Origin of the sequence: Myroides sp. WP-1, assembly GCF_014145635.1 — a bacterium.
GTDB lineage: Bacteria > Bacteroidota > Bacteroidia > Flavobacteriales > Flavobacteriaceae > Flavobacterium.
In genome coordinates this window covers 230,687-288,357 of sequence record NZ_JACHTC010000004.1, presented here as the reverse complement: position 1 = coordinate 288,357, position 57,671 = coordinate 230,687, and the positions used below count along the sequence as shown (strand labels likewise).

Below are 57,671 nucleotides of genomic sequence, written 5' to 3'. Positions count from 1 at the left end.
TCCTTGCTTTTTAAATCACGCTACCTCACCGTTGTTCTACAACCAAACATACGATCTCTACTCGCTTCAGAAAAACATTTTTTTCTTTATATCAACTTGAAAAAGCACCAAAAATGGCTCTTATCAGTGAGTACTTCTACTTATTTTTTTTAGAACTTTGCTTTTGATATAAATTTAATGTCACAAAAAAACAACGAATGGAATATCCAACAACACAAATCATTCAGCTAATCAAGAAAGAGCTAGACCAACAGTATGGAAATAAATACATCTATGCAGTTCCAACATGGGCATTACTACAATCAGCGCCCGAACTTCTGTTCATTCTTCCTGTTCATGGCGAGAGTGGAATTGCGATAACTAAGCAACGTGTTGATTTTTCTGTTGATTTTTCTTCTATTCCCTCTGTGTTGTACTATGCCCATTTTTTAGCCTCTCAAATGGACCAAAATCTAGAAATCAAATCCTATGTTGTTTTCTTCAACAAAAACATAATCATCAGTAAAGATCCCAGTTACTCAAAAAAATTGACAAAAAAACAGGAGCAAGAACTCATTTCATACAACGACAATCGCATCCAAGTGGATTTAACGGTACGTTATTTCAGCTCCACCTTTTTACCTGTAGCAACACTAGATAGTCAGCAATAAGAATAACAACAGGTAGAAAAACTCATAAACGTTGTAGCTCGAACATTTTTTTGATTTGTTGTTTTTTCATCGCAGCAGGCAATAAACGAAAAGATAAATTGCGCAAATAAACTCCTACCGGATTTCTCCATTGGGCTACTTGCCCCAGCCTCCAACTGTCGCGAACAATAGCATGTGCCTTAGCTTGACGAATAGCAGGGAATTGCTGTAAAGCCTCTTCTAAAGGATGAATTTCCAGTAACTTACTAATAACATAAACATCTTCAATAGCCTGACAAGCTCCTTGTCCGAGATTGGGCGTAGTTGCATGAGCGGCATCTCCCAACAGGCAAACCTTATCTTTATACCAAATTGAAAAGGGGCTTACATCATATATTTTATCGCAATGAATCACTTCTTTGGGCGTTTGGCCAATCATATCTTGTACCCATAGTGGACATCCTGTTATATAAGCCTCTACGGTTGTATTTGATTTATACAAATCCTCATCTACCAAGAAATACCAATATACTTGTTGGTCTTCTAATTCAACAAAACCAAAACGCTTGCCTTTTCCCCAACTCTCTATAGCTACATTTTTATATTTTTCAGGTAATTGAAAAGAAAGAACTCCACGCCAACACACTTGTTTCGCATCGCGTAGCGGATGAGATCCAAAAAACAACTGACGTACTTGCGAACGCAATCCATCAACGCCCATTACATATTCATGTGTAGCAGTTGTTTGATCTGTAAAACACAAGGTGTATTGTCCGTTTTCTTTATAGCCCTCTTCCAATCGCTTGTTTAATTGAATGTGTTCTCTTCCAACAGCCTCCAATAACACCTGATGTAGCGCACTTCGACGAATGGCAATATTTGCCAATTGATACTTTTGTTCAAAGAAACTTAAAGAGGTTTGATCGAGGACTCGCAAAGCCAAATCCGTTAGTAATACAGTGGAAATTCTCGTTCCTTTCTCATTGAGTTGATCCGCAATTCCCAAATGTCGATATACTTGCATCGCATTATTAGCGATTGCAATTCCTGCTCCAACAGGTTTAATCTCCGCTGTTGCCTCGTATACTACAAAGGGAATTTTCGCTTTTTTTAATGCAATTGCCAAAGTTAAACCTCCAATTCCTGCACCTATAATCGCAACTTTCATGATGATCTGTATTTGAAAAGGAAAGATAAGAGTATTTCTGTTAACCTACCTCAATATCGATACACTTTTCTATGGTGGAAACACAAACTTGTGCGTTAGAATTCGCGCATTAGCTGAACCCACCCTGTAAATTCTTCTCCCTTATTGGTATGGATCTGATAAAAATAAGTACCCGATGGCAATAGACTTCCACTATCTGATTGTCCTTCCCATTCTTTGGTATAATTTGATTTGCGATAGACCCTTTTTCCATAGCGATTGAAAATCTGAAGATAGACACCGCCGAAATTTTCTAAATCGAAATAATCATTGAGCTTATCGCCTTGAGGAGAAATACCTCTAGGAATAAAACACAATGATTGTGCATCATTCAAAGTGAGTGTTGTCGATGCACTACATCCTTTTTCATCTACTATTGTTAACTCAATGACATTTGCGTTTTCACCAAGTAAGTGGGGATAACTAGAAACATTCAATCGAGGTTTATTCTCTTCTACAGCGTGTTGATTAATAAACCATTGAAATGAGGTAGAAGAAGAATAAGAAGATTCATGCGCTTCCACATATAAATTATTCTTTAAACAATAATACTCCAAACGAGGAATTTTTGCATGTTTCACCTCAACAGTTTTAGATACAGTCAAAGCGCAATATTCAGCTAAGGGAGTAAACGTATACGTTGTTGTTTTTCTAAAATCGATTGCCGGAGACCACGTACCTTCTATGCCATTATTGGACACTACGGGAAGTTCAAAAACGGTTCCGTTACAAACGAAAGCAGGAAGATCAAAAACAGGTTCAACTTTCTTGTTCACTACAATAGTAACCGTTTTGGGTAAAACACAATGTCCTTGTTCTGGTGTAAATGTATAGTCAGTCGTTTCACTTGTATTGGGTTCGGGAAACCAACTACCGTGATAGCCATTTTCGGAGATTATAGGAAGTTCTAGAGGCGCTCCCTCGCAGAGGCTAGTTGGCAGAGTAAATAAGGGTTCGATATAAGGTTCTTTTACTTCAACAGTTAAGGTTGCTGTATCAGCTAAAACGTCATCAGGCGTAAAAACATACGTAGTTGTTTGTTGATTATTTATCGCGGGAGACCAGGTTCCTGTATGACCTTCCTTCGATTGTTCGGGGAGTTGAAAATCTTCTCCTTTGCAAATTGAAGCAATAGGATCAAAGGTTGGAGTTTGACTAATAACAGCTACATCATCAATATAGTAATAGGCTCTAATTTCTTGATTTTGTGCAAGAGGATCTTCTTCTAATAGTGTATTTTCATCATCAAAAAAATTGCCAATCACAAAATAAGTGGCGCCTGAATTTTGAGGTGTATAAGTTAAAGATATAAGTACCCAACCAAATCTTTGAGTAACTACCTCCGTATTGTTCGCATCTGGAATGGCATCAATCACATCATTAGTACTTTGACTAAAAGAAGTATCGTAAAACTTCACCCCAAAATTGTTCGATGCAAAACGACTTTTCCTCGCCAACGACACATAAAAACGAATTTCATAGCGGTGTCCTGCGCGTAGTGGTTCACTCAATTTGCCTTGAATATATTCTCGCTTAGCATTGGGAGAATACAACAACACCCCAACCATACTCTCTCCAGTTCGAGGAGGGCGATTACCTAAATTAGAATTGGAAACACTTAAAGGATGTAAAACACATCGAGTATCGAGACTTGTATGATAAATATCTGGTGTTCCGCCTGTCGGTGCTGTCCAATCTACAATCGCCTGGTTAAAAGCTTGTGAACTTTGATAATAGTTACACAACAAATTAGTTTCATTCACAATTTCAAAGCTAGGATTCAGTACATTGTTTCTTTGACCATAAGCCAATTCAACTATTAGTCCCAAAAATAAAAAAAGTAAAATAGCACGTGTGGATCTCATAACCAGTTATTTAATTTAAAGGTAGTTTTTTTTAAAATAAATACTAATTATTTCTTAATAAAAACAAAAACATATCCAAATAAAAAGAGTGCAGTAGTAAAACTAAAGCACTCTTTCCTCAAGATATTAAAACTTGTTGTGGGGATCTAATTGAAATATAAATTTAATCTAACAAGTAAAGCTCACATAGACACATTCAAAACAAACAACAAACATATTTTGCATCCCACTGCTCAACACACCACTTTTTGATTCATTCTTGGAGCTTTACTGTTGATTTAATTCATTCTATCGTAAAGTTTTTACGGTGATAAAGCTTGTTCTTTTCAGCTCATCAACAAAACAAAAGTAAATGAGTTAAAGTAAAAAAGTTATAGGGTAACTCCTCATTTTTACAGATGGAGGTTTTCCCTCCCAATAATTTACCTTCCAAAAGTACCCTACGTTAAGTATAAACACGAAAAGTTAAACGAAAAATAAAAAAAAATAAAAAAAACACCACAAACCCATTATTTTATAAAATTTTTAAAAAAACAAAACATTTTTATACTATTTCATTTACTATTTATTTATACATAAAGGATAAAAAAACATAATTTTTACTTAAATTTGTTAGCATTAATAGTTCAAAGTCCCATTAATTTATCTGTAATTTTCTTTTTTATATAATAAAAATTAAATAATTAAAGTATGGAATCAAATCACTTAAAAACAGTAAAAGATTTACATTGGGTATACCAAAGTATGGTTAATTGGGCCAGTTTTTCCTCAGATAGAGCTGAACTAAAGGCAATCGCTGATATGGACTACGACACATTTTTCTTTTTACAGGGAAAAATAAATAAGACCGATAATATACACGCGTATTTTGGGTACTACAATGATCGTTTATACATTCATTTTATTCCGAGTTCTATCGACGTTACAAGTTCTTTTACCGATAAAACAATTATTCCTGTTGAATTACACAGTTGTATCGTAACAAAGAAAAGTGCAAACAAAGCACCTATACAAAAAAATGATGCAGAAATACGAATGCTTAAATGGGATGATCGAGTATATCGAAACCAAATCTTAGACACAGCAACTTTTTTCCAACTTTTTTGGATTCCCAACGAAAACTTTCAAGACAATACTCCTCTCATGATAAATTTCGGAATTCACAATGGTGAGGTTGATTTAGTACTCACTCAAATGAGCACAATGAACAATTATTTAGATACTTGTAAACCTATTCCTCCTTTTAAACCAACATTAATACAAAGTCAATTTGCCCTATTAGATCAAATAAAGATATGGAGTATTTAGTAGCTTAAAATAAAATAGTATGCTTGAATTTGTAACTTATCTAGCCGATTTTATTCCAATTGTATTAGTAATACTCATTGCCTATGTATTAACAAAAAAACCGTATGATCTATATAAGAAAGCCTTAATAGGCTATCTTGCGACTGGTCTATGTTTTTATTTACTTGGAGAAATACTAGGTAGAATACAGGGAAACAATCTTGTATTGATTCCCATTTTTGGTGCAATCGAACTAGGTTGGTTCTCATACATATACTTTTACTATACGCGAAAGACTATTTTTCTATACAGCAATATTCCGGTTTTAATTTGTTTATTTTACGAATTAAACCGGATTGATTTTCTTACGTTAAACCAATTACAATCCTATACAAGGAGTATTGCTGCTCTAACCTTGTGTATCTTTACTTTAGGGTATTCTTATAGCTTATTGAAATACAAATGGAAAAACTACAATGCAAATGTTTTTGTATTTAATGCTTCCTTACTCATTTATGCTTCTTTTACCTGTATCTATTACCTTCCTCTTCAACTATTAGTTAGTGGAAATCCTACTAAGATCTTGGTGTTTTGGATGGTTAATAGCTTGATCACTTTCATATTTTACATTTTAATGACTAATGCACTATGCCATATCCCAAAGAAAATGAGTATGTAATTTTGAGTTGGCTGATTATTGGATTATTTCTTGTTTTTCTTATCAGTCTTGCCTTTCTTATTCTCTTAAAAGCTAATCATAAAAAACACGTAGATACGAAACAGAAAATACGAACACTCAATCAACAACACGCTGAAAAACTGCAGCGCTCTTCTTTAGACATTCAAGAAAAAGAAAGACAAAGAATAGGAAGCGACTTGCATGACTCAGTTATTAATTCGCTGAATGTCTTATTTTTAAAATCTCAAATGGTTCAAGATGAACAAATCCTCATTGATGGGATTCAGGAGACTATTTCGCTAACTCGACGCATTTCGCATGGATTAAATCCTCCGCTTTTGGCATATGCTTCACTCGAAAACTTAGTCAAAGACTTATTTCAACAGTGGGCGATCTTCTATACATTGAACATATACATCAATAAACAGACAATCCTAGACCTATCTACAGAACAAAAGATGCATATCTTACGCATTATACAAGAACTGATCAACAATGTATACAAACACGCAAAGGCAAGTGAAATTGACTTTCATTTGCGGCTATCGAACGATTCGGTGGCTTTTGTAGTTCGAGATAATGGTCGGGGATTTCCTACTAGAGAGACAAGTTGTGGATTGGGTATACAAAACATACAACTTAGAACAACGCTTTTACAAGCAACTTATAAATACAAACAAAACGTTTCTTCAGGAACAACTTTTATATTCGTAATGCCTTTAAAACTAAATACATGAAAATAAACATTTCACTTGTTGATGATGAAACACTTATCACAGAGTTATTAACTAATTTCTTACAACAAGACGCTGCAATTGAGGTATTAGCAGCTTATAACAAAGGAGAAGACTTCCTAAATGCACTTGAACAACAAATTGCATTGCCTGATCTGTTTGTTTTTGACTATCGAATAGGTGATACAGATGGATTAGAACTTTTAAAAAAAATGCGCCAAAGAGGAATCAATATACCCGTAATTCTGTTGTCCTCTCACTACAACGACAGCTTAATTAGCTTTATTGTAAAAACAGGATTTGCAGCCTTTTTACCCAAAAATATTAAACCTACAATACTCATTGAAGTTATACATGAAGTTTATACTAAGGGATTTTACTTGCTTCCTGCCCAATTTGAACAATTGAGAGAGCAAATACTCATTAAAAACCAACCCTTAACCACAGATTTAAAACTAGCCTTAAGTGAGAGAGAAATAGAAGTACTCCAACTCATCGCCCAACAAAAAACAGGGAAAGAAATTGCCGATATTTTATTTCTTTCACCCAAAACAGTAGAAGGTCATAAAAATAGTCTTTTCATAAAAACAGGAGCTAAAAATGTCGTTGGTTTGATCGTGTATGGCGTGCAAAACAAATTACTTTCTATTGACGAGATTGCACTTTAAATTACACCTCCATTCTAATCATTCAAGCAATCGAAAAAAAACAACCCCTTAATTTTTTTTCATAAATTCGATTGTGCGATCCACAACTCGCTGTAAATCCGAAGGCAATAGCTTCTCCTCGTATGGATGTCGTGCTCCAAACACGTGATCTGCTCCTTCTACTATAAACAGGTCTGAATCTTTTATCCACAAGTGCAATAATTCTGCTTCTTTAACGCCTACCGCTTGATCTTCAGTACCATTAATTAACAACACCGGTTTTCTCAAATTTTGAGCAGCGTATTGTATCGTCAAAGCCTGTTCATTGACTTCAAAATCCGTCCAAAAAGAAAAATAATGAGGCATTTGCTGTTTGGTACGTCCATTCATACTGTAAAAAACGCCCTCGCTCTTCCATTGTTCAAAATTGTCACGTTGTGGAAAGCGCTTTTTAAAATCCGCTACACCAGCCCATGAAATGGCTCCAGTAACTTGCTCATTGTAATAAGCCTGTAACAAAACTGCCCCTCCGCCTCTACTATGCCCAATTAAAAATACACGAGATGCGTCAACAAAGGGTTGCTTGCTATAAAAATCAATGACAGCCGCAATATCCTTTTGTTCTTGGCTATAGGTATTCCTTCCAAAAGCATCTAAATCTACAAATTCATTCGGGTGATCTATTGTAGTTCCATTTAGAGAGAAGTTAAATTTTGCTACCACAAAACCTGCTTGAGCAATTGTTTTCATTGCTAAATTCCAAGCCCCCCAATCTTTAAAACCTTTATACCCGTGGCAAAATAAAACCAACGGTTGTTTGGCCTCAGCTGTATAATAGCAGTCTGCCAAAATCTTCGGTGAATTTTCATTGGAGATAACATCCGTTACATGAGTAAGTACTTGCATACATCGTATTTTTAACAATTTTATCGTTTTCTTTAAAACATTATTAAGTATTCAAATTTTAATTTAGCGAATACCAAATCTTTTTATTAATCAATAAACTATATAGTAAAAAATGAAACGTATTAATCTATTAAAACTAAATTCAACGCTCGCTGTTTTTTCTATTCTGTCTTGCTTTAGTCTATTTTCTTTATCAGTAACAGGATTCGCGCAAGAGAAAAAACAATTTACAACAAAAAATAAGACTTTCGCTTACGAAGTATCAAAAGAAACCACAGCGGATGATCTTACAGCAATTGAAAAAGAAATAAACGCTGAAAAAGTAGCTACGTTGCATTTTTCCAACGTGAAGCGCAATGAGAAGAATGAAATCATAGGTATCACAACTCAATTCAATGATAAAAGAGGATCTTCTCAAAAGAAAAGTGAATACAACTCACAGGGAATTCGTCCCTTTGCTGTAAAAATTCACGAGAATGCCGAGGGGTATAAATACTTAGAAATAGCCAACAGTACCGAAGGTTTAGCTACAACAACTGCGACTCCATTACTAAATGATTTACTTTCAGATGAAAGCAGCGATAATTTTGACTTCGGCGAATCTGATATGATGGAAATGATGAAAGCTATGCAACAACAAGAGGAACTAATAAAAAAAATGTTTGAAGAAAAGGGAAAATAGAAAGAGTAAATCGCAGTGAAACGGAGATTCATCGAACACCAAATAGTAAGACGATGAGAGTTATGATCAAGCGAAAAGGCAAATAGTAAATTTTGCTAAAATAGATTGAGACTTTCTTAAAACGAGAAATCTCCAACAACAAAAAAAAGACAAAAAAAAACGCCTTTACAAAAGTAAAGGCGTTTTTCTATTGCACACAAAAAAGCTATAACAGAGCGTTATAGCTTTTTATATTTAGTAAATCCGAAAAATTATCTTGAATAATTCGGAGCTGATTTTGTAATAGTAATATTATGCGGGTGGCTTTCTCCAATACCTGAAGCAGTCAATTGCACAAAACGAGCTACTTCTTGTAGCGTCGGAATATCTTTTGCACCACAGTACCCCATACCTGCACGTAAACCACCGATAAATTGTAACATACTTTCGTTTAATTCTCCTTTGTATGGAACGCGACCTTCAATTCCTTCTGGAACTAATTTTTTCACATCATCCTCTACATCTTGGAAATAACGATCTTTAGACCCTTGCTTCATTGCAGCTACAGATCCCATTCCGCGATATGCCTTGAATTTTCTTCCTTCAAAGATAATTGTTTCCCCTGGAGATTCTTTGGTACCAGCAAGCATCGATCCTAACATAACACAGTCAGCACCCGCTCCGATAGCCTTAGGGATATCACCTGTATAGCGTAAACCACCATCTCCGATAACAGGAACACCTGTTCCTTTTAATGCAGCTGCAACTTCCATTATTGCAGAAAATTGAGGAAATCCAACACCTGCTACAACACGTGTAGTACAAATTGATCCAGGACCAATTCCTACTTTTACAGCATCAGCACCTGCTTCTACTAAGTATAAAGCAGCTTCTGGCGTAGCAATATTACCTACAACTACATCAATTTCCGGGAAAGCTTGTTTAACTGATTTCAATGCACCTACAACACCTTGTGAATGTCCGTGAGCAGTATCGATAATTAAAGCGTCAACACCTGCTTTTACTAAAGCTGTTGCACGCTCTACCGTATCCGCTGTAACACCTAAAGCCGCTGCAACGCGTAAACGACCAAATTGATCTTTATTTGCATTGGGTTTTAATGTCAATTTAGTGATATCTCTAAATGTAATTAACCCCACCAATTTATAATCTGTATTGACTACAGGTAATTTCTCAATTTTATTTTCTTGTAAAATACCTTCTGCTTGCTCTAATGTCGTTCCTTCCGCAGCAGTTACAAGATTTTCTTTTGTCATTACCTCTGTAATAGGTTTTGCATTTTCCTTTTCAAAACGCATATCTCTGTTCGTGATAATACCTTTTAAAACGCCATGTTCATCTACCACCGGAATTCCTCCAATACTATACTCTGCCATAGCTTTTTTTGCATCCCCTACTGTTGCTGTCAAAGGTAGCGTTACAGGATCGATAATCATTCCTGATTCTGCGCGCTTCACTTTTCGAACTTCCTTCGCTTGCTCTTCAATGGTCATATTTTTATGGATTACTCCAATTCCTCCTTCTCGAGCAATAGCAATAGCCATTTCGCTTTCTGTTACCGTATCCATCGCCGCAGATACAATTGGAACATTAAGCGTAATATTTCTTGAAAAATTTGTTTTTAAACTTACCTCGCGTGGTAAAACTTCCGAATAATTTGGAACTAAAAGAACATCATCGTAAGTTAATCCTTGACCGATGATTTTGGTTGTGTGTGCTTTCATGTGCAATTGTAGTTGAATTGCACGCAAATTTAGTTTTTTTTATTCAGCTAAAAAAATCCTAGTGGTAAAAATTAAAAACTTTTAACGCTTCGTTATACGCGCTTTCAAAAGACATCGCACTTAAATTAGTATCTATCTTATTTGCAGTGAAGTAACTCAACATCTTTTCAGTTGGCATATTTCCAGTCAAATCATCTTTTGCCATCGGACATCCTCCATACCCTTTAATTGCTCCATCATAACGCAAACAACCTGCTTTATACGCTGCATCAATCTTCTCAAACCACGAGTCTGGTGTTGTGTGTAAATGTGCTCCAAATTCAATTTCTGGATAAGCGGGAATTAAATTGCTATACAAATAATCGATCACTTCTGGAGTAGAACTCCCAACCGTATCTGATAGAGAGAGAATCTTTACTCCCATCTTGGCCAAGCGCTCTGTCCATTCCCCTACGATATCCACATTCCATGGATCCCCATAAGGATTACCAAAGCCCATTGAAAGATAGGCCACAACCTCTTTATCCGTTTTATTGGCAATTTCTAATATCTCTTGTAGTGTCACCAAAGACTCCGCAATGGTTTTATGTGTATTTCGCATCTGAAAATTCTCAGAAATAGAAAAAGGAAAACCTAAATATTGAATCTCACGGTGTTCCGCTGCCTCTTCAGCACCTCTTGTATTAGCGATAATTGCCAATAGCTTACTCTGTGTCTTACTCAAATCTAATTGAGCTAACACCTCAGCAGTATCTTGCATTTGAGGAATGGCTTTTGCCGACACAAAACTTCCGAAATCAATTGTATCAAACCCTACACGCAATAAAGCCTGTAAGTACTGTACTTTTTTTTCTGTCGGTATAAACATTTTAATGCCTTGCATCGCATCGCGAGGACATTCTATAATTTTTACTGTTGGTTTCATAGTGCTCCAAAGATAGAAGAAAGCAATAAATTCTCAAAAACAAAATGAAAATTTAAAACAGCTGAGATTCTATAGCTGAGTCAAAACTATATACCTACTTGAAACACCCCCATACAATCTTTAAGATTATTTTAAAGTATTTAAAGTAGAATTAATTGTAAGTTTGAGGAGCAAAGACAAATTAGGTACTATGACTCAATCAACACAGGTAAAGATCAATAAAAGCTTACCTTTAGCAGATATTATAGAAAAAGCAGGGACAATAAAAGAATATCGCACTGTTTTTTACGAAAAATTTTTAAAAAACGACATTTATGTTTTGGTAAAAGAAGGCTATAATGCCAACAAGGAAGCCAATAGTTTCAACGCCAATGCGCCTATTATTACTTTTGAAAATCAACAAATCCCTGTTTTTACCGAGCCAAAGCACATCTATGATCAAGGAGCGATCCAAGATGAGATGAACTACATGAAAGTAAACGGAAGAGCCTTTTTAGAATTAGCAATGGGACATACTATTGTTGTTAATCCTTTTTCTAAAGTATACAAAGAACTTGTTCCCAATGAAGTAGCAGACATGCTAAATGGATCTATTTTCAACTTTATCCAAGACGATGTTGCTCATATTCACATGCAGGTACTCATTGGCAAACCAGAAGTAGAACCTACCGCTTTATTAGAGGACTTAAAAAAGACTTTCGCCTCTATTGCTACAGTTTCTTCTGCTTATTTAGGATGGACCTTTAATGAGCGTATTGACAAAAAACCGCACTATATTTTTGCAGTAGAATGCGCAGTAAAAAACGGTGCTGAATTTAAAGAAATTGCGGATGTAATCTCTAACTTATGCAAACCTCATCTGAAGAAAGAAGAGTATATTGACATTATTCGCTTGGAGCCCAACGGTAATTTCAGTGACTTCTTCTACAAAGAGGATCAACCTTTTTACACAAAATAAACGATGTCACAACTTCCTACGTTCACTCCTATCGATCGAGAAACATGGAATCGAACCCCTTATTACGACTACTACCGCAATGTTCTAAAAACGAAATATACGGTTAGTATTAAAATTGATATTACAATCCTCATCGGTCTATACAAAAGGAATGAATACAAATTCTTTCCGTGTTTTCTCTATGCCATTATGCGAGCCTTAAACAATAGTGAAGCGCTTCGAACTTGTATACACGAAGGCCAATTAGGTACATGGGATTATCTATCTCCCCAGTTTACACTCTTTCATGAAGATGATAAAACCTTCTCGGATCTTTGGAGTGACTATCACCCCAATTTCAACATCTTTCATCAAAACATTCTAAACGATATCGAACGCTATAAAAATGTAAAGGGAATCAAGGTAAAACCTGGACTCCCTTCTAATTTTGTTCCTATATCTTGTGTTCCTTGGATCAGCTTCGAAAGCATTAGCCAAGATACTTCACATGATTCTGATTTTTTAAAACCCATTATTCGATTTGGTAAATTTTACCAAGAACAAGAAAAAACACTGATTCCACTGTCTATCTATGTCAATCATGCGATAGCTGATGGTTATCACACCTCTGAGTTTTTAAATGACCTACAATACATTGTCAATGACGCCGAAAGTTGGTTATAAGGTGAAGTACAATGAGATTTCTTTTTAAAGCGAGTATATACTCTATTCTAGTTAAATCTGCTGTTAACCGTTATTCACTTAAAAAAGCTCTTCTTCTCCTTCGATTGCCTGATCTGAATTAATCAACTGAAGATCAATTGTTTTAGCTGCAGTAAACTTAATTTCATCTTTAAATTTAAGCACCATTCCTTTTTCTACATTCAATTGCCATCCGTCTTTGAGGTAGATTGTTTTTGTTTTATCGCTTTCAAGCACAATACTCTTTTCTTGTTGTGGCAAGAAAATTTCAGCTTCTTTGCCATCTTTCGAAAAGAGTGCAAAGCAACTTACTTCGTTATTTTCCAAATCATTCTCTTGGCTTCCTTCATCTTCAATGGGATTAAGACGAAATCCTACTTCAAAAACGCGGACGCAATCTGTAAGTAAGTAACTATAGCGATAACCCGCAGAATAAGCGCATCCATACCCGTCCTCATCTCCTATTACTGTGGTTCCTCCATCAGTTGCAACTGTTTTATCTCGTTCAGATTTATGCTTATTATCCTTTAAAATAAAATCACAAGAAACTAAACTAACAGCTAAGAGTACTCCTAATACCAGTCCAATTTTTCTCATCCTATTATTTTTTTAGTGTGTTGAATACAAAACAGTTTCTATAGTTGAAAAATTAGTTGGTTTTGCTGGATCGTAAAAGTATTTAATCAATACTTCTCCGTGAACTTCTCCAGAGTAAAAATCAGCAATAATCCATCGATGATTAATAAACTGAACTTTATTAATAATACACTTTTGTCCGTTCATTGCACCATAAGGTACTAGGGGATTACCTGTTTCAAGGTGGTTAAGTGCTAAAATTTCTTCGCGGATTTTGTCAACATCCTGATCAAGAGTTTGAAAATTGAAATACTCTTGTGCATCGTTATTGTAATCTAACGTGAAGTATTTCGCATCGTTTAATTCTTTAGAAGCTAATTTCAAAGAATCTCGCACAATTGCAATGCGCTTGTGGGCTATTTCGATTTTCTTTTCTTCAGACTTCATCATATTACGATTTGTATTGTACAACAAGGCTATGATTAAGATTGAAAATACAAAAAGGTAAAAAAAGACTTTATGTCTCATGTTTATGGTAGTTTTATTTGTTGTTCATCGTAAGCCAAAGATACATTTTTTGGCAATATCTTTTCGATTTCTTCGCAAAAACCTAGATCTTGAGAAATATGAATTAGATAGGCTTGACGAGGATTGATTTTTTCGATAAACGCCAATGCCTCCTCTAGATTAAAATGAGTGGGATGTTCTTTGATTCGCAAGGCATTTACAACCAAAACGCTACAGCCTTTTATTTTTTCGATTTCTTTTTCCTCTATAAACTTTGCATCCGTTATATACACTAAATCTCCTAATCGAAAACCCAGAATAGGTAAGTCTCCATGTTGAATAGCAAGAGGAATAATTGGTTTGCCTTTGATATAGAAGGTTTCATTTTCACTAATGATAGTTGGCTGTACACTAGGTGCCCCAGGATAGCGATTTTCTGTCGTAAAGATATATTCATATCTTCTTTCTAGCGCGTTCATTACACGTTCTGATGCATAAAGAGGCATAGGTCCATATAAAAAAGTTAAAGGGCGTATTTCATCTAATCCTGCAATGTGATCTGCGTGTTCATGCGTAAACAAAATCCCGTCTAGATACGAGCATTCAGCCTGTAACATTTGCTGTCTAAAATCAGGACCACAGTCAATCAAAAGGGTTAAATCATCCCACGTAATCAAAGCAGAGGTACGCAATCGATGATCGCGTTTATCCAAACTCTTACCTACTGGGTGATCCACCGCTATTACAGGAACTCCTTGAGAAGTACCTGTTCCTAAAAATCGTATTTCCAAAACCTATTCCTTTTTATACAAAAGTACACTTTATCTTTTTTTTTGTTGTATAGAATTTGTTACTTTGTTTCAAAAGCTAATAAATGGAACATTTTGCAGAAGATTTAGTATTAGAAGGGGATCGAATTATAGAACATCAACCTGCTATTTCGGATAAGGCACTCCGCATAAACCTCAACCATAATATTTACGGAACATTTGCTGAAATCGGTGCAGGTCAAGAAACCGTGCGTCATTTCTTTAGAGCAGGCGGCTCATCTCGAACAGTTGCCAAAGCCATGTCGGCTTATGACAAATCTTTTAGCGATGCCATTTATAGTGTAGAAGACGACGGACGTTATGTAACTGAAAGTCGTTTGAACAAGATGTTGGACTATGAAACCAAGAAAATTGAGGATCGTATTCCCCGTGCTGAAAATCCAACTAAAACTTTTTTTAGTTATGCTAATACAGTAGCAACCATTGACTATGCCAAAAAGAACAAAGGACACGGTTGGGTGGGAATCATCTTTCAAACAGCACCGAATGAACCTTACAGTAAAATAATCCTTCATATTCAATTTAAAGAAACTGATTCTAAACTTCAACAGGAAACTTTGGGTATCTTGGGCGTAAACCTTATTTATGGGGCGTATTACCAACACCATGAACCTAAAAAGCTAATCAGTTGTCTTTATGATCACTTAGATCGCGATCAAATAGAAATTGACAGTATCAGTTTTACGGGGCACTTATTTGCCCATATTGACAACCGCTTGATGAGTTTACTCTTGGTAAAGAACGGAATGACCGAAGCGGTTATGTTTGGTCCTGACGGACAAAGTAGATTGGCTGCCAACGAATTGTACCGAAAAAATATTCTGGCCTTGCGCGGAAGTTTCCGTCCTGTTACTTTAGTAAACATGAATATGTACAAAAAGGCATTGGATTCTTTTATTAGTGAAAACCAATTGCTTCGTCAAGATACCATCGTTATTTTCGAAATCACTTTATCCAATTTATTGATGGAAGGAGATCTAGACGAAAATGACTTCTTACACCGTGCAGATTTGTTGTGTTCATTAGGTCAGACCGTAATGATCTCAAACTTTCAAGAATACTATAAACTAACGGCTTATTTCTCAAGATATACGACAGAAAAAATAGCACTGTCAATGGGTGTTAGTAGTTTGCTTAATATTTTTGAAGAAAAATACTATGCGAACTTAACAGGTGGAATTTTAGAAGCACTAGGAAAATTATTCCGCAATCAGATGAGAATATACCTCTATCCGATGCGAGATACAGATGGAAACATCATCAATTCTACGAATCTAAAAGTTGATTTACACATTAAAGAATTGTACAAATTCTTTAAAAAGAACAATCAAATCATCGATATTGAAAATTACGAATTAAGTAATTTAGACATTTTTTCACGCGATGTTCTCCGTGCCTTACAATGCAAAGAAGAAGGATGGGAAAACAAACTTCCTCCGGGAATTGCAACAATGATTAAAGAAAAAGAACTCTTTGGCTATACCAAATAAAAAGCACAAAAAAAGCGACGATAAGAAACGTCGCTTTTTTTGTATTTCAAATTTTATTTTATTTCACTTCTGGTTGAATATCCGGTGATATTTGTTTAAACTCCATTACCACTTGATCTCCTTTTTTAAAGATTAAAGCACTCTCGGTAATTTCGTAATTCGTTACTTCAGTCAATCCTTTTGTAAAAGCAAAGTCAGAAACTCCATCACAGAACATACGCGTCGAAGCTAATTTATCTCCAATAACAATTCCGTTGTTCTCTTTAATTTCGTATTCTACATTTAGATTGTTACATCCATCATTTCCGTGAACCATTAAATTTCCTTCAAAGCTCAAGGTTGGTCTTTTCCCTGGAAATAAATCTTCTATTTTTTTATCTGTTGTTTCCTCTGTGTGAATTGCAATCAGCTCCCAACTTCCGAACAACTTTGCTTTAGTTATTACTGCTGTCTCTACCACAGGTTCTTCCACAGTTTCGGGTGCCTTTTCAGTGCTCTTCTTCTCATTACAAGCTGTTAAAGCTAAAGCCATTAACCCAACCGTTAAAAATTTAATTTTTTTCATTTTTGCAATTTTTAAATCTTTTATTTATTTTAATGAACCAAATATAAATAAAAAAAGAAATAATTGCAATGATAAGCCGTAAAGCACTCTAATTCGTTAAGTAGCAGAAACCACTTTTAATCCAATAATAGAACCTATTAAAGTAGCAATAAAGAACAAGCGCCAAAAAGTAGAGGGATCCTTAAAAACAAAAATTCCAACCAGAACAGTTCCTACTGCTCCTATTCCTGTCCAAACCGCATACGCAGTCCCCAATGGCAACGTTTGAGTAGCTTTCATCAACAGTCCCATACTCATAACTAATGCAAACAAAAAGCCTCCGTACCACCACATTGACTCTGTTCCCTTTGTTTCATTGGCCTTTCCCAAACAAAAGGTAAATCCTACTTCAAAAAAACCTCCGATAATTAATAAAATCCAGTTCATTCTATTTTTTTTGCGAAAGTATAATTATAAAACCTATTTTTTTTATCCTATGATAAATAATTATTGAAAAAGATTGCTATTAGATAAACCCTTCTTCCTTTACTTTTTTAATCAATCCTCCATTATCCAAAACATCAAATGTCTGTTTTAATCCAGCAATTCGCTTATTAACAGCACTTTCACTTAAAAAAAGAGCTTCACTTATCTCTTTGATACGAAAGCCTTTGTCTAACAACAATAAGATCTGAATGTTTTGTTCTTGTAGCAAAGCTTCTTTTTTATAGATTTCTTTTAATGCTTCATTGGCGCGAAAACTGTAAAAACGCTCGCCTCTTAAAATCTGATGAATTGCATTTTTTAAAACTATCTCTGTTACATCCGTTTTCAACAATAAGCCTTGAGGTACAATTTTTTTATGAATATCGTAAAGAACTAAAACACCTTCATGTCCAGTAACTAAAACGGTATTGACATCAGGAAATTTCTTTTTTATAAAGAGGACCAAATCAACCCCATCTTTATCCTCTCCGCCTATCTCCCCTTTCCCTAAATTATAATCGACAACAATTAAATCTAAGCGGGTAATCTGTTCTACCTGATCTTTAGCCTCCTGAATAGACGTTGCACGCAAGAGTGTAAACGCTTCAAATTCTTTCCGCAAAACTTGGATATACCAATCAACAATCATGTGGTGATCATCCACAACTAATAAAGTGAAGTTCAAAATACTTTGTTTTTTTTAACATATAATACAGTTTTTCTGCACATCGGCGTCTAAAAATATAAATATGTTTGTTAGACAATCTAGAGATTTTATAATAAAAAAAGAAGGTTCTTCATTTCTAAACCTTAAATATACGCTCAAGTTATCTTTTTTTTATTGTAAAAACTAAAAATACTTAATTTTTAAATTTATTCCTTATGAAAAAAACGATCCTTACCTCCGTTTCAGTTTTTGCTTTGCTTTTATTAGCTTCATGTTCGACAGATAGCATGCCTACAGAAGCAAATGGAAGTGCATATCAAATGAACAACGTTGAGTCTAAAGAAATAAAAAATGATAACAATGCGAGTATCAACATTCAAATAGATTCAGTATCAACACCGATTCAGGTGATTAACAGTGCCTCTAAAACACTAGAAAATGGTGACTTAGGCAATCTAAAAGACAAGAAAAAATAAATTGTATATGCTATTAATCCTCATTTTGTAGTCTTATAAATTGGGGATTAATTCTTTTTTAACTTTCTTTGTTTCTCTTAAGAAAGTTTTATGAGAGTAATTCCTTACATTGTCATTTTTATCTTCTTTTGTTTTGTCTCTTGCACCAAAAAGCTCGACAAGCAAAAACACAATGATTTGTCTAATTACCTCACTCAATTAGAGCATTCTTCGATTGATCAAAAACAAAAAATCAAACAGCTCGATTCTATATTTCAAACCGTTCAAGAAGACGGAAATGCAAAATCATACCGCGAATTTTTGTTTAAACTAGCTGGAACAGCTTATAATATCGAAGCAGCCGATCTCTACTTCAAAACTAGTCAGAATATACTTTCCCTTGCTCAAAAAGCGAAAGACACCGCAGACATGGCGAAAGCCTATCACTACTTGGGAGATTATTACGAAGATATTGTCAAACTAGACAGCGCTTATGCTTCCTATTCTTATGCAGCTAGATTTTATTTAGCGGCAAACGATACATTACATGTAGGTACCATGCAGAAATCAATGGCCCTCATCTTATATGAAGAGGGACTATTCAATCAAGCCGAGGTAGAGGCCTTTGCTGCCCTACAAAAAATCGCGCCCTATAAGGATACCAAACTACTATTAGAAGCCTATGTGACCATTGCGAACATTTTGGATCAAAACTCGCAAAGTGAAGAAGCTATTTTGTACTACAAGCAAGCGCTTAACTTACTCAACTCTTTGGAATCTAAACAGGATATAACGTATCCTAAAATTACCATTTACAACAACATCGGATATTTATACAATGGTATACAGAAATATGGAAAAGCAGAAGAAACCTTGCTAGACGGTTTGTCTTTGCTCCCTCCTGACATGAAGAAAAGTCTTGTTCATGCTATGTTGATCAACAACTTAGCACTTACCTATATTAAAACCAATCAATTAAAAACAGCGGAACAATTAGTACATGAAGCATTTGTCATCCGAGATAGTTTGCAAATTCCACAAGGACTTATTTCAAGCTATAGTCGTTTTGGGGAACTTTATTTAGCTCAAAAAGACACCCTAAAGGCTGTTGAATATTGGAAAAAAGGGTTTAAAACATCTGAAAAAGTTAAAGCGCGCAATACGGCTTTAACCAATTTGCGTTATCTCAGCTTATATGATCAAAAAAATGCACAAGAATATGCACAGCGCTACTATGAAATTAACGACAGCTTAAAAACTCTTCAAATAGAGAATAGAACAAAATTTGCGCGAATTGAATACGAAACTGCTCAACTTGAAGCTAAAAACGAACTGCTATCTCAACGCGTCACCTTATTTAGTATACTGTCGATTCTAGCGGTATTGTTGTCTATTTTAATCTACATTGTACTCAAACAAAAGATGATCCAAAAACGCCTTTTGTTTCAACAAGATCAACAGCAAGACCGAGAACTAATTTACAAACTTATTCTCCAACAAGAAGAAATCGCTAAAAAGACTCTTTTAGACGAAAGAACACGTATCAGCACAGAATTGCACGATGGTATCATCAATACCTTGTTCAACATTCGCCTTATGCTCTCTAACGAGTGTAATGCTGAAAACAGACAATTGATTGGCTCTGAAATCGAAGAGGCCCAAAAACAAATTAGGAGAATATCACACAACCTACAAGACCAAACACTTGCTGTAGGTAGCTTTACTCCTATCTTAGAAAACTTAATCAATAAAAACACCACAAAAGAACATGCATTTACACTGCTAATTTCTCGCAATTTCGATTGGAGCACGTTTGATTACGAAACAAAAATGAACATCTACCGCATTATTCAAGAATCAATGCAAAACATCATCAAACACGCACAAGCGACACGTTCTATTATTTCAATTGTAGAATCAACATCAAGCTATCACATCAAGATTCAAGACAATGGAATTGGTTTTAAAGTTAGCGAAGTAAAAAAGGGAATTGGATTAAAAAATATTCAGTTGCGCGTCAACCAAATGAATGGTATACTCACCATTAACTCGAATACTACAAAGGGAACTATATTAGAAGTAATCCTATCAAAAATAAAATAGGGATTGATGTCCCCACAACCAATCCCTATTCACCTAAATTAATCAATAGATATTCATTTTTCATAAAATTTGTAACCTAACTTAAACGTTCCATTGCTAGATATATTCAAGAAGTAATGTAACACAAACTTTTTTGTATGATTTTATCGAGGACTAAAGTAGATATATCGGTTTATTTTTCAAAACCTAGGTCCTTTCTTTTAACAAAAATGAAAGTTGAACATTCATTTTTGACCTAGTTTTTCTTTGATTTCTTAAAATTAGATGAATCCTTGGAGTTTTACCTGCTTCAAAAGCTCTGATAAATCACTCACTCCAAATTCTTTTTTCATTGTAGTTAGCATGCGTTGTACTGTACTTTGACTCTTAAAAACGATCTCGCATATTTCCTGCACTTTGTATCCTTTGTCCAATAGCATCAAAATCTCGATGTATTGTTCTTGTTGCATCAATTGGCGTTTTGCTAATAGACTTAAAACATTTTTTACTCCAACACTGTAAAAAACTTGCCCTATCATACATTGACGGATAGTTTCGATAAGTAACTCATCTGTCACATCTGCTTTCATCAACAAGGCATCAGGTCGTATTTTTTTGTGAATACTGTAGATGAGTAACGCCTCTTCATGTCCCGTTATCATGATAATTTTTGCCTTTGGAAACTTTTCTTGTGCGTACAAAGCAAGTTTTTGCCCATCTGATATACGCAAGTTTACATCAAAGTTCTTCGCTAGATTGTAATCGATAATCAACATATCAATGCTCGGCAATTCATCAATATACTCTATTGCCTTTGGAATTGTTTCACTGGAGTAAAAAGTACTTTCTAAAAAATTCTCGCGAAGTAAGCGAATATAACTAGTCAAGATCATCGGATGATCGTCAATAACCAGAAATACAGGATTGTATAAATTCATATAAGGTTAGAATTAAAAGTACTCGAATTTTCAACAAAACTAATCATTTTTTTGGAGTAGCCACTACTCCCATTACTCTAATAAGTGAGATATAGTTATTAATTGATCCTAAAACAAAAACCATATTGTTTATTTCTCAAATTTTTATCACTAAATTGACGAATCTATATTTTTTACAAAAATGATTCTATCCGTCTTTTCAAGTTGTACTTTTCCTATTGACATAGGGTTGTCACAATCAAGACTTATTTTTGTATCAATCCTAAGAAATACACTATGCAAGAAATACACGTAAAAGACCTATTCATTATAGGTATTGCCGTTAGAACAACCAATGAGAACAACCAATCTGCTGTAGATATTCCGAACTTGTGGAATAAATTCCACAACCAACAAATTAAAATGCAGGTTCCCAATCTTGTCAACGACAATATTTATGCCATTTATACCGATTACGAAAGTGATTTTACCGCATCTTATACCACTATTATTGGCTATCAAGTTCACACACTAGCAAACATCCCTGTAGGCATGGTGGCTCATACTATTCCGTCAGGTTCGTATACCAAAATTGTAGCTCAAGGAAATTTAATGGACAATATTGTACTAAATGAATGGATCAAGATTTGGAATACTCCTGATTTACAACGTGCCTATACGTCTGATTTTGAAGTTTACGGACCTAAAGCACAAGATCCTAATCAAGCAGAAGTAGAAATTTATTTATCGACTAAGTAATGCTCAATACAATAGATTCTTTTTATTTTAAACAACCGGAACCCAATCAAAGTTGTTTGCTAGCGCTACGAGACTTTATTTTACAACAAGATCCCCTTATAACGGAAACTATAAAGTGGGGAACTCCTTGTTTTTCCTATCGCAACCGCATGTTTTGCTTTTTAGCATTGACCAAAGCACCACAAGTACCGTATTTATTAGTGGTAGAAGGTCATCTACTCCAACACCCTCTTTTGGAAATTGGAAAGAGAAAACGCATGAAAACTTTGTCTTTTGACCCTAAAAAAGATTTGCCTTTTGCCATTGTTCAAGAAATCTTAACTGCAGCTCTGGATCTATATCGATCAGGACAGATTCGGACCAAGTAATCACTTGTAAAATTCTGCTTACCTTTGCGGTAGTTACAACAGCTAAAGAACATTAGTTTATGCGAGTAGGTTTTTTTCAATACGCCGTAATTTGGCGCGACATTCAAGCGAATCTAGACTATATTGCCGCTGCAATTCAAAAGGAAAAATTTGATTTGCTGGTGCTACCAGAGTTTTTTACCACAGGCTATGCTATGGATACGAAAGAAGAGATTCTACCTTTTGTGGAAGACCTCAACCATAGTAAAACAGTAAAATTTTTAGCTCAACTTCTAGCAAAAACAGGCAATGGTTTTATTACGGGTACGATACCCGAAATTGACAACGGAATTTTGTATAATACCGCTATCCTGGTAGATGCAAATGGACTCGTTTCTTCGTATCGAAAAATTCACCTTCCTGATTATGAAAAGCGAATTTTTCAACCTGGAAATCAAGCAGTAGTTTATGCAAGTGAACAAGCAAAAATTGGACTATCTGTTTGTTTTGATTGTTGGTTTCCGCAACATACTTCGTTACTCAAACTTCAAGAAGTAGAGATTATCTGTCATTCTTCTTGTTTTGGAGGTCCTGTAACCCCTACAATCATACCAATTCGAGCATTGGAAAACCAATGTTTTTACATTAGTTGCAACCGCATCGGACAAGAGTATTTTGAAGGTGAGTTAGAATCATATCGCGGAGAGAGTCAACTTGTAGATCCCGATGGAAACGTCATCGTTAAAGCGTCAAATGACGAATGCCTAGCACTAGTAGACCTAGACCTTAGTACCGTTAATCGTCCTAATTTTGGAAGTTTAATCACCAAAGATTTTCAATCGCAACACAACAAATACAAGATTACGCTATAAAAATTACGTTATAAAGACGAGTCTGTTCGACTCGTTTTTTCGTTTAGCTATAATTGTTTACTTTTACTTTTTACGAGTAACTAAATTCCACTCAACTGATGTTTTTCAAAGAATTTCCAACCCTACAAACAGATCGTTTATTACTAAGAGCACTACATTTTACTGATGCACCTGCTCTATTTGATTATTTTTCCAAAGATGAAGTCACAGCGTTTTACGATCTACCCACTTTTCAATCGATCCAAGAAGCACATGAATTGTTACTCGCTTGGCAAGAGCGCTACTTCAATGAGGATGCAATTCGATGGGCTATTACGCTACAAGAGCGACCAGATCACCTGATAGGGACTTGTGGATTTCACAATTTTTCAATTGAAAATTCCAGAGCTGAAATAGGCTATGAATTACATCCTGATTTTTGGCAAACTGGTATTATGACTGAAGCTGTGCGAGCTATCATTCCCTTTGGCTTCCAATCCTTTAATTTACATCGCATTGAAGCTTTTATCGATCCGATCAATATTTCTTCGCGAAAATTACTAGAAAAAGTAGGCCTACAATCGGAAGGTGTACTTCGCGATTACTTTTATGAAAAAGGAAAATTTGTTGATGCTGAGATTTTTAGTCTCTTACAAAGAGAATACCAATCGAAGTAATCTCGTTTACAAGATTCGTTTCATTTCAAATTGAGCGAGGTCATTTTTTAATTTTAACTGATGAAAAAAAGCGGCGGCTGCTTCTGAGGTGTCATCAATATTGTAAACATATACTTCCTTTGAAGCTGTGATCTCATTCATCGTTTGAATTAAATGAGTAGCAACTCCTTGTCTTCTGTGTTTTGAATCTACAGCCAATTGTAAAACGCGTTTTGATGTTGGGTTTAAAATCAAATATCCCACCAATTGATCTTCTTTGTACGCACCGAGAATACGGCAGCGCGCTTTGCTGTTTTCCATAGCAGGGACAGCGTTTTGCCACGAAGGCTGAACGTCCCAAAAAGCAGTAAAGACAGGCCAATTGAACGCATCTAATTCAATTACCTCAACTGGTGAATTGCGTGGCATAACCTGAGCTTCTCCTTCAAAACAAATGAGTTTTCTCGCCTTGTGGTATCCCATTTTCTCATATGCGCGAATAGCCGACTGATTGCCTTCAATCACTTCTAAAACCAATTGTTCTACTTGTAAAGGTTGCAAACGATCCAGTAGAAAGGCATACATTTTACTCACTAACCCTTGACCTCTATGTGTAGGCACTACACCTGTTGCCGCGTTATATGCGGTTAATTTACCTTCTACTTGGTTAATTGCATGTAACATGAATCCTACTAATTTTCCCTGATCGACCACTCCCACCGAAAGATCTAATTGAACGTTTTCAACGGCTATCTTTATGGCCAGTTGATCCGCTTTTAACTGAAGGGGAATGATATAATCAGCAAAGGACTCATTCAAAACTTGGACGATCTCTTGGAGATCTACGTGTGTTAAGGCTATTATTTTCATGTTCTTTTTTAGTTGTTTGTATACCAATTTACCGCTTTTTCTTCTTCTCTTTTAAGGAATTGATCTTTTCCTTCATTGTAATCATTACCAGTTTTCCACTGCTGTTGTACCAATTGCTCTTTTAAAGCTTGATAAGCCGCTCTTACCTCTGGATGGGTTCTCAAATAGTCTCTAAAAGCAATGTGACGAATCCAATTCTCAGAATGAATAGGAATCACATGAATATGTGCCAAACGCAAATGATGATCGTTTAATCGCTCAGGAATATCCTCTCCCAATCCTACTCTTTCGGGTAAACCTAAAGTAGCTGGAGCTTCTTTGAGTAGCACAAAAAAACGACGATAAGGCATCTCTTCATTATACTTTTCATAATACACATAGTTCTGTCCCTTTACTAAAGGTGGTACCAAATCGAGCTCAGCTTCTCCTTGTACACCCACTAAAACATCAATAATAGGCTTTGCAGACAACCCTTCTACGGCTGTACTTCCAATATGCTCTATTGTGAGGGTTAGCGTTTGCAAAGAATCGAATAACCCAGTTTGAATCGAATTAAACTGGGTTTTCCACTGCGGAGTGTAAGGTTCAAAAGGTAAAATCATCAAATAGAAATTAGTGGGGATTAGGTTTTACTTACGAATAACAAAAATAAAGAAAACAAGAGAATCTCTTGATGCAAAATGTTTTCATTTATGTTCAAATTGTAATATTAAAATCTGCAATAAGCTAAAAAACAACATACAAATAAAACATTAACAATCACATACAATATTCGTTCTGTAATTTATTTTATTTTTATTCAAAAAAATGCAACAGTTCATTACCATCCAACACATCTACGAATTTCACAACATTCAAGAAGACGTTAAAATTGAAGGCATTGCTTTAGTCAAAAATGTACATCGGTTACATCCTCACTATACTGATTTCAAACATCAATTTGATGGTTTATTGCTTTCCTTTTGTTCGAAAGGTAGTTTACGCATTCATATCAACTTTCAGGAATACACCATTAGCCAGGGAGATTGGGCTGTTGTATTGCCACAGCTCATTTTAGATCCACAAGAAGTTTCTGATGATTTTGAGGTTACTTCTATTCTCATGTCTTTAGATTTTATCAGTGCATACCCCATATTACGCGAGTTTATTACCAACAATGAGGTGCGTCATCATCCTGTTATTTGTCCTCGACAACAAAACAATCATCCGTTGGATTCTTTTCTTTATCTTTTAGAAGACTACTATTTTAAACAAACGATTCAAAACAAAAAAAACATCATTCAATATATTATTTTCGCTTTAATCACGGCCATTTCGGATTCGTACCAAACCTTATGTGAACAACGAGGAATTGTAAAAACGCGAAAAGCTCAACTGGTAGACGATTTTTATCTTCATCTTTCTCAGCATTACAAAACAGAAAGGCAGGTTACTTTTTATGCAGAAAAATTACATCTCACCCCTCAATATCTAACTACCTTAGTTAAAAAAGAAACAGGTCATTCGCTGACACATTGGATCGAGCATGTGGTTATTCTACATGCGAAATCTTTATTGAAATCTTCGGATTTATCTATTAACGAAATCAGCTATGAACTTCATTTTGCTGATACGTCTTTATTTTGTCGTTATTTTAAGCGTTGTACTCAATTGACTCCTGCACAATTTAGAGCGTTAGAATAGCCTTGTGTTTACACAAAAAAGCAACTTTACACCTGAATTTTATCCTATTCTGTCTTATTTACAAAAAATAGATTAGAAAATTTTTAACGGCTTAGTTTTTTATAACCAAAGAGTTAATGATTTCTGAAGACTTGTTCTGTAAAAAAAAGCGACAAATCTCTTGCAGATTAACAAAACAGCGCTATCTTTGCACCGTTCTAATACAGAACTGAGGCATACGCTGAAGGGGAGATACTCAAGCGGCCAACGAGGACGGACTGTAAATCCGTTGGGAAACCTTCGCAGGTTCGAATCCTGCTCTCCCCACATTAAAGTTCTTATACATTATTGCTAAACTAAAATACAAAATACCGGAGGGGGAGATACTCAAGCGGCCAACGAGGACGGACTGTAAATCCGTTGGGAAACCTTCGCAGGTTCGAATCCTGCTCTCCCCACAAAACATACATATGCTATTTTAGTTTAACAATATAAGGAGGGGAGATACTCAAGCGGCCAACGAGGACGGACTGTAAATCCGTTGGGAAACCTTCGCAGGTTCGAATCCTGCTCTCCCCACATACAAAAAAGCCTTTCAATTTTCATTGAAAGGCTTTTTTGTTTACAGTGTACAGTTAACCGTGAACAGTCAACCATTTTGAGGTTCCGACTGGATTCGAACCAATCTACTGATTATTGCGTAATCAGGCCTAACCACTCAGCCACGGAACCTTTTGCAGTTTATAGCAAACCATTAGTCCTTAATATACTAATTATTTATCTAATATCCAAATACATAGATAAATTTATATACATCCCTATGGGATGAATTGATAAAATATCATGCAAGCTAAACTCACTTCTGTCTTCTTCTGCAATGCGATGCAATACACGTTGAATCAACCTACTCGCCTCTTTCACACTATCCTTATAAGATTCTGATTTTCTCGCCTGTAATACGAGTACCAAAGCCGCGAAAAGTTCACCAGTTCCCGGCGGATCTACAGGAACATAATCAATTGTAACCACATCATACTGTTGCTGTTCTTTCACTACAATGTGCAGGGCTTGATGCGTTAAATCGCTAAATCTACATCCTGTTACCAAAACATCTTTCCTCTGAAACATCGGATCTTGCTGTATTGCTTCTTGAAGCTTAGCGTAAGTCGTTATCTTTCGCTGCAAGATGGTTTCCATCTCAAATTGATTGGGAGTTAATACATCCGCTAAAGGCAACAAATGCTTACAAAGTGCTTGGGGCACTTCTTCTTTTACATAAAGCCCTTGAGGATGATCTCCCATCACTGGATCACAAACGTAGACTATCTCCGGATGACTCTCTTTTATCTTAGCTATAAAACAGGCCGTCAGTTCCACTAACTTAGCGGAACCTATGTAACCTGTAATAATAGTGGAAACTTCATTTAAAATAGCAAGTTGTAAAATACCATCGAGAACCTCTTCAAATAAAGAAGCAGGCATTAAACCTCCTCCCACTGTTGGTAAACCGTATCGATTGGATAAAACAACAGTAGGAACCGAAATAACATCCTGACCAGCGAGTTGCAACACCAATGATGTAGTATTACTCCCTACATAACCGTAGGCTACTTTACTGTGGATAACAATTGTTTTGGTGTTCATACGTCATTTTTATAGCACAAAAATACTATCCTTTTGGATGAGTATTGTACACCAGTTTTAAACTAGTAAATAGTCCAGATTTAGAAACAAAGAAACATTTCTACTCTATTCTTACTCTATTCTTACTCTATTTTTATTCCTAACTTGTTTATCTTTGACATCCAACACAACTAAAAACTAGATGCAAATCAAATACAAAACTAAAGTTTCTCTCTTTATTTATATTCTCTTTATCAGTATTAGTGTTGCCGCTATAATAGCGGCTATTTTTAGTCCGCATTGGTCCATGTGGATAATATCCTTGTTGACTATTGCTTTTCTTGTTTTCTCGTACTACCAAACCTATTATACAATTGATACGGAAAAGGAAACACTGCAAATCAAGGCTGGTATTGGTTTTAAAAAAACACTATCAATAAAAGAAATTCGAAAAATAGAAGATACACGTACCCTTATTAGTGCCCCTGCTTTATCACAACAACGCATAGAAATTTACTATGCTAAATATGATAGTATTGTTATTTCTCCTGAAAACAAATTAGCGTTTATTGCATGTTTAAAAAAAATCCAACCCAATTTGATTTACATGGATAAAAAAAGTAAAAATTAACGCTATCGAATACCGTCTTATTTCTCGTTGATCAACAACTTGCACCAATGAGGCAAGAAAATTTACCTTCTTGTATTTCTTGTTTTGGCTATAGCATTTTTCGGTTTAGAACCTTTACTTTGAGTTGCGGGTAGTGCATTGATACCTACTCCATCTTCAGTACAGCAAATTGATTCAAAAAAATAAAAACCCCCTTTCACTTATACTGTCAAAGGAGGTTTATTTTTATTTTAGTTACAATTGTAAAGATGCTGGGCCAAATTCTTCAAAGAAAATTGCGGTTTTATCGACCTTTTGATCCACTAAATACTGATAGTGTTTTTCAATAAATCCACGAGGGCCACAGATGTAATATTCCGCATCTTGAGATACGATAAAATCGGGTACTTGAGCAAGCTCAACCCACCCCTGATTCACCTGCGCTGCTGTTTCACTAACTATATCGTAGAAGATATGTTGTTTCACATTAACATGCTGTTGTACAACTTCGGTTAATCTATCCTTAAAAGCGTGAACTTCCGCTTCTCTACAACCGTGAATCCACTGAACAGCAGGTACTTCTTCTTGTTGAATTAGCGATTCAAGCATCGATAACAAAGGGGTTTGTCCAATTCCACCACTAATGAACACTTTCTCTTTCACTGTGTTATTTTGCAAAACAAAAACACCAGAAGGCGCTGATAATTCCACTACATCTCCAACCTGCACAACTTGATGCAAACGATTGCTAATCAATCCATCAGGATGTTGACTTCCCTTTTCTTGTTTTACAGAAATGCGATAATATTCTCCATTCGGAGCACAAGAAATACTGTATTGTCGAGGCTGCAGTAAATTTAATTCAGGTAAAAATAAACGTAAACTCAAATACTGACCTGGTTTAAAATCAGCAATAGGCCCTTGATCTGCAGGATAGAAGTAAAAAGAAGTAATCTCACTAGATTCCACCACTTTTTGCTTAACAACGAAAGGTCTCCATCCTGTCCATCCTCCTTTCTCACTTACTTTTTGATTGTAAATATTCTGTTCATGACCAGCCATTAAATCCGCTAGCTCTTGATAAGCCACTGCCCATGCTCCAAGTAATTCATCCGTTGCTAGATCGCCTAATACTTCTTTTATTGAAGCAATAAGGTGTTTTCCTACAATAGCGTAATGTTCAGCTCGAATATCCAAACTTGTGTGTTTATGTCCGATCGCATTTACAACAGGAAGCAACACACTAGGTTGTTCAATATTCTCCGCATAAGCCAACACGGCCATTGCTAAAGCTGTTTGTTGCTTTTCATTTTGTTGATTCCCCATGTTAAACACGTGTTTTAACTCTGGATTATGCTCAAACATACGTTGATAAAAATGCTTCGTTAGCACTACCCCATGTGCTCTTAAAATAGGAACAGTCGATTTTACGAGTTCTTTTTGATTTGTTGTCATTTGTCTTTAGTTTTAAATTACAAGATAAAAAGAGTTTTTTATCCCTTATTTCAATATATCTCTCTGAAAGAAATCATATCGCAATACAAATAAAAGATATTTATATCCTTTATTCAACTAAAACAGACTTAAATTTTAATTTTTTTATTTATTCAGAGTAAATGCTCCATCAATAAGACCTTGGTTGAACTGGCCAATAGTGGTTGTTTTCAGAACACACGCTAAATTGTCTCTGATCTTTTTAAAATCGTGATGCAAAGGACATGGATTTGTTTCTGAACAATAGCTCAATCCCATTGCACAGCCAACAAAAAGTTCTTTTCCTTCCACTGCTTCTACAATTTCTGCAAGTGGGCGATTGAAGTCTTCCCCTTCGAGATAAAACCCTCCATTGGGTCCTTTTGCAGATTGTATAAGGCCTTCTCTACTTAATTTTTGAAGAATCTTTGCCAAAAAATGTTCGGGAGAATTGACTTCTTGCGCAATTTCTTTTATTCCCGATTTATAGCCTTGCTCACTTCGCTTAGCAATGTATAAAACCGCTCGTAATGCATATTCACAAGTTTTCGAAAAAATTCCCATAACTTCTTTTCTTCTATATTTTTATCGCACAAAGGTATGACAATTCCTTTGTATTCTATTCATTATAGGATCAATTGGATTTTATCGCACCTAAAGTTTATTTTAAGTATTTCACCAAATACTTAGGAACATCCTCATACCCCTGTCTAAAGTAAAAATCATGGGCTTTAGTTCTTCGACTATGGCTGTGCAATTCGATGCGATCACATCCCATTTGTCTTGCTAAGGCCGAAACATAATCTTCAACCCTTTTCCCAATTCCCTTACTTCTTACTTTCTCATCCACAGCAAAATAACTAATACGCATAAAATCTCCACGCACCGCAAGTTGAGGAATAATATGCAGGGAGATAAAGGCTACCACTTCATCTTGCTCTGTAACAACTAGCAATTTTTCTTGTTGACTTTGATTCATTATCGCAATTTTGGCGGGTAAAAAATCAATCGTATCAGGGTAGCCCATTTGGTTTAATAAATCTGCAACGACAATTTCATCTTTATCTTCCATCGTTCTTATTTTCATCTTTACACTTTTTATTCTTGTTCAAAAGAAAGCAAAGTTCCGTCTTTTTTAAATTCGATAGCATATCTAGAACGCTCATTGCTAATCGTTCGTGGATACCAACGCACGCGATTATTCCTCGTGATAACATAAACCATCAAATCAGAAGAATCTCCACCTATTTCTTCTACTTTTGCTTTTAATGCCTCGTATACATTATTTGCATGAACAAAAGGAATCTCATCTAAAGATACTAAGTCGTTTTCAATTTTAGTGTGTTTAGATAATACAATGGGTTTGGGTTGCTGCCATTGTCCATCCACATAATAGTATTCATCCACATAATCGGCATGATCTGGATTTTGAATTTGCAATAAAACACGATAATTATCGTAAAAATGAATGGATTGATACACATAAATGGGTTTCCCTTTGAGTTGGGGAAGATTGCGCAGTGCAACTTCTACTTCGTGTAAATCTTCTTTATGTGCCGCAAATTCACTCTTTTTTTGAGTCTGATTCGTCATCGTCTTGGCTACTGGGAGTTCCTCAGGCAACTGTACAGCTGTTTCATCAACTGAACCTATTGCTGTACTTCCATTTTTTGTATCCTCAATAGATTTTAAAAAATCTGCACAAGAACTCAAAAAAGCAAAAAATAGCAACAATAGGCTGGTAATTATAGTTCTTTTTCTCATAATTTACATTGTAATAAGATCGGATTCAAATTGTACTTTTTGGGGTTCTTTAGGATCATAAAACAACAGGCAATTGGTTTGAGTTTTAACGCTTCCCACTTCGAGTAAAGACACTATTTTTTTCACTACTACTTGATGGGTTAATCCTTGATCATCTGTATATTCGACATCAAATTTAACTTCTGGTTGCTCATTGATGTAAGTTCCAGTTTGTTGAACGCTCAGAATTGTTCCATTTGCGCGTTTTCCTCTAAATTTAAGAGCCAAACTAGACGTTCCAATATTCATCTTTCGCAAGAATAAAAACTTTACTATCACGTAAATAATTCCAGTAAATAGAATTAAAAAACCAGCACTACTAAGTAAGGGGTGACTCAACGTTAAAAAACGCCAACCATACCCTTGATTTTCCAACTGATAAGAAAACACGTAGTAATAGGTTATTCCGACCAAAAACAACAACCAACCTATAAAAAACCAACCATTTACTTTTCCTTTTGTCCCTTCAACAATAACATAAGGTCGTTGAGTAAAAGTAGAATCTACGCGAAGATGGATTCTTTTTCCCTCTTCAAAACGCCTTTCATTGGGTTTAGTATCTCGTACTTCTAGGGTATGTCGAATCGATTCTCCTTCCAAATTATGTAGGGCTAATACAAGTGATTTAATTGCTTCATTTTGCTTGAAAACAACACTTCTACTCGCTTGAACGATACGGGCTTCTAGTCTTTTTCCCTTTTGATTAATCTTAGCTATATTCCCTTTCGTTTGAATGGTGTATTTGAAAATAATCACAAACAAAACACAGAGAATAAATGCCCATAAAAGCAAACTAATCCCTAGATAAATCAAAGCTTCTGAAGGGTTAACCTGATCTAAATATCGATGTGGATATTCACTGTTATAGTAAATGATAGCTGGGTGTACAAAGATAAAATACAGAAAAAATAGGAGCCAAAATAGGCCAAAGGCTTTACGCATACTTGTAATTTTTGTTTCTTTATTTTTGCGTAAGGTGATGGGTGATTGTTCAAAAGTACAAAAAAATGTGTTTTTGAGTTTTCATTTTTTTGATTTTTAATTGGAAAGAAGAGATGAATATCCTCTCTTCTTTCTTTTCTCTTCTCTAAAAAAAATTATTCCACCTCAAATACTGCTTGAATCGAAACGCTAGATCCCAAAGGTAGAGAGCTTGCTCCTCCTGTATTTCTTGTGTGTTTTCCCTTTTCACCTAGCACCTCAACAACAAGATCAGAAGCCGGATTCATCAACACAGCATGCTGTGTATACGTATCTACCGTATTAAAGGCTCCGATGAGTTGTACACAACGCTTAACTTTACTCCAGTCACCTCCAACAGCTTCTTTCAGTATCGCTAACACATTAAGCATTGTAACTTTTGCAGCTTCTTGAACCTGTTCTTCGGTAACATCAATTCCCACTTTTCCTGGATTGAATATTTTGCCGTCTTTCAATGCTACTTGATTGATAAACACTAAATTTCCAGTACGCACGTACAATTCGTAATTCCCAACAGGCTTGGGTAAGGTGGGTAATACAATATTCTTTTCTTCTAAAATGCGATCGATAGTTGTAGATGTGGAAACCGTTTCTTTCAAATTCACCTGTGTTTTCTTTCTACTTCCTTGGAGAGCTAAAGCGATTCTCGCTAATTTTTCTCCTTGTTGCTGTGCTAAAAAGCGCTCGTCTTTTGTAGGACGTGCAATATGCGAAACAGAAGCCGGGCTTGTAATTCCCAAGACAGAATTACCTTGTACTAGGGTTTTGTCTATGCGATCAAATCCACTAATCCCATTAGGGATCATCAACATACCGTGAACGGATAAGCTGTTCCAAAACGACTGTAAAGCCAATTCATTTGCGGCACCACTTCCCCCCGACATAAACACTGTTGCTGGCATCTCTTCTAAAGCACGTTGCGTCCAAAGATCAACGGTCTTTGCTAAAAACGCACTCATTCCCGTGCTAATATTTCCGAAGTATACGGGCGAACCAAAAGCAATTCCATCATAAAGCGGTAATTCCTCTACGCTTGCAACTGGAATTTCTTGCAACACCGCAAGATGATCTTCTTTTACTTTTTTGATTGTTGCTTTTACCCCCTGTTGTTGTTCAATACCTTGCGCAATTTCTTTTGCCAAAGCATAGGTACCCCCATGATCTGAATCAATGAGTACCAAAATATGAGCTTGTTTATCTTGTCCTGTCATAATAGGTGAACTTAGCATAATAGTGATTCCCAATAGGAACATAATGAGTTGTTTCATCTTCTCTTGTTTTTTGATAGTCAAAGATAAGCTTGGTTTTTTTATTAACTTTGCCAAAAAGTAGATGCAAAACGACACAACTAAATGCGGATTAACGGAACAAAATAAGGGTGATTATGTAGATAACATCTCCAGTGAGGCCTATTTTTGGTATGTACAAAATTGGCAACACGATCCTTATATTCACGCACATCAACGATACCAATTAACCTATGTAGAGCAAGGATATCAGTACTTTCACTTGGGAACAAAAACCTACTTGGTTCCTCAAAATCACGTCATTTGGATTCCCTCTAATTTTGAACACCGCATTAGTTCAGAAGCGCAAGCTGTTCATTTGCGCGTTGCCTTGTTTAAAACCGTTCCTCAAGACGATTTTTTTCAGCATGTACATGTTTTCTCTGCTCCCCCTGTACTGAAAGAGATGCTTTTATATGCCAGTAAGTGGAATCAAGTTCTGGAAGAACATCCGGAACAAGTCTTATTCATTCAAGCCATTTTACGCAATTTACCCGAATTTTGCCAAGAAAATGAATCCCTACAGATTCCTGTACCCACGCATCCGCGCTTATTAGACGTTTGCAATCACATCAATACAAAGTATAACTCCACGTGCAAAATTGACGATCTGGCTGTCATTGCTCAGTTATCAACACGTAGTTTACAGCGATTATTCAAACAAGAGACAGGCATTACCCTTCAAAAATACACCCAACTCATCCGCATCTTAAAGAGCATTGAACTCATTGATCAACAGCAATATACACTCAGTGAAATTGCACATCAAATTGGGTACAAAAGCTTATCCGCTTTTTCTGCTTCTTACCATACGATCATGAAAACTAAACCCCATAAAAAATGACGTCAATTCAACGTTTTTATTGGTAAAAGTCGCGATATTTCAATTTCATTTTGACAGTAGCACAAACTCATTTGCGTTTTTTTGATGATCTTTATTGGTAAGCGACTCTTTTTTATTTAATTTAGCAGTTAAATAAAAAGGAAATTATGAAAAAATTAGGTTTACTATTTAGCATTATACTCACGACATTTGCGTTCAATTCTTATGCTCAATCTCCTCTAAATATAGGGATTAAGGCAGGCGCTAACTTCACTGACTTTTCAAGTAATCCAAAAGATTACAGCAGTAAGACCGCTTCGGGATTTGGAGTAGGTGCCATGGCGCGTATTAATTTAAATCGCTCTTATATTCAAGCAGATTTAATGTATGTAGAAAAGAGCGTTAAGTTTGAATCTGCGCTTGGAAGTGATAAAACAAAGATGAAAAACATCGAAATACCAGTAGTATACGGATATAAACTATTGAAAAGCCCTTTGTATAACGTAAGAGTTTATGGTGGTGGTGTATATTCTGTAGTTTTAAACGACTTATCTAAAGGTTCTGTTGATCATGCATTTGATAAATTCGACAAATCAAATATTGGATACCGTTTAGGTGCAGGAGTTGATGTTTTAAAATTCACTTTTGACGTTTCATACGACGGAGGTCTTAGCAATGTCAGCAAAGATTTTTCATCTAAACCAAACACTTGGTTCCTATCTGTAGGATTTAAATTTATTTAATCTCTACTACTAAAAATACAAGGCTATTACTTCTTTTAGTGATAGCCTTTTTTTATTTTTCCACATTTCCGCCGTACGCTAGAAGTGTTTCTATTCAAAAGTAGTTTTACTTTAAATTTTTATTATTTTTGTGCTATGCAAAAGAACATCAATATTCTAAATAAAAGAGCTAAGTTCGAATACGAGATCTTAGATAAATATACGGCTGGAATTGTACTTACAGGTACAGAAATTAAATCGTTGCGACTAGGGAAAGCTAGTATTGCAGAAAGTTTCTGTGAGTTTCAAAATTTAGAGCTTTTTGTGATTAACTCACAAATTGAAGAATATGCCAATAGCAGTCACTTTAACCATAAAGCCAAGACGGAGCGCAAGCTATTGTTGAATAAGAAAGAGTTGAAGAGTTTACACAAAAGTGTTCAGAATAAAGGATTAACGATCATTCCACTGCGTTTGTTCATCAATGAAAAAGGATTAGCTAAAATGGATATCGCTTTGTGTAAAGGAAAGAAAAACTACGACAAACGAGAAACAATCAAAGATCGAGACAATAAAATAGCCTTGGATCGCTTGAAAAAAGCGTACTAATGCTGTAATCCCTTCATATAAGCATCCTCTTTGGGTGCTTTTTTTATAACTACTACCAAAAATTACAACTTGAAAAATGAAAAAGAATCTACTATGTGCTCTAGCCTTTTTGCTAACTGTTCTGGCGTTGGGACAAAACAAAGAGTCAGATAATTACCCTAAAACAGGCGACGGAGAACCTGTATCACCAACAAGAGCTCCTCGAAGCGAAACCAATCAATATTCAAACAATCAAATTGGCACGGAATACGATTTCGTTCTCAACGATCGCTATCGCGAGTATGAAAAGGTACCACTAGATAAAAGCGCAATCCTCATTTATGATTATGATGGAACAGTCAAATCCTTCAATTTAGAAACCCAAAAAATCAACTGGTCTTTTGCTGCAAGTGATTCAACGGTCACCTATGCACGCAATAAAATGACCTTAGAAGACGGGGTGTTGTATGTTCCTTTTCACAATGGTGAACTTTACGCCTTGGACCACAAAACAGGAAAGAAATTTTGGGAGGTAAAAATTGGTTTGAAAAATGGAGCCCTCAACAAAATGATGATCAATCAAATTCCAGTGATTCACGGGGATAAACTGTATGTGGTTACCCAACATGAAAACAAGAATATTTACGCTTTAAATAAGAAAACGGGACGTCACATTTGGAACTATCAATTAGAATATCCCTATAACCACATGCCTGTTTTATATAGCAGTGATAAAATATTCGTTCCCAACGCCCCATATGTTTACAGTTTTGACGCCGAAACTGGAAAAGCACTATACATCCGCGGTTTTAAAACGGGTATGTATTCTAGAGCGGTAACAGATGGTACACGCGTTTTTATTGCAGATTTATATCGTGATCTCTTTGCTTTAGATCCTGAAAAACTGGATATCCTTTGGCAAATTGAACTACCTGAAGGGGCAATTGATCATAAAATGGCGTATAAAAACAATCAATTGCTACTGGCAACAGCACACAATTTCTACGCGCTAAATCCAGAAACAGGTGCTATCATCTGGCAAACAGAAGTGCCGCGCAAAGAACATGCGGAATCGCGCTTCGAAATAAAGCAATTGACGGCATTCAACACTAAACTATACGCGTACAACAACAAGAGCACTTTTTTTGTTGTGAATGAAAAAAACGGAAAATTAGAAAAGGAAATTGACTTGCAAAACACCCCAATTTCCAATATTGAAATACAAGATGAAAACACGGCTTACTTCTATTGTGAGGTTGGTTTAATCAAGCTCAACCTCAAAACAAACAAAGAAGAGCTATTGTACATCCGAGGTTCTATTCAATCCGATCCTAGCGAGAATTACATACTGCTAGTAAGGTAAACGAAAAACAGTCAATGAAACGCCTCTACATAAGGCTGACTGCTTTTACAGCTTAACTTCAGTAGCAAAGACGACATAATAGTTATCGCGTGATTTACGTACAAAAACGATGTAATAATACGGAGAATCTTGACTTACAGTTGTATTGTTATAGTAGTTTTAGTGCTATTTCGTTTTAGGTGAGTCCATAGTGAGTCCATAGTGAGTCCATTAAAATCGTATTTTTAATGGACTCACCATTAAGTTAAGTTAGACTCACATCAAAGGAAACCCTTCTAAAGTTAGGAGTAAGCTAGTAGGACTTATTGGTGAGCGGTTGAACCACTTTGAGCTAGATTCCCTCCTTTAAAAGACAATTTTTAAACTAAGAACCGGCAAACAAAATAATTGCATCCACTACATCTACCGGTTTTTCTGACAAAATAAAGTGCCCACAGTTTTCCAGCTTTTTTAGCTGAAGATTAGGTGCTAAGGGAGTTAAAGACTGTAGGAGTAGATCAAACCCACTACCGCCTAATCCCAATACGGGCATTGTTAACGTGTTAAACGATTTACTATCTTCGATATCTTGTGGAAAAGCTTGATACCAAGCATTAGATGCTCGAATAGCGTCTTTGGTATTATAGGCTGAGCTGTATACTTCCCTATCAAAAGCAGTAATACACGATTGATCGTGAATAAGGTGATCAAACAGCCAATCAATAACAAGGTTCATACGTCCTTCTAACAACTGTTCAGGTAATTCCTTTACTTGATTAAAAGCTAACCACCAAGGATAAAGATAAGGGTTGCCTAAGAATGGCAACATGGGCAGTTGATACATATCGACATTGGGATGCGGAGTATCGAGCATAATTAATTTTGAAGTGGCTTGCGGATAGTGTTGTGCAAAACTAAAAGCAACATGTGCACCAATGTCATGTCCTCCAATATTTACTTGATCATACCCCAATTGTTGAACCAATTCATAAACATCTTTCGCCATATTCTTTTTCTCATAACCTTCAATAGGTTTATCGGACTCACCCATGCCTCGCATTTCGACAACAATTACACAGAAATGTTCTGCCAAAAGAGGCATCACTTTGTGGTAGCCCCACCAAGTTTCAGGATAACCAGGAATCAAAACGAGAGGTTGACCTACTCCCCCCATAACATAATGCAATGTAGTAGTATTCACCGTTGCAAAACAACTCTTAAATCCTTTTAATTCCTTAACTAACAACGAATTACTTTCATATTTTTCCATAACCGAATTTCTATTTTTAGTTGCTTTTCATTTGATATATGTAAAACTAAATACTATTTTTACATCTCACAACCATGAAGTATACTTCATACTTTGTTTTTTAAAAATACTTTAACAAATGATGTTAATTAGCCAATTAGCCAAAGAAGTAGGAATGCCTGTTGCAACGATCCGATTTTATGAAAAAAAGGGATTGATTAACAGCGAAACAAAAAAAGAAATAACCTCCAACAATTACGCTTATTACGGAGAAGATACCGTTGATAAACTGCGATTCATTCAGATGGCGAAAGCCGTTGGGTTTTCCCTAGCTGAAATTAAAGAAGTAATCGATACTTGGTATGATAAACAATGGACAACAAAAGCTCAATTAGACGTTTTAAATCTCAAAATCAAGCAAATTGACGAAAAAATGAAAGAACTTCGCGCGATGAAAAAACAAATTGAACAGTGTAAGGTAAATATTGTGGAAAGGGCAAATACGCCATCTGTCTAGAAAAAGTATTCTTTTATTTGACTCCCAACAAACAACAATCCTTCCCACTCACCTTTGACACGAATTATTCTTACAGCCGAAGTTAAAAACAGCTTGTATAAATAAGTAAGCGGCAGGGATTCCCAACACCCACAGTTTTGAGTCAATGGTTTGGAACAACAATAACAAAGCGAGTCCCAATCGAATGTAGCGAATTGGAGTCCACGTTTTAAAAAAGTTGATAACGGTATTCATGTTTTTCTCATTTTTTGATTGTTCAAAAATAATTTTATTTTTTTTCCTGTACTGTAACATTTGTTACTGTAATCTTTGTTATCACGAAGTAGATTTGCTGTAAACAAACATCAAAATAGTTAAGTATGAAAACAATGCTATGGGCTATTGCCGTGCTAATTGGAGCCACGACTGTGGTAAATGCGACAAACCTTACGCATGCAAAGAACGAATCTGCATTACAAGTAACCACAGGAGATAAATATGCCATTTTGGTACAATCGACCAAAAACTTACGTGCTTCCATTATGACGGGCTCTGAGATGAAACAAGCGAATCCTGCACTTACCTTTGAAATTGTCATTATGGGACAAATGGTACAGGAACTAAATGACAAAGAATTACGACCAATCTTAGATGGAGCAAACAAAGCGGGAATCAAACTTGTAGTATGTGAATTTGCGCTTCAAGTATACGGGGTGGATTTGCAAGATTTACCTGCGTATTTTGTAGGAACTCCCAATGCACACAAGTACATGTTCCAACTAAACGAAAAGCAATATAACACGCTTTCTATCTAGAACAAACAACAAACCTTAATAATTTTTTTCAACAAAAAAAGCATCTCAAATGAGATGCTTTTTGCTTGTATCTAATTTTTATTTTCTAACATGGGTACAAATTTAAAATCTCCATGTTCGTGTTTTTCAAATTGGGTTTCATTTAAACGGATAAGTTCAATCATGGTTTGTTGATCTTCTCCAACAGGAATTATCATACGTCCGCCTACTTTGAGTTGTCCCATTAGGGCCTGAGGAATAAAAGGGGCACCTGCAGTTACGATAATAGAGTCAAAAGGTGCATAGTTGGGCAATCCTTTATATCCATCTCCAAAGGTTAATAATTTGGGACGAATACCCAATTTAGGCAACAATAGAGATGTTTTCTTATACAACTCCAATTGACGTTCAATGCTGTAAACACGAGCTCCCATTGCGACCAAAACCGCCGTTTGATAGCCACTTCCCGTTCCTATTTCCAATACTTTATCTTCGGGTTTTACCTGTAACAACTGCGATTGAAAAGCTACAGTATACGGATGCGAGATCGTTTGACCTGCTCCGATGGGAAAAGCTGTATTTTGATAGGCAAAATTTTCAAAACTTGAATCTATAAATAAATGTCTAGGAATGCGTCTAATCGCCTGAAGTACGGCTTGATCTTCAATGCCTTTCTCCTTCAATGCTTCAACCAACTGATTGCGCAATCCCTGATGCTTCGTAGAATCCTTCACTGTATTTAAATAATTTACACAAAAGTAACCAATATTTTTATAAAAAGCACCTTTTAATCCCATCCAAACAAAGTATTGCAAAAGATTTAAAGCTTAAATTTTACCCATTCCATAAATAAGTTTTATTTTTGTTCAAAATAATTTTTTATGCTTAAAATTGGCGTATTGGGAGCTGGGCATTTAGGTAAAATTCACTTGCGTTTGCTCAACCAATCAGAAAAATACGAACTAGTAGGTTTTTATGACCCTTTTAAAGAAAATGCAAACAAAGTAGCACAAGAATTTGGGTATACCCAATTTGACAGCATTGACGAATTAATTCAGGCTGTTGATGTTATTGATATTGTGACTCCTACCCTTTCTCATTTTGACTGTGCTAAAAAAGCGATCGAAGCGGGAAAACACGTTTTCTTAGAAAAACCAATTACCACAACTGTTGCAGAAGCAGAAGCTATTATCGAACTCGCACAACAATACAACGTCTTGGGACAAGTAGGACATGTGGAGCGTTTTAATCCTGCTTTTGTATCTGTTCGATCAAAGATTGAAAATCCAATGTTTATCGAAACACATCGCTTGGCTGAGTTTAACCCTAGAGGAACAGATGTTCCTGTGGTTTTAGACTTAATGATCCACGATTTAGATGCAATTTTAAGCGTGGTAGACTCTCCTGTAAAACACGTGAGTGCTAGTGGTGTTTCTGTTTTAAGTGAATCACCCGATATTGCCAATGCGCGAATTGAATTTGAAAATGGTTGTGTTGCCAACGTTACGGCAAGCAGAATCTCTATGAAAAATATGAGAAAATCGCGTTTCTTTCAACGTGATGCCTATATTTCAGTAGATTACCTAGAAAAAACATGTGAGGTAGTAAAAATGAAAGATGCCCCTGAAACACCAGGTGATTTCGATCTTATCTTACAAAATGCCGAAGGATTAAAGAAACAAATTTACTATGACAATCCAACGGTTTTACCAAATAATGCTATCTTAGATGAGCTAGAAACGTTTCACGATGCCATTGTCAACAAAACAAGACCTATCGTAACACTAGAAGACGGTACAAAAGCCTTGCGCTTAGCCTACCAAATCATAGAAGCATTTAAAAACTAACTTTAAAATTAACACGTAAATACTACATATCTTATGAAAAATATTGCTGTAATTGGTGCAGGAACAATGGGAAATGGAATTGCTCATACTTTCGCTCAAAAAGGCTTTAAAGTACTTTTAATCGATATCTCTGAACAAGCAATTGAAAGAGGAATGAATACGATTAGCAAAAATTTAGATCGAATGATTGCGAAAGGTGCTATCACAGAAGCAGATAAAAAAGCAACGATCGAAAATATCATTACTTATACAGAAATAAAAGATGGCGTTGTTAATGCGGATTTAGTTATTGAAGCAGCAACAGAAAATATAAATTTAAAGCTAAACATTTTCAAAGAATTAAGCGCTGTTTGTAGAGAGGATATTATCTTAGCTTCAAACACGTCTTCTATTTCTATTACGCAAATTGCATCTGTAGTAAAAAATCCAGCGCGCGTTATAGGAATGCACTTTATGAATCCAGTGCCTATCATGAAATTAGTAGAAATCATCAGAGGATATAATACCACAGATGAAGTAACTAAAGCCATTATGGACTTGTCATTAAAATTAGACAAAACACCTACAGAGGTAAATGATTACCCTGGTTTCGTAGCAAACCGCATCTTAATGCCAATGATCAATGAGGCAATTGAAACCCTATACAATGGTGTTGCAGGCGTGGAAGAAATCGATACAGTAATGAAATTGGGAATGGCTCATCCAATGGGACCTCTACAATTAGCTGATTTCATCGGTTTAGATGTATGTTTGTCTATCCTTAATGTAATGTATGATGGCTTTAAAAATCCAAAATACGCTCCATGTCCTTTACTAGTTAATATGGTAATGGCTGGTAAATTAGGTGTAAAATCAGGCGAAGGATTTTATGATTATTCAGAAAGCAAAAAAGCAGAAAAAGTAGCGAAAATGTTTTCTTAATTGAAAAGTAACAAAAACAAACAATCATATCAAGACAATCGATATTCATTGTCGATTGTCTTATTTTTTGATACCATATAGTAAAGAATGGCAAAAATAATTCCTTTTCAGGGTATACGCCCCACACGAGATAAAGCTAATTTAGTCACTTGTCGATCTTTTGAAGATTACAATGCGGTAGAGTTGGCCTATCTTTTAGATTACAATCCTTTTTCTTTCATACACGTTTTGCACCCTGCTTACGTTAACCCACAAAAGGTAACTAGCGACAAGCGTTTTAAAATGGTGGCTGCGAAATTTAATGATTTCAAAAAAGAAGGTATTCTAACAAAGGAAGATCATCCTGTTTTATATCTCTATCAAATAGAAACTAAAAGCTGGAAATTTACTGGTATAGTAGCAGGTACTTGCATCGAAGATTACGAGAATAATGTTATTAAACGACATGAAGATACCCTAGAATATCGCGTAAACTTGTTCAAAGAGTACTTATACCACAGTCGATTTAATACGGAACCTGTATTGATGATGTATCCCGATAAGGAGAATATCAATGCTTGGATTGCGGCATACAAAGAGAACAGACCTATCTACGATTTTACAACCGTAACCAAAGAGAGACACACGATTTGGAAAGTTGACGATCAGGCGTGTATTGATTGGTTATGTCAAGAATTTGACAACATTCCGGAAATGTACATCGCTGATGGCCATCACCGCTTTGCCTCTGCTGCTTTACTCAAACAAGAAAATGGGTTTGAACCGCATTCGCATAGCAATACAGTGATGACCTATTTAATTGCAGAGAACAATATTAAAATATACGAGTTTAATCGAATTATTCACGACTTAAACAATCATACCAAAGAAGAGTTTATCGCTCTACTAAGTGAAAAATTTACAGTAAAAAACAAACAACAACAGTTGTGGAAACCTTCTAAAAAGATGGAATTTGGTATGTATTTAGACGGTGATTTTTACTCGCTCAAACTCAAAGAAAAAATAAAAACAGACGATATATTGCTACAATTAGATGCACAAATATTGTATGATGCTGTTTTAAATCCTATCTTGGGGTTAGACGATTTAAGAAATGACGCTAGAATTGATTACATTCCTGGAAATGAATCTATTGTAGCCATTAAAGAACTAGTTGATGACGGGGAGTATGAAGTGGGCTTTATGTTGTATCCAACGAATGTACAAGAGATCAAACTAGTTGCGGACCACGATTTAATCATGCCGCCAAAAAGCACCTATATTGAACCAAAATTCATGAATGGGTTATTAACTTACGAAATTTAAAAAAAACAAGATAATGTCAATGATTGCTGAGAATCTCAAACGAATTAAGGCTGAACTTCCTACAGAAGTAAGCTTAGTAGCTGTTTCTAAAACGAAGCCCAATGCGGCTATTTTAGAGGCATATGAGGCAGGACAAAGAATTTTCGGTGAAAATAAGATACAAGAAATGACGGATAAATATGAGGCTCTACCCAAGGATATAGCCTGGCATATGATAGGTCACGTACAACGCAACAAAGTGAAGTACATGGCTCCGTTTGTTGCTTTAATTCACGCTGTTGACAGCCTGCGTTTACTCGTTGAGATTGATAAACAAGCGAAGCGAAATAATCGCGTAATTGCCTGTTTACTACAACTGTTTATTGCAGATGAAGAAACGAAATTCGGACTAAGTGAAGACGAACTTTTTGAATTGCTAAACAGTGATGAGTTTAAAGCTCTTACCAATATTAAGATCCAAGGGTTAATGGGAATGGCAACTTTCACAGCAAACCAAGATCAAATTAAACAAGAATTTTCTACGCTAAACACTATTTTTGAAAAGGTACAAACAAACTACAATCACTTGCCTAATGTTGCTTGTGATACTTTATCAATGGGGATGAGTAACGACTACCCTATTGCTATTGCTAGCGGAAGTACCATGATCAGAATAGGGAGTACTATTTTTGGAGAACGCAATTACGAATTAAACAAATAAGTATAGTATTGTACGCAGTTTTAGATATAGAGACCACTGGTGGTCAATTTAATGAGGAAGGGATAACCGAGATTGCCATCTATAAATTTGATGGTCACCAAATCGTGGATCAACTCATTAGTTTAGTTAATCCTGAAAAAGAAATACAACCTTTTGTTGTAAAACTCACGGGTATTAACAGCGCGATGTTACGCCTTGCACCTAAGTTTTACGAATTAGCTAAACGAATTATTGAAATGACGGAAGATTGTGTCCTTGTTGCACATAATGCCGCTTTTGACTACCGCGTACTTCGCAATGAATTTAGCCGATTGGGGTACGACTTTCAAAAGGATACCCTGTGTACAGTGGAATTAGCACAAAAACTATTGCCCGAAATGCCTTCATATAGCCTAGGTAAATTGGTTAGAAACTTGGGAATTCCCCTAGCCGATCGTCACCGTGCCTATGGAGATGCTCTCGCAACGCTTAAACTATTTCAGCTACTTTTATCCAAAGACACAGAAAAAACAATCTTAACTAGCATGATTAAGTCTGATATTAAAACTGGACTTAATCCCAAATTTTTTGACATTACAGACAACCTTCCTACTTCTGTAGGTATATACTACATCCACAATGAAGAAGGTGTTATTATTTTCATTGGTAAAAGCCGCAACATCAAGAAGAAAATCATGCAGCATTTTACTAATAACTCTGTGTTGTTCAAAAAAGTTCAAAAGGAAACCTACACCGTAACCTTTGAAAAAACAGGAAACGAGTTAATTGCCATCTTAAAAGAAGCAGAAGAGGTACTTTTAAATAAACCGAAATACAACAAGATTACTAAAAAAGGAATATTTCCTTACTCGTTATATGTAAAAACTAACCTACAAGGGTATTTCTATTTCAGCCTTGAAAAAACAGACGGCAGAAAGAAGAACCACATGGCTTTTACCTCCCTAGCGGAAGGAAGAAAATTTGTGGATAAGATTACGGCTGAACTCGAAGTTCCGTTTTATCTGGAGGTGCTTCATGAAAAAAAATCAAAAAAAGTAACAGAAGAAACTTTTTGCACTACTTTTGATTTGGATTATACAGAATACAACAAACTATTGCTTAGCTTGTTACAAAATTACAATATTGATGACAGCCATGTGCTTATCTTAGATAAAGGACGTACAATTAATGAGAGAAGCGCAGTTGTATTAGAGAATGGAAAATTATCGGGGTATTGTTTTTATGATTTAAATTACCAAATCAACGATCCTGCGAGAATCGCAGCTAACATCACTCCAATTACCTTTCACAGAAACAACAGAAATATTATTCTCAATTATTTGAATAAAAAAACAGGTTATAAATTAATCCATTATTAAAAAGTATATACGTTGAGACGCAGACTAAAAAATAAGTGGGATATTCTAAAGCAGAAGATTTATATCATCATCTATGGATCCAACACCTTTGCTGGTAAACTATTTGACCTAGTTTTATTAGCCGTGATTTTGTTGAGTGTGATTTTGGTTATGTTGGAATCGATTGAGAGTTACGACATGAAACATCACACCCTTTTAAAGGTATTGGAATGGGTGATTACAATCTTCTTTACGATTGAATATGTATTGCGGATTATCTGTAACAAACAGCCGTTAAAATACATCTTTAGCTTTTATGGTATTGTCGATTTGATTTCGATTATGCCGATGTATCTGTCGTTCTTCGTTTCGGATTTAGGTGTTCTATCTGTTGTTAGAGCTCTTCGTTTACTGCGTTTATTTGGTATATTAAACTTGGTTCCTTACATCGGACAAGAATCGAATTTAAAACTAGCCATCAAAGCCAGTCGAACGAAAATTATTGTTTTCATTTACTTCATTGTCGTGGTTTCTATCTTACTAGGTGCCTTGATGTATGTCATTGAAGGCAAGGATAATGGTTTTACAAGTATTCCGAGAAGTATCTATTGGTGTATTGTAACACTAACTACTGTTGGATATGGAGATATTGCTCCTCAAACCACAATAGGTCAGATGATTGCTTCCTTTATTATGATTATGGGATACGGTATTATTGCCGTGCCGACAGGAATTGTAACAGCAGAATTTACTAGTCTAAAACGCAATAAAAGCGTCGATGCTAGACGAAGAAGAACATGTTCTTCTTGTACAACAACTATTTATGATGATGACGCTAATTATTGCTATAATTGCGGACAAAAATTAGGAGATGTCTTTACCCGATAAAACAAATTATTTACTAGTGGTTATTGGTCCTACAGCAATAGGAAAAACAGCTTTGGCCATCCAACTAGCCCAACATTTTCAATGTGAAATTTTATCTTGCGATAGCCGTCAATTCTTTAAAGAAATGACCTTAGGCACTGCAGTTCCTTCACCTGAAGAACTCGCTGCGGTTCCTCATCACTTTATTCAACATATTAGCATTCAAGATTCCTACTCTGTGGGTGACTTTGAACGCGAAGGTATCGCCCTTTTAGATCGCTTATTTGAACAGCACAACATACAAGTTATGGTCGGTGGTTCTGGTCTATACGTCAATGCCATTTTAGAGGGATTAGACGAATTTCCGGATATCGATCCTCGTATACGCGAAGAACTCAACCAAGCCTTAGAAGAAAAAGGGTTGCCTTATTTACAAGAAAGACTAAAAGAACTAGACCCTGTACACTATGACAAAGTAGCGTTAGACAATCCGCAGCGTGTTACCCGCGCTTTAGAGGTTTCTATCGGAACAGGACAACCCTACTCTAGTTTCTTAGCAAAAAAGAAGATCAGCCGAAACTTTGTACCAATTGTTGTTGGCTTAGAAGCTCCACGTGAGATGATGTACGAACGAATCAATAAACGAGTGGATCTCATGCTAAAAGCAGGTTTACTTGACGAAGTTCAAGCCTTACTGCCACATCAAGAACGAAACGCGCTACAAACGGTAGGCTATCGTGAATTATTCCATTATTTTAATGGACACGGTACGATGGAAGAAGCTATCGAAGAAATTAAAAAGAACACGCGTCGTTTTGCCAAGAGACAAATTACTTGGTTTAAAAGAACGCCAAACGCTACTTGGTATGATTATCAAACAGATCCCAAGCAAATTATTGCTGCTATTACCAAGCAACTAAACTAAATCATTATGCCCATTTCTAATCAATTCACCTCCATTCACCAACAGTCCTACGAAATCGACTTCTTTGCATGTTCTCCTTCTGGACATCTGAAGTGGGTAGATTTATGTAAACTCATTCAAAGTGTTTCGGCAGATCACTCGGTACTTGGCGGAATTAGTTTTTGGGATTTAAAAGAACACAACCAAGCTTGGGTACTCAGCAAATTTCGAATTGAGAAGAAAGCGGAACAACTCCCGCAATGGCAAGATGAAATCACTATTCACACGTGGATTGAACGCCTAGATGGGGTGCGTTCTATCCGTAATTTTGAGGTATACCTCAAAGATCAACTAATCGCGGTGGCTACTTCTTTATGGGTCATTATCAATACCGAACGCCGTCGACCTGAACTTATAGCACTACCCCATGAACATTTTATCAAATACACCGATAAAAAGGTAACACAAGCTGAATTTGCGAAGCTATACAAAGGGACCTATAACAAAATTGATGAACTTCGAGTAAAACTATCCGATTTGGATATGGTGAAACACGTCACAAACATCAAATACCTCGAATGGTGCATTGACGCAGCTTTTGCTTGCCAGGAAGAAGTAGATAAAATACAAGTGATTGATATGCACTTCTTAAAAGAAACCCGTATCAACGATAAGTGCGAGGTTCATTTCTTACAAGAAAACCACCAACTACATTACCAAATTTGCGTAGATGGCGTAGTGCATTTCTATTGTTTGATGGAAGTGGAGTAGTTTTTTGGTGTTTAGTGAGGTGTTGAGATGGTGAGGCGTTGAGGCGTTGAGATGGTGAGGTGTTGAGATGGTGAAATCGAAACGCAGTGAAAATCGAAACGCAGTGTAGATTCATCGAACACCAAAACAAATATAAAATAAGTGAGATATATTCATCGAACACCAAAACAAATATAAACTAGGTGAGATAGATGATGAGATGATGAGGCGTTGAGATGGTGAAATCGGAACGCAGTGTAGATTCATCGAACACCAAAACAAATATAAACTAGGTGAGATAGATGATGAGATGGTGAAATCGGAACGCAGTGAAAATCGAAACGCAGTGTAGATTCATCGAACACCAAAACAAATATAAACTAGGTGAGATAGATGATGAGATGGTGAGGCGTTGAGATGATGAGTCGTTGAGATGGTGAAATCGGAACGCAGTGAAAATCGAAACGTAGTGTAGATTCATCGAACACCAAAACAAATATAAAATAAGTGAGATATATTCATCGAACACCAAAACAAATATAAACTAGGTGAGATAGATGATGAGGCGTTGAGATGGTGAGATGGTGAAATCGAAACGCAGTGAAAATCGAAACGCAGTGTAGATTCATCGAACACCAAAACAAATATAAACTAGGTGAGATATATTCATCGAACACCGAAACAAATATAAACTAGGTGAGATAGATGATGAGATGGTGAGGTGTTGAAATCGGAACGCAGTGTAGATTCATCGAACACCGAAACAAATATAAACTAGGTGAGATAGATGATGAGATGGTGAGGTGTTGAAATCGGAACGCAGTGTAGATTCATCGAACACCAAAACAAATATAAACTAGGTGAGATAGATGGTGAGGCGTTGAGATGATGAAATCGGAACGCAGTGAAAATCGAAACGCAGTGTAGATTCATCGAACACCGAAACAAATATAAACTAGGTGAGATAGATGATGAGGCGTTGAGATGGTGAGATGTTGAGATGTTGAGATGGTGAGGCGTTGAGATGGTGTCAAACAACAATCGACAAACAAGATAAAAAAAAAGGATAAACCAAAGTTTATCCTTTTTTTTATTATTGATGTAATTATCTTATTCAGAAAATTTACCGTTAACCGTTAACTGATTACCAAACAAACATAGGGCGTTCCGCCATCATTTCGTTTACCTGATCTGCTACTTCTTCGATAACAGCTTCATTGGTATGGTCTGTAATTACTCTGTCAATTAGAGCAACGATTGCATCCATATCTTCTTCTTTCAATCCTCTAGTAGTGATTGCAGGTGTTCCGATACGGATACCTGAAGTTACAAATGGTGATTTATCATCAAATGGAACCATGTTTTTATTTACTGTAATTTCAGCTTTTACTAACGCTTGTTCAGCGTCTTTACCTGAAATATTTTTATTTCTCAAGTCGATCAACATCATATGGTTATCTGTTCCGCCAGAGATGATATTATATCCTCTTTTCACGAATGCATCAGCCATTGCTTTTGCATTTTTCTGTACTTGCAACATATAAGTGAAGAACTCATCAGACAATGCTTCTCCAAAAGCGACAGCTTTTGCAGCAATAATGTGCATTAGAGGTCCTCCTTGATTTCCAGGGAATACCGCACTATCCAATAGCGCAGACATCATACGTACTTCACCTTTTGGAGTTGTTAAGCCAAATGGATTAGGGAAATCTTTTCCGATCATGATCATTCCTCCGCGAGGTCCACGAAGTGTTTTGTGTGTAGTTGTTGTGATGATGTGACAGTGAGGCACTGGATCATTCATCAAACCTTTAGCGATTAATCCTGCAGGGTGAGAGATATCAGCCATTAAAAGAGCACCAACGCTATCAGCGATTTCTCTAAAACGTTTGAAATCCATATCACGAGAATAAGCAGATGCACCAGCAATAATTAATTTTGGTTGCTCTTTCTTCGCGATTTCTGCAATTTTATCATAGTTTAATAAACCTGTTTCTTGCTCTACACCATAGAAAACTGGATTATACAATTTTCCAGAGAAATTCACTGGAGATCCGTGTGTTAAGTGCCCTCCATGAGATAAGTCAAATCCTAAGATTTTATCTCCTGGTTTTAAACAAGCAGAAAAAACAGCTGTATTTGCTTGTGATCCAGAGTGAGGTTGAACATTCACATATTCAGCACCAAAAAGAGCTTTTGCGCGATCAATAGCAATTTGCTCTACTACGTCTACTACTTCACATCCTCCATAGTAACGTTTGTTGGGATAACCTTCTGCATATTTATTCGTTAAACAAGAACCAGCAGCTTCCATGGTTTGATCACTTACAAAGTTTTCAGAAGCAATTAGCTCAATACCGTGTACTTGTCTATCCCCTTCTTCTACGATTAAGTCGAAAATTTCTGTATCTCTTCTCATCTGAATTGTATATTTCGTTAAATTGACCTCAAATGTACAAAATTCGTTTGTTAATTTGCCCTATAATTATATATTTGATAAAACTATTCACTCAATTAATTAAGCAATAAATATGATGATTACGGCAAATGATCCGAAAAGAGAATCGTGGTTAGGAGTTCAGGCACAATCGGACTTCCCAATCCAGAATATTCCTTTTGGGGTTTTTATTACGAAAGATGATATTGTAACAATTGGAACTCGTATTGGCGACTATGCCATCGATTTAAGTGCTCTTCAGATGTTGGGATACTTAAAGGGAATCGAGTTAACTGACGATGTGTTTTTACAAGACAATCTAAACGATTTCATCTCTAGTGGAAAAAAAACGTGGCGTGCGGTTCGAAATAGAATTGCAGATATCTTCGACAAAGCGAACACAACCTTACAAAACAACGCCAAACACAGAGAAGCAGTTATCTTTAAAATAGAAGAAGTAGAAATGCAATTACCTGTTTACATTGGTGATTATACCGATTTCTATTCGAGTAAGGAACACGCAACCAATGTTGGTAAAATGTTTAGAGATCCGGCGAATGCCTTGTTGCCCAACTGGCTTCACATTCCCGTAGGATACCACGGAAGAAGTTCGACAGTTATTCCTTCGGGAATCAACGTTAAACGTCCGATGGGACAAACCCTTCCCAAAGGTGAAACACAACCCGTTTTTGGACCGTCAAAACGCATTGATTTTGAATTAGAAACTGCGTTTATCACTACTGATGCCAACTTATTTGGAGAAAGTATTCCTGTAAACGAAGCAGAAGATCACATCTTTGGTATGGTTTTACTCAATGACTGGAGTGCACGTGATATTCAAACGTGGGAATATGTTCCACTAGGTCCTTTCCTAGCTAAAAACTTCGCAACTTCTATCTCACCTTGGGTCATCACTTTAGATGCTTTAGAGCCTTTTAGAACAGCAAGCCCAAAACAAGAACCTACTCCGCTGCCTTATTTACAGCAAAAAGGAGACAAAACATTCGATATCAATCTAGAAGTATACCTTCAACCTGAAAATGGAAAAGAAACGCTAATTTGCCAATCTAATTTCAAGTATTTGTATTGGACCATGAGTCAACAGTTAGCGCATCACACCATCAATGGCTGTAAAATAAACGCAGGTGATTTAATGGGATCAGGAACAATTTCCGGACCTACACCTACTAGTTTTGGATCTTTGTTAGAGCTTACTTGGGCTGGTGCAAATCCATTGACATTAGAAGATGGCAATACGAGAACATTCATCGAAGATTATGATACCATTACCATGAAAGGATTCTGTCAAAATGACGAAATCCGAATTGGATTCGGAGAAGTGAGAAGTATGTTGCTTCCCGCAACCGCAACAATAAAGTAATAAAAAAAGGATTTCTCTGATGAGAAATCCTTTTTTAGTTTACCGTTAACCAACTAATATCCTTTGTTTTGTTCAAACGTAGCATCTATATCGATGATGGTTTGCGGTATAGGAAAAACTCGACGATACGGTTCTGATTGTGGTTTTGCCGATTGGGCTAAAGGCAAATCAAACTTGCCAAAACGAACCATCTGTGGTCTTCGCTTAATTTCCCAGTATAATTCATACCCCAACTCTTTATATAAGATTTCTGCATCCAAACTACCAATAGGTTTTCCTGCAGCAGAAGCACGTAAAGCATCATGTGAACGACTCGTGCGTACCTTGTTAATATCACTTAACGCCATACCTACATTTCCTTTTCTAAAATAGGCTTCTGCACGTAACATATACATTCCACCCAAACGATAAATCGGAATATCCACCTCAGAAGAACCATTTTCTCCCTTAGAAGCATCAAATTCAAATTTAAAACAACGAGCACCACGATTGATTTGATCTTGTTTAAAAATTGCTTCTGTAGGGTTGTCGAAATTAAACTCCGGTGTAAAATTCATGGGAGTAGTTGAACTTTTCTCCATCACTAACGGCATTACTTTAATACGACCATCAGCAGTCATTTCAAATTTACCCGTAGCTTGAACTAACTTAGGTCCGTGTTGTAGACCAAATTGGATCCCTCTATTAAAGTGAAACCAAGGTTCTGAAGTACCAGGAGCAATTGACGTTGCAGGTACAGAAACATCTGTTCCATCATTTTTAAACCAAGTACCATCTTCATACTGATAGTTGCGTTGAAAACGAGGATCATCTTGATTTCCATTCCAGCTATAGAAAAACTCAGGGCGAATTGCACTGGCGTTTGTTCCTCTATTTTTAGCTGTTACGCGTTGATTTCGTTCCATTGTATTATACGCCAAATCATTACTTGATCCTTTGATATCTGATACACGTTGAACCACTGCAAAGATCATCTCCTTTGATGTATTGTTATCCATTGCAAAATTGTGGAAATAATTGTCTTCCAACTGAAAGCGTCCTTCATTGATGAGCAAGTTCGTATAGTGAATAACCTTATCCATATTTGAACTAGATCCGTCTACTGTATTTGCATTAAAATCAAAAGAAGAACTAGCGTTATAGCGATCTTTGTATACCGCGCGATTCATGTATAATTCTGCCAACAAACCATAAGCTGCTTGCTTAGTAAAACGTCCTACATGCGTTTGATTTTCCCCTAAACTCGGTAAAGAAGGGATTAATCCCTCTACTTCTGCAATGACAAAATCAATATCCGTTTCCGCTTTTAAAACGCGGATAGGGCCTTTTAAATTTGTAAGATCCTTATAAGGTGCTTGTCCATATAAATCTAACAATTGTGCAATATAGAAATACAGCAACCCTTTAGCTTCAGCAAGATAAAAGTCTTTAGAAGCCCCTTCTCCATTTAACGTAATTGCTTCAATTGCCGTATATGATCGAGTTACCCCATTGGTCAAGTCATTGAAATTCCCTTGAACTAATCCATTATCTGATGCCCATGTAAATTCTGAGATTGCTCTCCATTTTCCGGCATCTCCCCAATCACTTCCTCTGGTTGGTAAAATAGCGACATCACTACTCAACTCTTGTAATGCAAATAATCCACCTGTACCTACAAACAAGTTTTGTCCCATTCGCGCATAGGCAGAAGTTAAAGCCGCAACTGGGTTAATTTCAGATGATCCTAGGTTCTCATCCAAAACTTTTTCTTCCAAATTCGTACAAGAAGTAGCTGCCAATAAAGCCCCTACTACAAGTAATCCATTTACTTTATTGAAAATTGTATTCTTCATAATTAAAATTTCGCAGTTAATCCAAATAGGAATGTTTTTGATGTTGGATACGACGTGTAATCAACGCCAATTGATTGATTTCCACCTGTTGCTTTGTTTGAATTGATCAAAGGATCATACCCTGAATACCCTGAAATCGTCAGTAGATTTTGTCCACTCACATAAAAATTCAAGCTATCCAACCACTTTAGGTCTTTCAAAGGAAGCGTATATCCTAAACGAACAGCATTCAAGCGAATGAAATCCGATTTCTCAATATACAAGTCCGAAAACTGTGGAGGGTTGCTGCTATTTGCACCAGAGTTAGCATAATCCGTTGCTACATTTCGATCTGAAGCAAGGTTGTTGATATTCAATGCATTCAACATGGTATTGTTGGCTAAATATCCTCCTGTTTGTCCAATAATTGAGAAAGAGAAATCCCAATTTCTATACTTCATATAAGAATTTAAACCAAACGTAAAATCGGGAATCGCACTTTCAATAATCACGCGATCATCCATACTGATGATACCATCTTCATTTACATCGCGATACATGTCTCTTCCTTCCGCATCATAACCAATGTGATCTAACGCATAAAAACTTCCTAACGCATAGCCACTTTTATAGATATTAGCCGTTACTCCTGATTGTCCTGGCCCGGAGATGTTACCTGCTAAAATTTGAGAAACTGGTAAATTTTTGATCTTGTTAGACAAAAATGTACCATTTACATCCAAGTTCCACGAAAAGTCACCTTGATCAATAACATTCGATCCCAACATAAATTCAAGACCTTTATTGACAATTTCTCCGTCAATATTCACCCAAACATCAGCCGTTGGACTTAACGGTTTTGATGGAATATTTAAAATAGCATCTGTTGTTGTTTTATTGAAATAATCTAACGTTCCATACAACTTATCATTCCACAAGCTAAAATCTACCCCCACGTTAAACTGCGTTACAACTTCCCATTTCAAATCAGGATTAGGTGTTCTAGAAATGGTGATTCCCGGCATAAGCTCTCCATCGTCATTGAGGTAATATCCATCACTATACGACTGCGAATAACTTGCTTGAGTAATTTTATTTTTCACTTCTTGGTTTCCTGTTTGTCCCCAACTCGCTCTTACTTTCAAGTTATTTACTACATCCGAATCCATCAAAAACTCTTCCCTGTTTACATTCCATCCTAAAGCAAAAGAAGGAAAATACCCATACTTATTATTATCTCCAAAACGAGTAGAACCGTCGGCTCTCACGGATGCTGTAAACAAATATTTACCGTCATAAGAGTAATTAAATCGTCCAAAATACGATTGTAACTCATTTTCTTGGCTATACCCCGAAATACCATTAAACTTTCCTTTGTATCCAGGATTGTCTTTTGGTGAAACCCCATCCTCACGATTGGCTATTTCCGTAAAATTGATTGTAGTTCCTGTATTGTAGAAATACTGGTAAGAGAACCCTCCTAAAATATCAAATTGATGCTTATCAATAGAAAAATCATAGGTCAAGTAATGCTCTAATAAATGCGATTTACTCTCAACATTTCCTTGGTAGTATTGTCCTCGTGGAGATCGGTCGGTGATATTCGGATAGATTGTTGTATTTCGTTCTGAATTACTCAAATCATATCCAAAGTTGAATTTGTAGTTTAGGTTAGGTAAGATTTTATAGCCCAACTCCAAATTAGCCAAAGTACGCAGCGTTCGTGTTTCATCTTCATAAATATCCAACAGATAAGCCGGATTGTAATGCGCATTCATATTAAAATTGGTAAACTCTCCATTTTTATCCCTAACACTCCACGTTGGGTTAGCCATTAAGGTATGAATCATCAATTGCCCATCAGATCCACCATCGTCTGAAGTAGGAACACCATTGTCTTTGATTTCACTTGCAGTTAAATTAGCTTTAATTGTCAAGCGGTCATCAAAGAATTTTTCCTCTCCATTGAAACGAGCACTGTTTCGATTAAATTCGCTATTTTGAATAATTCCCTCTTGTTTGAGGTTGGAAATTGAGGCAAAGTAACTCCCTCCAGACTTAGAACGCGTTCCAAAAGACAAGCTATTATTTCTTGTCATAGCCGTTCTTAAGATTACATCTTGCCAATCTGTATTCCCACCGTGATCAAATGCAGGTTCTGTAATTTTACTGCGGTATTCGTCAGCGGAAAGTACATCTAATTTTTTAATCACACTCGAAAAACCTATCGAGCTGTCAAAGGTCAGGGTTGGTTCTTGAGAAGTTCCTTTTTTTGTTGTAATAATTACGACACCATTCGAACCTCTCGCTCCATAAATGGCAGCTGCAGAAGCATCTTTTAGAATCGTCATGGATTCGATATCACTAGCATTCAAGAAATTCAGTGGATTTTTAGCACTCGAGCTTCCGAAACCGACATTACTTCCACCTGGAGATACGTTTTCATTAGATAAAGGCATTCCATCAACCACAAATAACGGTGTAGAACCACTTCGGATTGATCCGATTCCTCGAATAGACACATCTACTCCCGCTCCAGGCTCTCCACTAGTTTGTACGACGCGAACCCCCGCAACTTTACCTTGCAAAAGTTGGTCTGGTGAAATGTTTACCCCATCCTTAAATGTCGAAGGACTTAATTGTGAAATTGCCCCTGTCAAATCGCTTCTGTGTTTGTTTCCATACCCAACTTCAACCACCAATTCATCTAGCATTTCTTGACTTTCTTTCACCACAATTTGCACTGTGTTTTGGGTAATCTTCGTTTCTTGTGTTTGGTAGCCTATAAATTCAACCACCACCACTTCTCCCTTATGGGCTTTGATTTCAAATGCTCCGTTTTCATCGGATTGCACCGCTCGCTGGGTTCCTTTAATGTAAACCGTTGCAAATGCAACAGGTAAACCTTTTTCGTCTACAATTTTTCCCTTGATTTTTTCCTCCTGTACAAATGTTAGCTCGTCTTTTGTAATGACATGTGCCCCTGGTTTTAAAT

59 protein-coding genes and 4 tRNA genes (1 of these 63 cut by a window edge) are annotated in these 57,671 nt (G+C 36.1%); 35 read left to right on the top strand and 28 right to left on the bottom strand.

Annotation, left to right across the window (positions count from 1 at the left end; translation table 11 throughout):
* Positions 1-197 precede the first annotated feature (197 nt).
* Positions 198-650: a hypothetical protein gene (locus H4K33_RS06340; protein WP_182647623.1), complete on the top strand. Its 453-nt coding sequence runs from the start codon at positions 198-200 to the stop codon at positions 648-650.
* A 22-nt stretch (positions 651-672) separates the two neighbouring features.
* Here H4K33_RS06340 and H4K33_RS06335 read toward each other — a convergent pair whose 3' ends face one another.
* Entirely contained in the window at positions 673-1,797 is a 1,125-nt protein-coding gene (locus H4K33_RS06335) for an FAD-dependent monooxygenase (RefSeq protein WP_182647622.1), read from the bottom strand.
* Positions 1,798-1,892: 95 nt separating this feature from the next.
* Positions 1,893-3,701 (bottom strand): gliding motility-associated C-terminal domain-containing protein, encoded by a 1,809-nt coding sequence (locus H4K33_RS06330; protein ID WP_182647621.1) that lies wholly within the window; start codon positions 3,699-3,701, stop codon positions 1,893-1,895.
* A 690-nt stretch (positions 3,702-4,391) separates the two neighbouring features.
* Here H4K33_RS06330 and H4K33_RS06325 point away from each other — a divergent pair.
* Genes H4K33_RS06325 through H4K33_RS06310 form a run of 4 tightly spaced genes read left to right on the top strand, consistent with a single transcriptional unit; the run spans position 4,392 to position 7,069 of the window.
* On the top strand, positions 4,392-5,009 hold the full coding sequence (locus tag H4K33_RS06325; RefSeq protein ID WP_182647620.1) for a hypothetical protein: 618 nt from the start codon (positions 4,392-4,394) through the stop codon (positions 5,007-5,009).
* A 19-nt stretch (positions 5,010-5,028) separates the two neighbouring features.
* Positions 5,029-5,667, top strand: a complete 639-nt coding sequence (locus H4K33_RS06320; protein ID WP_182647619.1) for a hypothetical protein — start codon at positions 5,029-5,031, stop codon at positions 5,665-5,667.
* Positions 5,637-6,404: a sensor histidine kinase gene (locus tag H4K33_RS06315; RefSeq protein ID WP_182647618.1), complete on the top strand. Its 768-nt coding sequence runs from the start codon at positions 5,637-5,639 to the stop codon at positions 6,402-6,404. The genes H4K33_RS06320 and H4K33_RS06315 overlap by 31 nt, the downstream gene beginning before the upstream one ends.
* Positions 6,401-7,069, top strand: coding sequence for a response regulator transcription factor (locus tag H4K33_RS06310; protein WP_182647617.1), 669 nt, complete (start codon positions 6,401-6,403; stop codon positions 7,067-7,069). The genes H4K33_RS06315 and H4K33_RS06310 overlap by 4 nt, the downstream gene beginning before the upstream one ends.
* A gap of 48 nt (positions 7,070-7,117) precedes the next feature.
* On the opposite strand, the gene H4K33_RS06305 is transcribed toward H4K33_RS06310, so the two are convergent.
* On the bottom strand, positions 7,118-7,954 hold the full coding sequence (locus tag H4K33_RS06305; RefSeq protein ID WP_182647616.1) for a S9 family peptidase: 837 nt from the start codon (positions 7,952-7,954) through the stop codon (positions 7,118-7,120).
* 112 nt (positions 7,955-8,066) lie between these two features.
* Between H4K33_RS06305 and H4K33_RS06300 the strand changes: the two genes are divergently transcribed.
* Positions 8,067-8,636 carry a hypothetical protein gene (locus tag H4K33_RS06300; RefSeq protein ID WP_182647615.1) on the top strand — a complete coding sequence of 190 codons (570 nt, stop codon included), beginning with the start codon at positions 8,067-8,069 and terminating at the stop codon, positions 8,634-8,636.
* 251 nt (positions 8,637-8,887) lie between these two features.
* On the opposite strand, the gene guaB is transcribed toward H4K33_RS06300, so the two are convergent.
* Positions 8,888-10,360, bottom strand: a complete 1,473-nt coding sequence (gene guaB, locus H4K33_RS06295) for an IMP dehydrogenase (protein WP_182647614.1) — start codon at positions 10,358-10,360, stop codon at positions 8,888-8,890.
* Positions 10,361-10,418: 58 nt separating this feature from the next.
* Positions 10,419-11,285 carry a hydroxymethylglutaryl-CoA lyase gene (locus tag H4K33_RS06290; protein WP_182647613.1) on the bottom strand — a complete coding sequence of 289 codons (867 nt, stop codon included), beginning with the start codon at positions 11,283-11,285 and terminating at the stop codon, positions 10,419-10,421.
* Positions 11,286-11,475: 190 nt separating this feature from the next.
* On the opposite strand from H4K33_RS06290, the gene H4K33_RS06285 reads away from it, so the two are divergent.
* Positions 11,476-12,243 (top strand): enhanced serine sensitivity protein SseB, encoded by a 768-nt coding sequence (locus tag H4K33_RS06285; protein ID WP_182647612.1) that lies wholly within the window; start codon positions 11,476-11,478, stop codon positions 12,241-12,243.
* A gap of 3 nt (positions 12,244-12,246) precedes the next feature.
* A complete protein-coding gene (locus H4K33_RS06280; protein ID WP_182647611.1) occupies positions 12,247-12,906 on the top strand; it encodes a chloramphenicol acetyltransferase in 660 nt (219 codons plus the stop codon).
* Between the two features lie 78 nt (positions 12,907-12,984).
* On the opposite strand, the gene H4K33_RS06275 is transcribed toward H4K33_RS06280, so the two are convergent.
* The 3 genes from H4K33_RS06275 to H4K33_RS06265 all read right to left on the bottom strand — a co-directional run bounded on the left by H4K33_RS06275 (position 12,985) and on the right by H4K33_RS06265 (position 14,798).
* Complete coding sequence (locus H4K33_RS06275; RefSeq protein ID WP_182647610.1) at positions 12,985-13,521, bottom strand: hypothetical protein; 537 nt, start codon at positions 13,519-13,521, stop codon at positions 12,985-12,987.
* A gap of 12 nt (positions 13,522-13,533) precedes the next feature.
* Positions 13,534-13,950 carry a hydrolase gene (locus H4K33_RS06270; RefSeq protein ID WP_255493584.1) on the bottom strand — a complete coding sequence of 139 codons (417 nt, stop codon included), beginning with the start codon at positions 13,948-13,950 and terminating at the stop codon, positions 13,534-13,536.
* A gap of 80 nt (positions 13,951-14,030) precedes the next feature.
* Entirely contained in the window at positions 14,031-14,798 is a 768-nt protein-coding gene (locus H4K33_RS06265) for an MBL fold metallo-hydrolase (protein ID WP_182647608.1), read from the bottom strand.
* Between the two features lie 83 nt (positions 14,799-14,881).
* Here H4K33_RS06265 and H4K33_RS06260 point away from each other — a divergent pair, with 83 nt between their 5' ends.
* Complete coding sequence (locus H4K33_RS06260) at positions 14,882-16,327, top strand: TonB-dependent receptor (RefSeq protein ID WP_182647607.1); 1,446 nt, start codon at positions 14,882-14,884, stop codon at positions 16,325-16,327.
* A 58-nt stretch (positions 16,328-16,385) separates the two neighbouring features.
* On the opposite strand, the gene H4K33_RS06255 is transcribed toward H4K33_RS06260, so the two are convergent.
* The 3 genes from H4K33_RS06255 to H4K33_RS06245 all read right to left on the bottom strand — a co-directional run bounded on the left by H4K33_RS06255 (position 16,386) and on the right by H4K33_RS06245 (position 18,042).
* On the bottom strand, positions 16,386-16,892 hold the full coding sequence (locus H4K33_RS06255) for an META domain-containing protein (protein ID WP_220485295.1): 507 nt from the start codon (positions 16,890-16,892) through the stop codon (positions 16,386-16,388).
* 96 nt (positions 16,893-16,988) lie between these two features.
* Positions 16,989-17,318 carry a multidrug efflux SMR transporter gene (locus tag H4K33_RS06250; RefSeq protein WP_182647606.1) on the bottom strand — a complete coding sequence of 110 codons (330 nt, stop codon included), beginning with the start codon at positions 17,316-17,318 and terminating at the stop codon, positions 16,989-16,991.
* A 79-nt stretch (positions 17,319-17,397) separates the two neighbouring features.
* On the bottom strand, positions 17,398-18,042 hold the full coding sequence (locus H4K33_RS06245) for a response regulator (protein WP_182647605.1): 645 nt from the start codon (positions 18,040-18,042) through the stop codon (positions 17,398-17,400).
* Between the two features lie 197 nt (positions 18,043-18,239).
* Here H4K33_RS06245 and H4K33_RS06240 point away from each other — a divergent pair, with 197 nt between their 5' ends.
* Positions 18,240-18,500, top strand: a complete 261-nt coding sequence (locus H4K33_RS06240) for a hypothetical protein (RefSeq protein WP_182647604.1) — start codon at positions 18,240-18,242, stop codon at positions 18,498-18,500.
* 90 nt (positions 18,501-18,590) lie between these two features.
* On the top strand, positions 18,591-20,582 hold the full coding sequence (locus H4K33_RS06235) for an ATP-binding protein (protein WP_182647603.1): 1,992 nt from the start codon (positions 18,591-18,593) through the stop codon (positions 20,580-20,582).
* Positions 20,583-20,842: 260 nt separating this feature from the next.
* Here the strand turns inward: H4K33_RS06235 and H4K33_RS06230 are convergent, their stop codons facing one another.
* Positions 20,843-21,499, bottom strand: a complete 657-nt coding sequence (locus H4K33_RS06230) for a response regulator transcription factor (protein ID WP_182647602.1) — start codon at positions 21,497-21,499, stop codon at positions 20,843-20,845.
* Positions 21,500-21,775: 276 nt separating this feature from the next.
* Between H4K33_RS06230 and H4K33_RS06225 the strand changes: the two genes are divergently transcribed.
* The 4 genes from H4K33_RS06225 to H4K33_RS06210 all read left to right on the top strand — a co-directional run bounded on the left by H4K33_RS06225 (position 21,776) and on the right by H4K33_RS06210 (position 24,112).
* Positions 21,776-22,237: a GyrI-like domain-containing protein gene (locus tag H4K33_RS06225; RefSeq protein ID WP_182647601.1), complete on the top strand. Its 462-nt coding sequence runs from the start codon at positions 21,776-21,778 to the stop codon at positions 22,235-22,237.
* The gene (locus H4K33_RS06220) at positions 22,237-22,605 is read left to right on the top strand and encodes a DUF1801 domain-containing protein (RefSeq protein WP_182647600.1); all 369 of its coding nucleotides are present in this window, start codon (positions 22,237-22,239) and stop codon (positions 22,603-22,605) included. The genes H4K33_RS06225 and H4K33_RS06220 overlap by 1 nt, the downstream gene beginning before the upstream one ends.
* A 59-nt stretch (positions 22,606-22,664) precedes the next feature.
* Positions 22,665-23,456 carry a carbon-nitrogen hydrolase family protein gene (locus H4K33_RS06215; protein ID WP_182647599.1) on the top strand — a complete coding sequence of 264 codons (792 nt, stop codon included), beginning with the start codon at positions 22,665-22,667 and terminating at the stop codon, positions 23,454-23,456.
* A 98-nt stretch (positions 23,457-23,554) separates the two neighbouring features.
* A complete protein-coding gene (locus H4K33_RS06210; protein ID WP_182647598.1) occupies positions 23,555-24,112 on the top strand; it encodes a GNAT family N-acetyltransferase in 558 nt (185 codons plus the stop codon).
* Between the two features lie 6 nt (positions 24,113-24,118).
* On the opposite strand, the gene H4K33_RS06205 is transcribed toward H4K33_RS06210, so the two are convergent.
* Both H4K33_RS06205 and H4K33_RS06200 read right to left on the bottom strand, forming a co-directional pair.
* Positions 24,119-24,961 (bottom strand): GNAT family N-acetyltransferase, encoded by an 843-nt coding sequence (locus H4K33_RS06205; RefSeq protein WP_182647597.1) that lies wholly within the window; start codon positions 24,959-24,961, stop codon positions 24,119-24,121.
* An 8-nt stretch (positions 24,962-24,969) separates the two neighbouring features.
* A complete protein-coding gene (locus H4K33_RS06200; protein WP_182647596.1) occupies positions 24,970-25,563 on the bottom strand; it encodes a GrpB family protein in 594 nt (197 codons plus the stop codon).
* 205 nt (positions 25,564-25,768) lie between these two features.
* On the opposite strand from H4K33_RS06200, the gene H4K33_RS06195 reads away from it, so the two are divergent.
* From H4K33_RS06195 to H4K33_RS06180, 4 genes are all read left to right on the top strand, one after another.
* Entirely contained in the window at positions 25,769-26,644 is an 876-nt protein-coding gene (locus tag H4K33_RS06195; RefSeq protein WP_182647595.1) for an AraC family transcriptional regulator, read from the top strand.
* A 225-nt stretch (positions 26,645-26,869) separates the two neighbouring features.
* Positions 26,870-26,950, top strand: a tRNA-Tyr gene (locus tag H4K33_RS06190).
* A 50-nt stretch (positions 26,951-27,000) separates the two neighbouring features.
* Positions 27,001-27,081, top strand: a tRNA-Tyr gene (locus tag H4K33_RS06185).
* Between the two features lie 40 nt (positions 27,082-27,121).
* Positions 27,122-27,202 (top strand) — tRNA-Tyr (locus H4K33_RS06180).
* An 82-nt stretch (positions 27,203-27,284) separates the two neighbouring features.
* Here the strand turns inward: H4K33_RS06180 and H4K33_RS06175 are convergent.
* Positions 27,285-27,355: transfer RNA gene (locus H4K33_RS06175), tRNA-OTHER, on the bottom strand.
* A 45-nt stretch (positions 27,356-27,400) separates the two neighbouring features.
* Positions 27,401-28,267, bottom strand: a complete 867-nt coding sequence (gene pdxY, locus H4K33_RS06170) for a pyridoxal kinase (RefSeq protein WP_182647594.1) — start codon at positions 28,265-28,267, stop codon at positions 27,401-27,403.
* Positions 28,268-28,448: 181 nt separating this feature from the next.
* Here pdxY and H4K33_RS06165 point away from each other — a divergent pair, with 181 nt between their 5' ends.
* Positions 28,449-28,877, top strand: a complete 429-nt coding sequence (locus H4K33_RS06165; protein ID WP_182647593.1) for a PH domain-containing protein — start codon at positions 28,449-28,451, stop codon at positions 28,875-28,877.
* Positions 28,878-29,111: 234 nt separating this feature from the next.
* Here H4K33_RS06165 and hmpA read toward each other — a convergent pair whose 3' ends face one another.
* The 6 genes from hmpA to H4K33_RS06135 form a co-directional block, all read right to left on the bottom strand.
* The gene (gene hmpA, locus H4K33_RS06160; protein WP_182647592.1) at positions 29,112-30,311 is read right to left on the bottom strand and encodes an NO-inducible flavohemoprotein; all 1,200 of its coding nucleotides are present in this window, start codon (positions 30,309-30,311) and stop codon (positions 29,112-29,114) included.
* A 144-nt stretch (positions 30,312-30,455) separates the two neighbouring features.
* Entirely contained in the window at positions 30,456-30,893 is a 438-nt protein-coding gene (locus H4K33_RS06155; protein WP_182647591.1) for an Rrf2 family transcriptional regulator, read from the bottom strand.
* Between the two features lie 97 nt (positions 30,894-30,990).
* Entirely contained in the window at positions 30,991-31,416 is a 426-nt protein-coding gene (locus H4K33_RS06150) for a GNAT family N-acetyltransferase (RefSeq protein ID WP_182647590.1), read from the bottom strand.
* Between the two features lie 11 nt (positions 31,417-31,427).
* Positions 31,428-32,093 carry a hypothetical protein gene (locus tag H4K33_RS06145; protein ID WP_182647589.1) on the bottom strand — a complete coding sequence of 222 codons (666 nt, stop codon included), beginning with the start codon at positions 32,091-32,093 and terminating at the stop codon, positions 31,428-31,430.
* A 3-nt stretch (positions 32,094-32,096) separates the two neighbouring features.
* Entirely contained in the window at positions 32,097-33,074 is a 978-nt protein-coding gene (locus H4K33_RS06140) for a hypothetical protein (RefSeq protein ID WP_182647588.1), read from the bottom strand.
* Positions 33,075-33,229: 155 nt separating this feature from the next.
* Positions 33,230-34,381, bottom strand: a complete 1,152-nt coding sequence (locus H4K33_RS06135) for an Atu1372/SO_1960 family protein (protein WP_182647587.1) — start codon at positions 34,379-34,381, stop codon at positions 33,230-33,232.
* A 64-nt stretch (positions 34,382-34,445) separates the two neighbouring features.
* Between H4K33_RS06135 and H4K33_RS06130 the strand changes: the two genes are divergently transcribed.
* The 4 genes from H4K33_RS06130 to H4K33_RS06115 all read left to right on the top strand — a co-directional run bounded on the left by H4K33_RS06130 (position 34,446) and on the right by H4K33_RS06115 (position 37,895).
* A complete protein-coding gene (locus H4K33_RS06130) occupies positions 34,446-35,243 on the top strand; it encodes an AraC family transcriptional regulator (protein WP_182647586.1) in 798 nt (265 codons plus the stop codon).
* A gap of 146 nt (positions 35,244-35,389) precedes the next feature.
* A complete protein-coding gene (locus H4K33_RS06125) occupies positions 35,390-35,965 on the top strand; it encodes a porin family protein (protein ID WP_182647585.1) in 576 nt (191 codons plus the stop codon).
* A 135-nt stretch (positions 35,966-36,100) separates the two neighbouring features.
* Positions 36,101-36,553 carry an SsrA-binding protein SmpB gene (gene smpB / locus H4K33_RS06120; protein WP_182647584.1) on the top strand — a complete coding sequence of 151 codons (453 nt, stop codon included), beginning with the start codon at positions 36,101-36,103 and terminating at the stop codon, positions 36,551-36,553.
* 76 nt (positions 36,554-36,629) lie between these two features.
* Positions 36,630-37,895, top strand: coding sequence for a PQQ-binding-like beta-propeller repeat protein (locus tag H4K33_RS06115; RefSeq protein ID WP_182647583.1), 1,266 nt, complete (start codon positions 36,630-36,632; stop codon positions 37,893-37,895).
* A 364-nt stretch (positions 37,896-38,259) separates the two neighbouring features.
* Here H4K33_RS06115 and H4K33_RS06110 read toward each other — a convergent pair whose 3' ends face one another.
* Positions 38,260-39,144, bottom strand: a complete 885-nt coding sequence (locus H4K33_RS06110) for an alpha/beta fold hydrolase (RefSeq protein ID WP_182647582.1) — start codon at positions 39,142-39,144, stop codon at positions 38,260-38,262.
* Positions 39,145-39,262: 118 nt separating this feature from the next.
* On the opposite strand from H4K33_RS06110, the gene H4K33_RS06105 reads away from it, so the two are divergent.
* A complete protein-coding gene (locus H4K33_RS06105) occupies positions 39,263-39,640 on the top strand; it encodes a MerR family transcriptional regulator (protein WP_182647581.1) in 378 nt (125 codons plus the stop codon).
* Between the two features lie 48 nt (positions 39,641-39,688).
* On the opposite strand, the gene H4K33_RS06100 is transcribed toward H4K33_RS06105, so the two are convergent.
* Complete coding sequence (locus H4K33_RS06100; protein WP_182647580.1) at positions 39,689-39,874, bottom strand: hypothetical protein; 186 nt, start codon at positions 39,872-39,874, stop codon at positions 39,689-39,691.
* Positions 39,875-39,999: 125 nt separating this feature from the next.
* Here H4K33_RS06100 and H4K33_RS06095 point away from each other — a divergent pair, with 125 nt between their 5' ends.
* Positions 40,000-40,434 (top strand): hypothetical protein, encoded by a 435-nt coding sequence (locus H4K33_RS06095; protein WP_182647579.1) that lies wholly within the window; start codon positions 40,000-40,002, stop codon positions 40,432-40,434.
* A gap of 71 nt (positions 40,435-40,505) precedes the next feature.
* Here H4K33_RS06095 and H4K33_RS06090 read toward each other — a convergent pair whose 3' ends face one another.
* Positions 40,506-41,147 carry a protein-L-isoaspartate(D-aspartate) O-methyltransferase gene (locus H4K33_RS06090; protein ID WP_182647646.1) on the bottom strand — a complete coding sequence of 214 codons (642 nt, stop codon included), beginning with the start codon at positions 41,145-41,147 and terminating at the stop codon, positions 40,506-40,508.
* Between the two features lie 147 nt (positions 41,148-41,294).
* On the opposite strand from H4K33_RS06090, the gene H4K33_RS06085 reads away from it, so the two are divergent.
* The 8 genes from H4K33_RS06085 to H4K33_RS06050 all read left to right on the top strand — a co-directional run bounded on the left by H4K33_RS06085 (position 41,295) and on the right by H4K33_RS06050 (position 49,065).
* On the top strand, positions 41,295-42,260 hold the full coding sequence (locus H4K33_RS06085) for a Gfo/Idh/MocA family protein (protein ID WP_182647578.1): 966 nt from the start codon (positions 41,295-41,297) through the stop codon (positions 42,258-42,260).
* Between the two features lie 33 nt (positions 42,261-42,293).
* Positions 42,294-43,181 carry a 3-hydroxyacyl-CoA dehydrogenase family protein gene (locus H4K33_RS06080; RefSeq protein WP_182647577.1) on the top strand — a complete coding sequence of 296 codons (888 nt, stop codon included), beginning with the start codon at positions 42,294-42,296 and terminating at the stop codon, positions 43,179-43,181.
* A gap of 87 nt (positions 43,182-43,268) precedes the next feature.
* Positions 43,269-44,486: a DUF1015 domain-containing protein gene (locus tag H4K33_RS06075; protein ID WP_182647576.1), complete on the top strand. Its 1,218-nt coding sequence runs from the start codon at positions 43,269-43,271 to the stop codon at positions 44,484-44,486.
* A gap of 13 nt (positions 44,487-44,499) precedes the next feature.
* On the top strand, positions 44,500-45,186 hold the full coding sequence (locus H4K33_RS06070; protein WP_182647575.1) for a YggS family pyridoxal phosphate-dependent enzyme: 687 nt from the start codon (positions 44,500-44,502) through the stop codon (positions 45,184-45,186).
* An 8-nt stretch (positions 45,187-45,194) separates the two neighbouring features.
* Positions 45,195-46,544, top strand: coding sequence for an exonuclease domain-containing protein (locus H4K33_RS06065; RefSeq protein WP_182647574.1), 1,350 nt, complete (start codon positions 45,195-45,197; stop codon positions 46,542-46,544).
* Between the two features lie 12 nt (positions 46,545-46,556).
* Positions 46,557-47,411 (top strand): ion transporter, encoded by an 855-nt coding sequence (locus H4K33_RS06060; RefSeq protein ID WP_182647573.1) that lies wholly within the window; start codon positions 46,557-46,559, stop codon positions 47,409-47,411.
* Positions 47,395-48,315: a tRNA (adenosine(37)-N6)-dimethylallyltransferase MiaA gene (gene miaA, locus H4K33_RS06055; protein ID WP_182647572.1), complete on the top strand. Its 921-nt coding sequence runs from the start codon at positions 47,395-47,397 to the stop codon at positions 48,313-48,315. Before H4K33_RS06060 ends, miaA begins: the two co-directional genes overlap by 17 nt.
* A gap of 6 nt (positions 48,316-48,321) precedes the next feature.
* Positions 48,322-49,065 carry an acyl-[acyl-carrier-protein] thioesterase gene (locus H4K33_RS06050; protein ID WP_182647571.1) on the top strand — a complete coding sequence of 248 codons (744 nt, stop codon included), beginning with the start codon at positions 48,322-48,324 and terminating at the stop codon, positions 49,063-49,065.
* A 1,123-nt stretch (positions 49,066-50,188) separates the two neighbouring features.
* Here the strand turns inward: H4K33_RS06050 and glyA are convergent.
* On the bottom strand, positions 50,189-51,463 hold the full coding sequence (gene glyA, locus H4K33_RS06045) for a serine hydroxymethyltransferase (RefSeq protein WP_182647570.1): 1,275 nt from the start codon (positions 51,461-51,463) through the stop codon (positions 50,189-50,191).
* A gap of 112 nt (positions 51,464-51,575) precedes the next feature.
* Here glyA and fahA point away from each other — a divergent pair, with 112 nt between their 5' ends.
* On the top strand, positions 51,576-52,862 hold the full coding sequence (fahA, locus tag H4K33_RS06040) for a fumarylacetoacetase (protein WP_182647569.1): 1,287 nt from the start codon (positions 51,576-51,578) through the stop codon (positions 52,860-52,862).
* Positions 52,863-52,915: 53 nt separating this feature from the next.
* Here the strand turns inward: fahA and H4K33_RS06035 are convergent, their stop codons facing one another.
* Positions 52,916-54,697 (bottom strand): RagB/SusD family nutrient uptake outer membrane protein, encoded by a 1,782-nt coding sequence (locus tag H4K33_RS06035; protein ID WP_182647568.1) that lies wholly within the window; start codon positions 54,695-54,697, stop codon positions 52,916-52,918.
* A gap of 2 nt (positions 54,698-54,699) precedes the next feature.
* Positions 54,700-57,671, bottom strand: partial view of a TonB-dependent receptor gene (locus H4K33_RS06030; RefSeq protein WP_182647567.1) — the 3' portion only. It continues 103 nt past the right edge of the window; only the last 2,972 of its 3,075 coding nucleotides appear in the window; its start codon lies off the right edge, out of view; it ends in the stop codon at positions 54,700-54,702.

Coding starts and splice junctions, on each gene's coding strand:
- H4K33_RS06340 (WP_182647623.1), top strand. CDS start 198: ATGGAATATCCAACAACACAAATCATTCAGCTAATCAAGAAAGAGCTA.
- H4K33_RS06335 (WP_182647622.1), bottom strand. CDS start 1,797: ATGAAAGTTGCGATTATAGGTGCAGGAATTGGAGGTTTAACTTTGGCA.
- H4K33_RS06330 (WP_182647621.1), bottom strand. CDS start 3,701: ATGAGATCCACACGTGCTATTTTACTTTTTTTATTTTTGGGACTAATA.
- H4K33_RS06325 (WP_182647620.1), top strand. CDS start 4,392: ATGGAATCAAATCACTTAAAAACAGTAAAAGATTTACATTGGGTATAC.
- H4K33_RS06320 (WP_182647619.1), top strand. CDS start 5,029: ATGCTTGAATTTGTAACTTATCTAGCCGATTTTATTCCAATTGTATTA.
- H4K33_RS06315 (WP_182647618.1), top strand. CDS start 5,637: ATGCCATATCCCAAAGAAAATGAGTATGTAATTTTGAGTTGGCTGATT.
- H4K33_RS06310 (WP_182647617.1), top strand. CDS start 6,401: ATGAAAATAAACATTTCACTTGTTGATGATGAAACACTTATCACAGAG.
- H4K33_RS06305 (WP_182647616.1), bottom strand. CDS start 7,954: ATGCAAGTACTTACTCATGTAACGGATGTTATCTCCAATGAAAATTCA.
- H4K33_RS06300 (WP_182647615.1), top strand. CDS start 8,067: ATGAAACGTATTAATCTATTAAAACTAAATTCAACGCTCGCTGTTTTT.
- guaB (WP_182647614.1), bottom strand. CDS start 10,360: ATGAAAGCACACACAACCAAAATCATCGGTCAAGGATTAACTTACGAT.
- H4K33_RS06290 (WP_182647613.1), bottom strand. CDS start 11,285: ATGAAACCAACAGTAAAAATTATAGAATGTCCTCGCGATGCGATGCAA.
- H4K33_RS06285 (WP_182647612.1), top strand. CDS start 11,476: ATGACTCAATCAACACAGGTAAAGATCAATAAAAGCTTACCTTTAGCA.
- H4K33_RS06280 (WP_182647611.1), top strand. CDS start 12,247: ATGTCACAACTTCCTACGTTCACTCCTATCGATCGAGAAACATGGAAT.
- H4K33_RS06275 (WP_182647610.1), bottom strand. CDS start 13,521: ATGAGAAAAATTGGACTGGTATTAGGAGTACTCTTAGCTGTTAGTTTA.
- H4K33_RS06270 (WP_255493584.1), bottom strand. CDS start 13,950: ATGATGAAGTCTGAAGAAAAGAAAATCGAAATAGCCCACAAGCGCATT.
- H4K33_RS06260 (WP_182647607.1), top strand. CDS start 14,882: ATGGAACATTTTGCAGAAGATTTAGTATTAGAAGGGGATCGAATTATA.
- H4K33_RS06255 (WP_220485295.1), bottom strand. CDS start 16,892: ATGAAAAAAATTAAATTTTTAACGGTTGGGTTAATGGCTTTAGCTTTA.
- H4K33_RS06250 (WP_182647606.1), bottom strand. CDS start 17,318: ATGAACTGGATTTTATTAATTATCGGAGGTTTTTTTGAAGTAGGATTT.
- H4K33_RS06240 (WP_182647604.1), top strand. CDS start 18,240: ATGAAAAAAACGATCCTTACCTCCGTTTCAGTTTTTGCTTTGCTTTTA.
- H4K33_RS06235 (WP_182647603.1), top strand. CDS start 18,591: ATGAGAGTAATTCCTTACATTGTCATTTTTATCTTCTTTTGTTTTGTC.
- H4K33_RS06230 (WP_182647602.1), bottom strand. CDS start 21,499: ATGAATTTATACAATCCTGTATTTCTGGTTATTGACGATCATCCGATG.
- H4K33_RS06225 (WP_182647601.1), top strand. CDS start 21,776: ATGCAAGAAATACACGTAAAAGACCTATTCATTATAGGTATTGCCGTT.
- H4K33_RS06220 (WP_182647600.1), top strand. CDS start 22,237: ATGCTCAATACAATAGATTCTTTTTATTTTAAACAACCGGAACCCAAT.
- H4K33_RS06215 (WP_182647599.1), top strand. CDS start 22,665: ATGCGAGTAGGTTTTTTTCAATACGCCGTAATTTGGCGCGACATTCAA.
- H4K33_RS06210 (WP_182647598.1), top strand. CDS start 23,555: ATGTTTTTCAAAGAATTTCCAACCCTACAAACAGATCGTTTATTACTA.
- H4K33_RS06205 (WP_182647597.1), bottom strand. CDS start 24,961: ATGAAAATAATAGCCTTAACACACGTAGATCTCCAAGAGATCGTCCAA.
- H4K33_RS06200 (WP_182647596.1), bottom strand. CDS start 25,563: ATGATTTTACCTTTTGAACCTTACACTCCGCAGTGGAAAACCCAGTTT.
- H4K33_RS06195 (WP_182647595.1), top strand. CDS start 25,769: ATGCAACAGTTCATTACCATCCAACACATCTACGAATTTCACAACATT.
- pdxY (WP_182647594.1), bottom strand. CDS start 28,267: ATGAACACCAAAACAATTGTTATCCACAGTAAAGTAGCCTACGGTTAT.
- H4K33_RS06165 (WP_182647593.1), top strand. CDS start 28,449: ATGCAAATCAAATACAAAACTAAAGTTTCTCTCTTTATTTATATTCTC.
- hmpA (WP_182647592.1), bottom strand. CDS start 30,311: ATGACAACAAATCAAAAAGAACTCGTAAAATCGACTGTTCCTATTTTA.
- H4K33_RS06155 (WP_182647591.1), bottom strand. CDS start 30,893: ATGGGAATTTTTTCGAAAACTTGTGAATATGCATTACGAGCGGTTTTA.
- H4K33_RS06150 (WP_182647590.1), bottom strand. CDS start 31,416: ATGAAAATAAGAACGATGGAAGATAAAGATGAAATTGTCGTTGCAGAT.
- H4K33_RS06145 (WP_182647589.1), bottom strand. CDS start 32,093: ATGAGAAAAAGAACTATAATTACCAGCCTATTGTTGCTATTTTTTGCT.
- H4K33_RS06140 (WP_182647588.1), bottom strand. CDS start 33,074: ATGCGTAAAGCCTTTGGCCTATTTTGGCTCCTATTTTTTCTGTATTTT.
- H4K33_RS06135 (WP_182647587.1), bottom strand. CDS start 34,381: ATGAAACAACTCATTATGTTCCTATTGGGAATCACTATTATGCTAAGT.
- H4K33_RS06130 (WP_182647586.1), top strand. CDS start 34,446: ATGCAAAACGACACAACTAAATGCGGATTAACGGAACAAAATAAGGGT.
- H4K33_RS06125 (WP_182647585.1), top strand. CDS start 35,390: ATGAAAAAATTAGGTTTACTATTTAGCATTATACTCACGACATTTGCG.
- smpB (WP_182647584.1), top strand. CDS start 36,101: ATGCAAAAGAACATCAATATTCTAAATAAAAGAGCTAAGTTCGAATAC.
- H4K33_RS06115 (WP_182647583.1), top strand. CDS start 36,630: ATGAAAAAGAATCTACTATGTGCTCTAGCCTTTTTGCTAACTGTTCTG.
- H4K33_RS06110 (WP_182647582.1), bottom strand. CDS start 39,144: ATGGAAAAATATGAAAGTAATTCGTTGTTAGTTAAGGAATTAAAAGGA.
- H4K33_RS06105 (WP_182647581.1), top strand. CDS start 39,263: ATGATGTTAATTAGCCAATTAGCCAAAGAAGTAGGAATGCCTGTTGCA.
- H4K33_RS06100 (WP_182647580.1), bottom strand. CDS start 39,874: ATGAATACCGTTATCAACTTTTTTAAAACGTGGACTCCAATTCGCTAC.
- H4K33_RS06095 (WP_182647579.1), top strand. CDS start 40,000: ATGAAAACAATGCTATGGGCTATTGCCGTGCTAATTGGAGCCACGACT.
- H4K33_RS06085 (WP_182647578.1), top strand. CDS start 41,295: ATGCTTAAAATTGGCGTATTGGGAGCTGGGCATTTAGGTAAAATTCAC.
- H4K33_RS06080 (WP_182647577.1), top strand. CDS start 42,294: ATGAAAAATATTGCTGTAATTGGTGCAGGAACAATGGGAAATGGAATT.
- H4K33_RS06075 (WP_182647576.1), top strand. CDS start 43,269: ATGGCAAAAATAATTCCTTTTCAGGGTATACGCCCCACACGAGATAAA.
- H4K33_RS06070 (WP_182647575.1), top strand. CDS start 44,500: ATGTCAATGATTGCTGAGAATCTCAAACGAATTAAGGCTGAACTTCCT.
- miaA (WP_182647572.1), top strand. CDS start 47,395: ATGTCTTTACCCGATAAAACAAATTATTTACTAGTGGTTATTGGTCCT.
- H4K33_RS06050 (WP_182647571.1), top strand. CDS start 48,322: ATGCCCATTTCTAATCAATTCACCTCCATTCACCAACAGTCCTACGAA.
- glyA (WP_182647570.1), bottom strand. CDS start 51,463: ATGAGAAGAGATACAGAAATTTTCGACTTAATCGTAGAAGAAGGGGAT.
- fahA (WP_182647569.1), top strand. CDS start 51,576: ATGATGATTACGGCAAATGATCCGAAAAGAGAATCGTGGTTAGGAGTT.
- H4K33_RS06035 (WP_182647568.1), bottom strand. CDS start 54,697: ATGAAGAATACAATTTTCAATAAAGTAAATGGATTACTTGTAGTAGGG.